The organism is Alistipes sp. CHKCI003, assembly GCF_900021155.1.
Taxonomy (GTDB): Bacteria; Bacteroidota; Bacteroidia; order Bacteroidales; family Rikenellaceae; genus Alistipes; species Alistipes excrementavium.
This window is the reverse complement of sequence record NZ_FCNT01000027.1, coordinates 57672-115342: the sequence shown is the minus strand read 5'-3', so window position 1 is coordinate 115342 and position 57671 is coordinate 57672. Positions and strand designations below refer to the sequence as shown.

General features: G+C 58.4%; 45 protein-coding genes and 1 tRNA gene (2 of these 46 cut by a window edge). 30 read left to right on the top strand and 16 right to left on the bottom strand.

Annotated features, from left to right (window positions below; all coding sequences use genetic code 11):
* Both BN3659_RS04500 and BN3659_RS04495 read right to left on the bottom strand, forming a co-directional pair.
* Positions 1-347: the beginning of a hybrid sensor histidine kinase/response regulator gene (locus BN3659_RS04500; protein ID WP_091534913.1), read on the bottom strand. The gene continues 2077 nt to the left of window position 1, outside the view; only the first 347 of its 2424 coding nucleotides appear in the window; it begins with the start codon at positions 345-347; its stop codon lies beyond the left edge, outside the window.
* A gap of 33 nt (positions 348-380) precedes the next feature.
* Entirely contained in the window at positions 381-2696 is a 2316-nt protein-coding gene (locus BN3659_RS04495) for a patatin-like phospholipase family protein (RefSeq protein WP_091534912.1), read from the bottom strand.
* 74 nt (positions 2697-2770) lie between these two features.
* Here BN3659_RS04495 and pheS point away from each other — a divergent pair, with 74 nt between their 5' ends.
* The 5 genes from pheS (at position 2771) to mnmG (ending at position 9852) form a co-directional block, all read left to right on the top strand.
* Positions 2771-3796 carry a phenylalanine--tRNA ligase subunit alpha gene (gene pheS / locus BN3659_RS04490; protein ID WP_091534910.1) on the top strand — a complete coding sequence of 342 codons (1026 nt, stop codon included), beginning with the start codon at positions 2771-2773 and terminating at the stop codon, positions 3794-3796.
* Between the two features lie 8 nt (positions 3797-3804).
* A complete protein-coding gene (locus tag BN3659_RS04485; protein WP_091534909.1) occupies positions 3805-5556 on the top strand; it encodes a tetratricopeptide repeat protein in 1752 nt (583 codons plus the stop codon).
* Positions 5553-6677 carry a murein hydrolase activator EnvC family protein gene (locus BN3659_RS04480; protein WP_253181058.1) on the top strand — a complete coding sequence of 375 codons (1125 nt, stop codon included), beginning with the start codon at positions 5553-5555 and terminating at the stop codon, positions 6675-6677. The genes BN3659_RS04485 and BN3659_RS04480 overlap by 4 nt, the downstream gene beginning before the upstream one ends.
* A gap of 369 nt (positions 6678-7046) precedes the next feature.
* Positions 7047-7481 carry an rRNA maturation RNase YbeY gene (ybeY, locus tag BN3659_RS04475; protein ID WP_091534905.1) on the top strand — a complete coding sequence of 145 codons (435 nt, stop codon included), beginning with the start codon at positions 7047-7049 and terminating at the stop codon, positions 7479-7481.
* A 46-nt stretch (positions 7482-7527) separates the two neighbouring features.
* Positions 7528-9852, top strand: a complete 2325-nt coding sequence (mnmG, locus tag BN3659_RS13445; protein ID WP_253181057.1) for a tRNA uridine-5-carboxymethylaminomethyl(34) synthesis enzyme MnmG — start codon at positions 7528-7530, stop codon at positions 9850-9852.
* Between the two features lie 221 nt (positions 9853-10073).
* On the opposite strand, the gene BN3659_RS04460 is transcribed toward mnmG, so the two are convergent.
* From BN3659_RS04460 to BN3659_RS04440, 5 genes are all read right to left on the bottom strand, one after another.
* Positions 10074-11087 (bottom strand): branched-chain amino acid aminotransferase, encoded by a 1014-nt coding sequence (locus BN3659_RS04460; RefSeq protein WP_091534903.1) that lies wholly within the window; start codon positions 11085-11087, stop codon positions 10074-10076.
* Positions 11088-11246: 159 nt separating this feature from the next.
* Complete coding sequence (metG, locus tag BN3659_RS04455; protein WP_091534902.1) at positions 11247-13289, bottom strand: methionine--tRNA ligase; 2043 nt, start codon at positions 13287-13289, stop codon at positions 11247-11249.
* A 399-nt stretch (positions 13290-13688) separates the two neighbouring features.
* Positions 13689-15842 carry a S46 family peptidase gene (locus BN3659_RS04450; RefSeq protein WP_091534900.1) on the bottom strand — a complete coding sequence of 718 codons (2154 nt, stop codon included), beginning with the start codon at positions 15840-15842 and terminating at the stop codon, positions 13689-13691.
* 31 nt (positions 15843-15873) lie between these two features.
* Positions 15874-16812 (bottom strand): quinolinate synthase NadA, encoded by a 939-nt coding sequence (nadA, locus tag BN3659_RS04445; RefSeq protein WP_091534898.1) that lies wholly within the window; start codon positions 16810-16812, stop codon positions 15874-15876.
* Positions 16813-17200: 388 nt separating this feature from the next.
* Positions 17201-18253 (bottom strand): Mrp/NBP35 family ATP-binding protein, encoded by a 1053-nt coding sequence (locus BN3659_RS04440; protein ID WP_091534896.1) that lies wholly within the window; start codon positions 18251-18253, stop codon positions 17201-17203.
* 174 nt (positions 18254-18427) lie between these two features.
* On the opposite strand from BN3659_RS04440, the gene sppA reads away from it, so the two are divergent.
* The 5 genes from sppA (at position 18428) to BN3659_RS04415 (ending at position 25489) form a co-directional block, all read left to right on the top strand.
* Positions 18428-20212 carry a signal peptide peptidase SppA gene (gene sppA, locus BN3659_RS04435; protein WP_091534894.1) on the top strand — a complete coding sequence of 595 codons (1785 nt, stop codon included), beginning with the start codon at positions 18428-18430 and terminating at the stop codon, positions 20210-20212.
* Positions 20213-20340: 128 nt separating this feature from the next.
* Entirely contained in the window at positions 20341-20793 is a 453-nt protein-coding gene (locus BN3659_RS04430) for a 6-pyruvoyl trahydropterin synthase family protein (RefSeq protein WP_171847702.1), read from the top strand.
* Positions 20794-20893: 100 nt separating this feature from the next.
* On the top strand, positions 20894-23773 hold the full coding sequence (gene polA / locus BN3659_RS04425; protein WP_091534891.1) for a DNA polymerase I: 2880 nt from the start codon (positions 20894-20896) through the stop codon (positions 23771-23773).
* Positions 23774-24202: 429 nt separating this feature from the next.
* Positions 24203-24844 (top strand): DUF4136 domain-containing protein, encoded by a 642-nt coding sequence (locus tag BN3659_RS04420; RefSeq protein WP_091534889.1) that lies wholly within the window; start codon positions 24203-24205, stop codon positions 24842-24844.
* Positions 24845-24865: 21 nt separating this feature from the next.
* Positions 24866-25489 (top strand): outer membrane beta-barrel protein, encoded by a 624-nt coding sequence (locus BN3659_RS04415; RefSeq protein ID WP_091534887.1) that lies wholly within the window; start codon positions 24866-24868, stop codon positions 25487-25489.
* Between the two features lie 484 nt (positions 25490-25973).
* Here BN3659_RS04415 and BN3659_RS04410 read toward each other — a convergent pair whose 3' ends face one another.
* Genes BN3659_RS04410 through BN3659_RS04395 form a run of 4 tightly spaced genes read right to left on the bottom strand, consistent with a single transcriptional unit; the run spans position 25974 to position 32314 of the window.
* Positions 25974-26564, bottom strand: a complete 591-nt coding sequence (locus BN3659_RS04410; RefSeq protein ID WP_091534886.1) for a TetR/AcrR family transcriptional regulator — start codon at positions 26562-26564, stop codon at positions 25974-25976.
* Positions 26548-27939 (bottom strand): efflux transporter outer membrane subunit, encoded by a 1392-nt coding sequence (locus tag BN3659_RS04405; protein WP_091534884.1) that lies wholly within the window; start codon positions 27937-27939, stop codon positions 26548-26550. Before BN3659_RS04405 ends, BN3659_RS04410 begins: the two co-directional genes overlap by 17 nt.
* A 1-nt stretch (position 27940) precedes the next feature.
* A complete protein-coding gene (locus BN3659_RS04400) occupies positions 27941-31138 on the bottom strand; it encodes an efflux RND transporter permease subunit (RefSeq protein ID WP_091534883.1) in 3198 nt (1065 codons plus the stop codon).
* 3 nt (positions 31139-31141) lie between these two features.
* Positions 31142-32314 carry an efflux RND transporter periplasmic adaptor subunit gene (locus tag BN3659_RS04395; RefSeq protein WP_410488790.1) on the bottom strand — a complete coding sequence of 391 codons (1173 nt, stop codon included), beginning with the start codon at positions 32312-32314 and terminating at the stop codon, positions 31142-31144.
* Positions 32315-32454: 140 nt separating this feature from the next.
* Here BN3659_RS04395 and BN3659_RS04390 point away from each other — a divergent pair, with 140 nt between their 5' ends.
* Positions 32455-33333: a helix-turn-helix domain-containing protein gene (locus BN3659_RS04390; RefSeq protein WP_091534881.1), complete on the top strand. Its 879-nt coding sequence runs from the start codon at positions 32455-32457 to the stop codon at positions 33331-33333.
* Positions 33334-33389: 56 nt separating this feature from the next.
* Here BN3659_RS04390 and BN3659_RS04385 read toward each other — a convergent pair whose 3' ends face one another.
* From BN3659_RS04385 to BN3659_RS04370, 4 genes are all read right to left on the bottom strand, one after another.
* Positions 33390-33749 (bottom strand): DUF488 domain-containing protein, encoded by a 360-nt coding sequence (locus tag BN3659_RS04385; protein ID WP_091534879.1) that lies wholly within the window; start codon positions 33747-33749, stop codon positions 33390-33392.
* 340 nt (positions 33750-34089) lie between these two features.
* Positions 34090-35307, bottom strand: a complete 1218-nt coding sequence (locus tag BN3659_RS04380) for a sodium ion-translocating decarboxylase subunit beta (RefSeq protein ID WP_091534877.1) — start codon at positions 35305-35307, stop codon at positions 34090-34092.
* Positions 35308-35323: 16 nt separating this feature from the next.
* Positions 35324-35674 carry a hypothetical protein gene (locus BN3659_RS13295; protein ID WP_191441988.1) on the bottom strand — a complete coding sequence of 117 codons (351 nt, stop codon included), beginning with the start codon at positions 35672-35674 and terminating at the stop codon, positions 35324-35326.
* 233 nt (positions 35675-35907) lie between these two features.
* Positions 35908-36294, bottom strand: coding sequence for a hypothetical protein (locus tag BN3659_RS04370; protein WP_091534876.1), 387 nt, complete (start codon positions 36292-36294; stop codon positions 35908-35910).
* 132 nt (positions 36295-36426) lie between these two features.
* Here BN3659_RS04370 and BN3659_RS04365 point away from each other — a divergent pair, with 132 nt between their 5' ends.
* From BN3659_RS04365 to BN3659_RS04295, 15 genes are all read left to right on the top strand, one after another.
* Positions 36427-36816, top strand: a complete 390-nt coding sequence (locus BN3659_RS04365) for a hypothetical protein (RefSeq protein WP_091534874.1) — start codon at positions 36427-36429, stop codon at positions 36814-36816.
* A gap of 115 nt (positions 36817-36931) precedes the next feature.
* Positions 36932-37576 carry a DedA family protein gene (locus BN3659_RS04360; protein ID WP_091534873.1) on the top strand — a complete coding sequence of 215 codons (645 nt, stop codon included), beginning with the start codon at positions 36932-36934 and terminating at the stop codon, positions 37574-37576.
* A 1195-nt stretch (positions 37577-38771) separates the two neighbouring features.
* Positions 38772-40088: a site-specific integrase gene (locus BN3659_RS04355; protein WP_091534871.1), complete on the top strand. Its 1317-nt coding sequence runs from the start codon at positions 38772-38774 to the stop codon at positions 40086-40088.
* Positions 40089-40143: 55 nt separating this feature from the next.
* Positions 40144-41985 (top strand): RNA-binding domain-containing protein, encoded by a 1842-nt coding sequence (locus BN3659_RS04350; RefSeq protein WP_091534931.1) that lies wholly within the window; start codon positions 40144-40146, stop codon positions 41983-41985.
* Positions 41986-41991: 6 nt separating this feature from the next.
* Complete coding sequence (locus BN3659_RS04345; RefSeq protein WP_091534869.1) at positions 41992-42396, top strand: helix-turn-helix transcriptional regulator; 405 nt, start codon at positions 41992-41994, stop codon at positions 42394-42396.
* 246 nt (positions 42397-42642) lie between these two features.
* Positions 42643-42933, top strand: a complete 291-nt coding sequence (locus tag BN3659_RS04340) for a helix-turn-helix domain-containing protein (RefSeq protein ID WP_010262055.1) — start codon at positions 42643-42645, stop codon at positions 42931-42933.
* A 2-nt stretch (positions 42934-42935) separates the two neighbouring features.
* Positions 42936-43820 carry a toprim domain-containing protein gene (locus BN3659_RS04335; RefSeq protein WP_171847701.1) on the top strand — a complete coding sequence of 295 codons (885 nt, stop codon included), beginning with the start codon at positions 42936-42938 and terminating at the stop codon, positions 43818-43820.
* 244 nt (positions 43821-44064) lie between these two features.
* Positions 44065-45486: a MobV family relaxase gene (mobV, locus tag BN3659_RS04330; RefSeq protein WP_091534867.1), complete on the top strand. Its 1422-nt coding sequence runs from the start codon at positions 44065-44067 to the stop codon at positions 45484-45486.
* A gap of 177 nt (positions 45487-45663) precedes the next feature.
* Positions 45664-46230: a restriction endonuclease subunit S gene (locus BN3659_RS04325; RefSeq protein WP_091534865.1), complete on the top strand. Its 567-nt coding sequence runs from the start codon at positions 45664-45666 to the stop codon at positions 46228-46230.
* Entirely contained in the window at positions 46220-47746 is a 1527-nt protein-coding gene (locus BN3659_RS04320) for a type I restriction-modification system subunit M (RefSeq protein ID WP_091534864.1), read from the top strand. Before BN3659_RS04325 ends, BN3659_RS04320 begins: the two co-directional genes overlap by 11 nt.
* An 11-nt stretch (positions 47747-47757) precedes the next feature.
* Complete coding sequence (gene dinD, locus BN3659_RS04315) at positions 47758-48618, top strand: DNA damage-inducible protein D (protein WP_091534862.1); 861 nt, start codon at positions 47758-47760, stop codon at positions 48616-48618.
* 6 nt (positions 48619-48624) lie between these two features.
* Positions 48625-49860, top strand: coding sequence for a restriction endonuclease subunit S (locus BN3659_RS04310; RefSeq protein WP_091534861.1), 1236 nt, complete (start codon positions 48625-48627; stop codon positions 49858-49860).
* 4 nt (positions 49861-49864) lie between these two features.
* On the top strand, positions 49865-50731 hold the full coding sequence (locus BN3659_RS04305; RefSeq protein ID WP_091534859.1) for an HAD family hydrolase: 867 nt from the start codon (positions 49865-49867) through the stop codon (positions 50729-50731).
* Positions 50732-50734: 3 nt separating this feature from the next.
* Positions 50735-53947, top strand: coding sequence for a type I restriction endonuclease subunit R (locus tag BN3659_RS04300; RefSeq protein WP_091534857.1), 3213 nt, complete (start codon positions 50735-50737; stop codon positions 53945-53947).
* Positions 53947-54642, top strand: coding sequence for a M48 family metallopeptidase (locus tag BN3659_RS04295; protein WP_091534854.1), 696 nt, complete (start codon positions 53947-53949; stop codon positions 54640-54642). Before BN3659_RS04300 ends, BN3659_RS04295 begins: the two co-directional genes overlap by 1 nt.
* Before the next feature lie 114 nt (positions 54643-54756).
* Here the strand turns inward: BN3659_RS04295 and BN3659_RS04290 are convergent.
* Positions 54757-54827: transfer RNA gene (locus BN3659_RS04290), tRNA-Cys, on the bottom strand.
* 172 nt (positions 54828-54999) lie between these two features.
* Here BN3659_RS04290 and dprA point away from each other — a divergent pair.
* The 4 genes in view from dprA to BN3659_RS04270 are tightly spaced (at most 41 nt apart) and all read left to right on the top strand, a layout consistent with a single transcriptional unit that may run on beyond the window.
* Positions 55000-56112: a DNA-processing protein DprA gene (gene dprA / locus BN3659_RS04285; protein WP_091534851.1), complete on the top strand. Its 1113-nt coding sequence runs from the start codon at positions 55000-55002 to the stop codon at positions 56110-56112.
* Between the two features lie 9 nt (positions 56113-56121).
* A complete protein-coding gene (locus BN3659_RS04280; protein WP_091534849.1) occupies positions 56122-56493 on the top strand; it encodes a hypothetical protein in 372 nt (123 codons plus the stop codon).
* A 10-nt stretch (positions 56494-56503) separates the two neighbouring features.
* Positions 56504-57286 (top strand): TatD family hydrolase, encoded by a 783-nt coding sequence (locus BN3659_RS04275; protein WP_091534846.1) that lies wholly within the window; start codon positions 56504-56506, stop codon positions 57284-57286.
* Between the two features lie 41 nt (positions 57287-57327).
* Positions 57328-57671: the 5' end (the start) of an asparaginase gene (locus tag BN3659_RS04270; protein ID WP_091534843.1), read on the top strand. 685 nt of this gene lie beyond the right edge of the window; only the first 344 of its 1029 coding nucleotides appear in the window; the start codon lies at positions 57328-57330; its stop codon lies beyond the right edge, outside the window.

Genomic DNA, 57671 nt, shown 5'->3' with positions numbered 1-57671 from the left:
CGGATCAGCAGCGAAATGCTGTCGAGACGCCGGGTCTGGAGGGTGTCGCGTTCGAGCCCGCGCAGCGAATCGAGATAGCCGAGCACCGTGCGCAGCTCACGCCGGTATCGCTCTTCGTAGGAGCGGTAACCGGCCGTCATCAGCAGTCCGTAGCCTTCGGCCTGATAGAGGTGGTAGAGGGTCTGCGCCGCCACGTCGCGTTTCGAACGCAGCGCGGCATAGCCGCCGTCGCTCTCCGACGGACGGACCGCGGACCGATAGACATAGACCACGCCCGCGAGGCACAGGAGCAGCAGCACGACGTACCCCGCGGCGATCTTCGTCTTGACGTATCTGGACTCTTTCATGATGCGAAGAATTCCGGTCCGGCAGCCGCACGGTCAATAGAAGGTTCCGCGGGGCGTGAAGATCGCATAGCCGAAGTTGAACATCAGGTACATGTTCTTCCAGTTGCGCAGGTCGTACTTGGTGAGCGAGAGGCTCACGGGGCCGATGGACGTATGGTAGACCAGCGACGCCTCGACGATGTAGTGCATGCGGTCGTCGTAGGCCCGGCCCTCGTTGTAGGCCAGCGGGCTGTAACTGCGCCTGTCGCGGTACATGGCGTAGAAACCCGTCCGGAAGAAGAAGTCGGGCAGCAGATCGAAGGTCGGCATCACGCCGCCGGCCACGAAACGCCGCGCATAGAAGTCGGGCATGTAGACCATCTTCGACTGCGGCACGGGTTCGTAGGCCGGCAGCGCCATGAGGGTCGAGACGTCCGTGGTGAAATCGGGCTGGTTGGTGTAGACCGCATCGACATCCAGTCCGAACGAGAACCAGCGGCAGCCGGGCACGTCGAAATACTTGTCCCACGTGAGGCGTCCGCCGACCCACTGGCGGGTGCGGATCGTCAGGAAATCGGTCCGGTCGAAAGGCTGGTATTTGTCGCGGCCCGCGACATAGATGCCCGAAAGCGTGAAGTGCGATCCCTTGCGGGGATAGAGAGGCTTGTCGAGCGTGTTGCGTTCCAGTTCGAGCTTGAGGGCGAAATAGGAGAAGCGCGTGTGGTCCGTATCGTCGGCGAAGAGGATGTCGGAGTCGTAGCGGTAGTTGATGTGCCCGCCGTTGGCCCGCAGCGACACGAGGCTGCGGCGCGTGAGGGGCAGCCCCGCGGCGATCGAACCGAAGATTTCGCTGCTTTTGACCTGCAGCGTGTTGTCCACTTCGGTTACACTGCCGAACGATCCGTGGCGCAGGTTCTTGACCGAAAAGTTGTAGGCATAGTCGAGGTAGAGGGGCTTGCCCATGTAGAAGTCGGCACGCCCGCCGAAGGCGCCCCACGTGTAGAGCGGTCCGAGGTAAAGGTCGGCACCGAACGTATGGGCCACCCGGCCGATGGTCTGGTAGCTGACCCCGATGTAAGCCTGATTGAATGCCGTGGAGGAGATGTTGCCGCCGATCATGACCTTGAAGTTGGGCTTCGTGCCGAGCCGTGCGGCGAACGAATAGCGCTCCCGCTCGGGACTGTACGCGGCCTTGGGGAACTCCATCGAGAAATCGCCGCCCGCGAGGATTCCGTAGAGGTTGTCCTTCAGTTCGCCGTATCCCATCTGGCGCTGGCGGCCCGGGGTCTTGCGGTCGAACTTGGCGAAGTCGCGGACGTATTCGAGCTGCATCCGCCGAAGCCCCGAGATTTCGTAGTCGTCGAAGATGAGCGGAGGACACTTGGCCCGGAACTCGGCCCTGCGCTGCGCATAATAGGCCGAGTCGCGGCGTTCGCCGACCGATGCCAGCAGGGCGGGCATCGCGGCCGTCGCGTCCTTGTAGCCCATGTCCATGATCGCCACGCCGTCGTCGAAATCGAGCATACCCGCCGGTACGGCACGGCGGATCATCAGGCTTCGGTCCTCGGGCAGCGAGTAGTCCGTGTCGTGCATGGCCAGCACGAACGCCTGATCCATCAGATTGTTGTTCTCGCTGGGCGCCGTATTGCCTTCGGTGCAGACCGACCCCACGATGAATCCGGGCCGGAAACTCTCGTCGAGCGGCCGCCACGGGAAGTTGTCGTAGATGCCGCCGTCGTAGAGGAGCATCGAGTCGATCTTCATCGGCTTGAACACCAGCGGAATCGACATCGACGAACGCACCGCCTCGCCCAGATCGCCGTCGCGCAGCACCACCCCTTCGCGGGCGTTCATGTCGCTCGCCACGCAGAGAAAGGGTACCATCAGATTGTCGAAATCGCCGCCCGCGGCGGCCGTGGCCGGAGCCAGCAGTTCGAGCAGCGCCATGTCCACGGGCGTGGATGAAATGAGGTTGGTCGGTATCCGGAACCGTTTGCCGGGTTCCGTATTGCGGAAGTCGAGACGCAGCCTGAAGAACGAGGGTACGTGCCCCACCTGCCGGTAATAGGGCATGTAGTTGGGATCGATGCGCCCCGAGACCCACTCCTTGACTACGCCCGAAGCGACGATCTCGCGCATCTCGGACGGAGAGTATCCCGCGGCGTAGAGCGCGGCGACGATCGACCCCATCGACGTACCGGCCACGTAGTCGATCGGGATGCCGTTCTCTTCGAGGGCTTCGAGCACACCGATGTGGTAGAGCCCCTTGGCTCCGCCGCCGCTCATCACGACACCCACCGACTGCGCATGCACGCCGCCGAGAGCCGGCACGCACGACAGCACGACAAAACAGAGGAGCCTGCGCAGCATATTCTTAGAATTTTTTATAACTTTGCATCTTAAAGCGCCCATAAAAGTAGGTAAAAAGCATAATAATCCCAAATATGACCAACAAAATCAACGATCTGCTCCGGCGTGTGGAGGCGTTCAAACCGCAGGCTGCGGCCGAATTGGAGGAGTTCCGCATCAAAATCCTCGGCAAAAAAGGCGAACTCACGGCCCTCATGGAGGAGTTCAAGACCGTGGCGCCCGAGCTCAAACGCGAACTCGGACAGCAGCTCAACAGGCTCAAGACCACGGCCACCGAACGCATCAACGCCCTGCGCGAAGAGCTGGGCAACGCCGCGGCGGACCGTGCCGCCCGCGTCGAGGACATGACCCGTCCGGGTTCGGCCGAGCCGCTCGGATCGCGCCATCCGATTTCGCTCGTGCGCCGCGAGATCGTCGAGGTTTTCGCCCGTCTGGGCTACACCGTGGCCGAAGGTCCCGAAATCGAGGACGACTGGCACGTCTTCTCGGCCCTCAACTTCCCGCCCGAACATCCGGCCCGCGACATGCAGGATACCTTCTTCATCGAGAAAGACCCCGACATCCTGCTGCGCACGCACACTTCGTCGATTCAGGTGCGGACCATGGAGCGGCAGAAGCCGCCCATCCGCGTGATCTGCCCGGGCCGCGTCTTCCGCAACGAGGCCATCTCCTCCCGCGCCCACTGCATCTTCCACCAGATCGAAGGGCTCTACATCGACGAAGGGGTCTCGTTCGCCGACCTCAAGCAGTCGCTCCTCTACTTCGCCAAGGAGGTCTTCGGCGGGCAGACCGCGATCCGCATGCGCCCCTCCTACTTCCCCTTCACCGAACCCTCGGCCGAGGTGGACGTGTCGTGCAACCTCTGCGGCGGCAAGGGCTGCAACGTCTGCAAGGGCACGGGCTGGCTCGAAATCATGGGTTGCGGCATGGTAGACCCCAATGTACTCACGGCCAACGGCATCGACCCGCAGAAATATTCGGGATTCGCCTTCGGCATGGGGATTGAACGCATCGCCATGCTGAAGTACGGGGTGAAGGACCTGCGTCTCTACTTCGAAAACGACGTCCGCTTCCTCCGCCAGTTCGATTCGGCTCTCTGATCCGCCCCATGAAACGTCCGGCCGCCATATCGTTCGCACTGCTCCTTTTCTGCACGGCCTTCGCCGGTGCGGCGGGGAGCGGCACGGCACGGCCGCAACGGTCCGATTCGATTCCCGACTCGCTGCGCAGCGTCTATCTCTACACCGAGGGGATCAAACGGCAGATGATCCGCCTCGATACGACCGGGGCCCGCACGCTCTTCGCGGAGGCCATCCGCCGCGATTCGTCCTATGCACCGGCCTACTACGAACTGGCCGGGTCGCTCACCGCAGGCGGCGAGCGGACGATCGGCGAAGTGATCCGCCTCGCGGGAGAGGCCGCGAAGCTCGACACGGCGAACAAATGGTACCGCCAGTTCTACGGGCAGGCCCTTCTGATCGGAAACCGCTACGACGAAGCGCTGGACGTCTACCGCAGCCTCACGCGCAGCGACGCGCAGAATCCCGAGAACTTCCGTCTGCTGGCCGCCCTCTATGCCGAGGCCGAACGCCCCTACGAAGCGATCGCGGTGCTCGACTCGGCGGAGCTCCGCTTCGGGCGCATCCCGATGCTGAGCGCCTCGAAACGCCGGTTGCTGATCGACACGCGGCAGTACGACCGCGCACTGGCCGAGGCGCAGGCGCTCGCCGAGGCGGCTCCCTACGAAGCCGAAAACCACGTGGCCCTCGGCGAACTCTACGCACTCATGCGGCGCGATTCGCTCGCAGCGAAGTCTTTCGCCGATGCGATCGAACTCGATCCCACGGACATCGCCGCGCTGGTCGCCGCGGGCGACTACTACAACCGCAAACAGAACTATCCCGCCTTCCTGTCGGTTACGCGACGCCTCTTCGACTCGGACGAGCTGACCGCCGGGAGCAAGATCGCCCAATTCGAAAGGCTCACGGCCGACCTGCGTTTCTACCGCGAATACTTCCTGCAAATCAACGAGCTGGCGGCACTTCTGGCACTGAAGTATCCCAACGACCCGAAGGTCGCGGACCTCTACGGCAAACACCTGATCGCCTCGGGGCAGCTGGACGAAGCGCTGGCGCTCTACAAGCTGCACACGGCCGACCGGCCGCCCGTGAAGGAGTACTTCACGATGGTGATCGACATCGAAAGCTACAAGCAGCGGCCCGACTCGGCCGAGCGGTACATCGCGCAGGCGCTCGGGCTCTTTCCGGACGATCCCGATTTCCGGATCGCCCGCGGGCACATCCACGTCTACGGAAAACGCTACAAGGAGGCCGTGAAGAGCTACCGCGAAGCGCTGCCCTACGTCCGAAGCGATTCGCTGCGCGGGCTGGTCTGGGGCTATATCGGCGACGTCCATCACGCGGCCGGCGAACACAGACGATGCTACACGGCCTACGATCGGGCGCTGCGCTATTATCCCGGAAATGCGTCGGTGCTCAACAACTACGCCTATTTCCTCGCCGAGGAGGGCAGCCGGCTGGAGCGGGCGCTCGACATGTCGGGCCGCGCCATCGCGCTCGACGAGAACAACCCGACCTATCTGGACACCTATGCGTGGGTGCTCTTCAAGCTGGGCCGCACGGCCGAAGCCAAACGGTCGATGCAGCTCGCCATCTCGCTCGACGGCGGCAAGAGCCCCGACCTGCAACTCCACTACGGCGACATCCTCGCAGCCTCGGGCGAACGCTTCATGGCCGAGGTCTACTGGCGCAAAGCGCTGGAGAACGGATACGAAGACCCCGAAGCCGTCGCACGCCGTTTCGAATGGCTCGAACAATCCGAAAAAACCTCCTCCCCATGAGACTCCGCACGCTGATCCTCCTTTTTGCCGGCCTCGCGGCTTTCGCGGCCGCAGGCGCACAGAACACTTCGCGGATCGAGGCCCAGAAAAAGGTCGTCGCCGACCTCGAAAAGCGCATCGCGGCCGAAGAGCGCGAAATCGCGCGGCTCAAGCAGGGCCGCACCCGGACCGAGGAGCGCGTGAAGCGGCTGGCCCGCCAGATTGACGCCCGCAACCAGCTGCTCGAAGCGCAGGAGGAGCAGGCCCTGCTGCTCGCCGCACAGCTTTCGAAGACCGGTTTCACGGCCGACAGCCTCTCCGCGGCGCTCGACCGCAACAAGGCGCTCTATGCCGCCATGGTACGCGAAGCCTACCGCAACTACAAACACGAAAACTACCTTACCTACCTCTTCTCCGCAGAGGATTTCGCCGACGTGGCCCGCAAGATCGCCAACCTCAGGGCCGTCGCCCGGATGCGCGCCGACAGGCTCCGCCAGATCGAAGAGCTCAAAGGCAGGGTAGCGGCCGAAAAAGAGCTGCTCGACCGACGCAAGACGGCGCTCGACTCCGTTACGCAGCAGCTCCGCACACAGCGCGCCAAGCTCGAACGCGACGCCCGCACGGCCCGCGCCGACGTGCGCCGGCTCTCGAAACAGGAACAGCAGCGCCTAAGGCAGAAGATGGCGCAGGAACAACGACTGGACGTGGCGATCGACGAACTGCGCAAACTCACCAAAGGCAACAAGGAGGGCGGCACGTTCTCGGCGAAGACGGCCGGCCTGCGTCTGCCCGTCGCCTCGGGCAAGGTCCGCCGCTACAAGGGCAACATGGCCGAGATCACCGGACCGCGCGGCGCCCGCGTCAGCTCGATCTACGAAGGCAAGGTGGTCGAGATCAAACGCAACCGCATCACCAACAAATACGACGTCTACGTCGCCCACGGCGAATACCTGACCTCCTACGCCAATCTGGGGTCTGTATGCGTCGAGAAGGGGGCGAAAGTGGCGCGGAACCAGCAGATCGGGACCATCGGTTCGTCGGTGAACATCGCCACGATGGAGACCGAATACAAGCTCGTCTTCGGCATCTACTCTCCGTCGCCCTCCGAAAAGATGCTCGCGGAGAAGTGCTTCCGCAAATAACGCGCGGACGGATCCGGATCACACCGAACGCAGTCCGAAGACCGCACGTGGGCGGGCAAAGACCCCGGAGAAAACCCGATCGGGATGCCTTTCCTCATCCCCCGGGATGGCGGGACGGCGAAGGGCCCGGGGATTCACGGTCCGGGCAGTCCCGAAAGGCCGCCGGACCCCGAGCGGAGGGAGAAGGGAAGCGTACAAAAGTCCGGAAACCCGTTTCGGCGGGCGGGCGTTTCATTCGTTCTCTTCCGCGGAAAAAGGGCGAAGGTTCCGGGAGGAGACCCCGGTCCCGGCAGTTCGGATGCCCGTCGCGCCCGATTCGCGGAATGGGGGGGGACGACCGGAAAAAACGAACGGCAAAAAAAGTTGCTTATGGCTGTAAAATACTATAACGACGGATGCAGCTACCGCCTGCCCGAGAAGCGGCGCACGGCGGCATGGCTTCGTGAAACCGCCGGCCGCGAGGGATACGTGCTGGGCGACGTGAACTACATCTTCTGCTCGGCGGAGAGGCTGCTGGAGATGAACCGGCAGTATCTCGGCCACGACTACTACACGGACGTCATCACGTTCGACTACAGCGACCGCCGCGGCACGCGGACCGTCGCGGGCGACATCTTCATCGACGTGGAGACCGTAGCGGACAACGCACGCATCTACGGGGCACCGCGTTTGCAGGAGATGCGCCGCGTGGTGGTGCACGGCCTGCTGCACCTTTGCGGCCAGAACGACAAGACGCCCCGCACCAATGCCCAGATGCACCGCAAGGAGGACCGCTACCTCGCACTGCTCGAGAAGGAATTTTAAGGCGTTTTCGTCGCTTTTCATCACACTTCGGAACAAAGACATTCGAATGGTACTCGAATACGATATAATCGTCATAGGAGGCGGCCATGCGGGCTGCGAAGCCGCGGTTGCGGCCGCACGCCTCGGATCGCGCACGCTGCTGCTCACGATGGACATGGAGAAATTCGCGTCGATGTCGTGCAATCCGGCTGTCGGAGGCGTAGCAAAAGGACAGATAGTCAGAGAGATAGATGCACTCGGCGGACAAATGGGACGCATCGCCGACCTCACGACCCTCCAATTCCGGATGCTCAACCGCTCGAAAGGCGCCGCCATGTGGAGCCCGCGGGCGCAATGCGACAAAACCCGTTTTTCGGAGGAGTGGCGCCGCACGCTCGAAAACACGCCGAATCTCTACATCTGGCAGGATTCGGCCGTGGAGCTGCTTTTCGACCGGCTCGCTCCTTGCGATGCGGCCGCTTTCGATCGGGTGGACAGCGGCACCGGATGCAGGATGCAGGAACCGCAAAAAGGGGATTCGGCGGAAAGTTCCGCACAAGGCCGGGTGCCGGAAGCAAGCTTGGACGAATGCGCCGATAAACGGCCGACAGGCAATACCGCCGAACGGTCCACGGAACGGCCGCCGAGCGGTCCCATGCAAGGACAGCAGCCGGAAAAGAGCTTAGACGGGCCCTGCCGGCCGCATTCAGCAAGCGACTTCATCGCCGAACAGCACCCAATCGCATCCGCAGACAATCGCACGAAGCAGGAGGATGATTCCGGCACGGATCCGACGCGGGCAGAAAAGGGAAGTAGCGATTGCACGAACAGCCCCGCAGACAGTGCGTCTGCGGAGGATCGTCCGGCCGCACGGTCGTCCGGCAACGCTGCGGCTTGCGAAGCCCCCCGATGCCGCATTCGGGGAGTACGGACCCGCATGGGCGTAGAGTTCTCCTGCAAAGCCGCGATCCTCACGAGCGGGACGTTTCTCGGCGGTCTGATGTATTGCGGCCGCTCTCAAGCCGAGGGAGGCAGGGCAGGGGATGCCGCCTCGCACGGCATCACGGAGTGTCTGCAAGCCGTCGGATTCGAGACCGGACGTATGAAGACCGGCACGCCGGCGCGTTTGGATGCCCGCACGATCGACTTCGAGATACTCGAACCCCAATACGGGGACGAAGTGCCGGCAAAATTTTCTTTTTCATCTGATACACAGCCTGTTAAACATCAACTTCCTTGTTTCGTCGTCTATACGACGCCCGAAATCCACGCCATTCTGAAAGAGGGATTCGCCGAATCGCCGCTCTTCAACGGCACCATTACGGGGATCGGTCCGCGCTACTGCCCGAGTATCGAAGACAAACTCCGTACCTTCGCGGGCAAAGAGCAGCACCAGCTCTTCCTCGAACCCGAAGGGCGCACGACCAACGAATACTACCTCAACGGTTTCTCCTCATCGCTGCCGTGGGAAGTGCAGTGGAAGGCGCTGCATAAAATTCGGGGTTTCGAGGATCTGCACATCTACCGTCCGGGTTACGCCATCGAATACGACTATTTTCCACCCACGCAACTGCATCATTCGCTCGAAACCAAACTTGTCCGGGGACTCTATTTCGCCGGACAAGTCAACGGCACGACCGGCTATGAAGAGGCCGCCGCACAGGGTCTCATGGCGGGCATCAACGCCCATCGGGCGCTGAAAGGCGAGGAAGCCGTCGTATTGCAGCGCGACGAAGCCTACATCGGCGTACTGATCGACGATCTCGTAACCAAAGGCGTGGACGAACCCTATCGCATGTTCACCTCGCGAGCCGAATACCGGATCTTATTGCGACAGGACAATGCCGATATACGTTTGACCCCGAAAGGTTATGAAATCGGACTGATTTCTCGAAAAAGATACCGGGAATTCGTCAAAAAAAATACGCTCGTAGAATCGCTTATTTCCTACGCACACAAACAGAGCGTCAAAGCAGACGAAATAAACGGCTATTTGAAATCGGTAGGAGAGGAGCCGATGACGCAGGGCAGAAAGCTCTATGACGTCGTATTGCGCAGCAAAGTAACCTTCTCAGCGCTCGCCGAAACATTGCCCGATCTGAAGCAGTTCATTGCCGAACATGAAATCGGACCGGAAGTGATCGAAGAGGCCGAAATTCAGATCAAATACAAAGGTTATATAGAACGAGAGAAATTCATAGCGGAAAAACTTCACCGATTGGAAAATATACGGATTCCTTCGGATTTCGATTTTCACCGTTTGCAAGCACTGACGATCGAAGCCCGCCAGAAACTCTCGCGCATTCGGCCGGCGACCATAGGACAGGCATCACGCATCCCGGGTGTCTCACCGGCCGACATCAACGTCCTGCTCGTAAAATTCGGCAGATAGCGATTGTTCCACGTGGAACAACGAGCCGTTCAGATCAATCTATTTTACACAGAAAAAAAATATCTTATTACTATAAATTACAAACACGCATACTCAACGAGACTTCGCCATACACACGCATTTTTTTTCGGAAAGATTTCGCAACTATGTTCCACGTGGAACAAAAGAGAAGCCCGCTTATGAAAGCGGGCTTCTCTTTTCATGCACTTTCCGAAGAGGAATTACATTACGATCGTACACCAATTATGCGTATCCTCGGCACGACCGTACTGAATATCTTGCAAACGGGTATAGAGTTCGAGGCTGACTTTGCCGACCTCCGAACCGTAAGTATAGGTCTCCTTCGTATCGACATCGTAGATTTTGTCGATCGGAGAGATCACCGCAGCCGTACCGCAGCCGCCGCACTCTTCGAACGTAGACAACTCCTCGACGGGAATGCGACGCTCCTCGACTTCGAGACCCATATCCTTGGCCAACTGACGAAGGCTCTTGTTGGTGATCGAAGGCAGCACCGACTGCGACTTCGGCGTGATGTACTTGCCGTCCTTGATGCCGAAGAAGTTGCAGGCGCCGCACTCCTCGATGTACTTATGCTCGGCCGCATCGAGATACATCACGCTCGAATAACCCATTTGATGCGCTTTTTCGCCCGACATGATGCTGGCCGCATAGTTGCCGCCGACTTTCACGTCGCCCGTACCGCGCGGTGCCGCACGGTCCTGTTCACGGTCGATGATGACCTCCATCGGTTTGATGCCGCCTTTGAAATAAGCGCCCACAGGCGAACAGTAAACGACCAACAACGCATCCTTCGCAGGTTTCACACCCAGACCGGCCGTCGTACCGAACATCACGGGTCGCAGATAGAGCGAGGCGCCCGTCCCGTAGGGAGGAATGAAACGCTCGTTGCGCTTCACTACCTCGATGCACGCATTGACAATCATCTCGATCGTCGGAACCGGCAGACACAGACGCTCGGCCGACGAACGCAGACGCTTCGCGTTCTCCTCGACACGGAACAGTCGCACCTTGCCGTCGACGCCGCGGAACGCCTTGAGACCCTCGAAGAGTTCGATGCCATAGTGCAGACACGAAGCCGACATGTGCATCTTGATGTACTCGTCGCTCGTGATCTGCATGTCGCTCCACTTGCCGTCGATGAATTCGTAGCGGACATTAAAATCGGTCTTCATATAATTGAAGCCTAAGGAAGTCCAATCCAAGTTTTCCATTTCGAATAAGTTTAAAAGTTGTTAGCAATTATAATCGGTTCGTTCATTTTCTTACCTTACCGGTCCGATTCCCCACGACGCCGACCGCTCCGAACCCGTACCGCGGCACGCTGCATCCGGCCCGCAGAATACGAACAGGCATCGTCCCATCGTGCGGAATCATCCCACGACGGCGCCGTTCATCGTCCGTTCGTCGGGTCCAAGCAGCCGCAGCTTGCCGCCGGCATCCTCGGCCATCAGGATCATGCCGTTCGAAAGGATTCCCTTCAGTTCGCGCGGCGCGAGATTTACCAATACGAGCACTTGCCGGCCCACCAATTCCTCCGGTGCGAAATGTTCGGCGATGCCCGACACGATTTCGCGGCGGTCTATTCCCGTATCGACGGTCAGCTTCAGCAGCTTTTTCGTCTTGGCGACCTTCTCGGCCGCAAGGATCGTCGAAACGCGAATATCCATCCGGCCGAATTCATCGAACGATACATTATCTTTCTGTTTTTCAACATTTTGCGTATTCTCTGCCGCTGCATTCGCCTCCTTCGCGGCCACCAGTTTGTCGAGCTGGCGCCGGATCGCCTCGTCCTCGATCTTCTCGAACAGCAGTTCGGGCTTCGCTATGCGGTGGCCCGCAGCGACCAGATCCGTGCTACCCAGCTGCTCCCAGCCGAGCTCCCCGACCGCGAGCATGTCGCGTATTTTCCGCGCCGTGAACGGCATGAACGGTTCGATGGCGATCGACGTATTGGCTGCGATCTGAAGTGCCGTATGGAGGATGGTACCGACCCGCTCGGGATCGGTCTTGACGAGTTTCCACGGTTCGGTATCGGCCAGATACTTATTGCCGATACGGGCCGCATTCATCGCATCCTTGAGCGCCTCGCGGAAGTGGTAGGTTTCGATGTTGTTTTCGAGCGATGCCTTGATGCCGCCCAACTCGGCCAGCGTCTCCCGGTCGTAGGCATCGAGCTCGCCGCAGGCGGGAACCACCCCGTCGTAATATTTCTGGGTGAGAACCAGCGCACGGTTGACGAAGTTGCCCAGCACGGCCACGAGCTCATTGTTGTTGCGGGCTTGGAAATCCTTCCATGTGAAGTCGTTGTCCTTGGTCTCGGGAGCGTTGGCGCAAAGCACGTAGCGCAGTACGTCCTCCTTGCCCGGGAACTCGTCGAGGTATTCGTGGAGCCACACGGCCCAGTTGCGCGACGTGGAGATCTTATCTCCTTCGAGATTGAGGAATTCGTTGGCCGGCACATTGTCGGGCAGAATATAACCGCCGTGCGCCGCGAGCATCGACGGAAAGACGATGCAGTGGAAGACGATGTTGTCCTTGCCGATGAAGTGCACCATCTTCGTATCCTCCGACTTCCAGTAGCGTTCCCAATCGGGCGTGAGCTCTTTCGTAGCCGAAATATAGCCGATCGGCGCGTCGAACCAGACATAGAGCACCTTGCCTTCGGCTCCTTCGACCGGCACGGGAATACCCCAGTCGAGGTCGCGGCTCACGGCACGGGGCTGCAATCCGCCGTCGAGCCAGCTCTTGCACTGGCCGTAGACATTCGATTTCCACTCCTTGTGTCCATCGAGAATCCACTCGCAAAGGAACCCCTCGTAACGGTCGAGCGGCAGATACCAATGTTTCGTTTCGCGTTTCACGGGCACGGAACCCGAAACGGCGCTGTGCGGCTCGATCAGTTCGTCGGGCGAGAGGGTCGAACCGCACATTTCGCACTGGTCGCCGTAGGCGCGGTCGTTGCCGCATTTGGGGCAGGTTCCCACGATGTAACGGTCGGCAAGGAAGGTCCCAGCCTCCTCGTCGTAATATTGCATCGACGTTTTTTCGATGAATTTGCCTTCGTCGTAGAGTTTGCGGAAGAATTCGGAAGCCGTTTCCGCATGAACCGCCGACGAAGTTCTCGAATAGATGTCGAACGAAATGCCCAGCCGTTCGAACGAATCCTTGATCAGTTCGTGGTAACGATCGACGACCTGCTGCGGCGAAACGCCCTCCTTACGGGCTTTGATGGTGATGGGCACGCCGTGTTCGTCGCTTCCGCAGACCCAGACGACGTCGCGCCCCCGCAGACGCAGATACCTCACATAGATGTCCGACGGCACGTACACGCCCGCCAGATGGCCGATATGCACCGGACCGTTGGCGTAGGGAAGGGCCGACGTAACCAGATAACGCTTGAACTCTTTTGTCATATTTTCAGTTGCGCGCTCTTACAGATTATAATTTCTGTCAAAATTAGTAATTTTTACGATAAACAAAAAGTAAAGGCGCATATTTCACAAAATATTTAGAAATTACGTTCCCCGATCCGTCATAAAACGCGGGCTCCTGTTTTCCGGGTCCGAACGTCATTATTCGCGGCCGGGCGATGCGCATATCGGCCGACCGGACGTTCAAATCCCGCCCCGACGACGGAAGCAAGCGGCCCCGAACGCATTGCCGGTCCGCGACGAACATGAACGTCCCCCCGCCCGATACGCCACCGATTCCGCGTTCGGGACGGCAAGACGCGGGACAGGCTTCCCCGTCAAGAAAAAGATCCGGAACCTCCTGCGAGGTCCCGGATCCCGTTCTTAGGCGAAGCGCCCCGATCAGGCCTTCGCAGTCTTGGGAGCCTCCTTCTGCACGATCTCCATCTCGTCGAGCAGCCAGCCTGCACCGGCGAACTTGTCGATGATGAAAAGCACATAGCGCACGTCGACCGAGATCGTCCGCTGCAATTCGGGTTCGAACGCCACGTCGCCCGACATGGCCTCCCAGTTGCCGTCGAAAGCCAGACCGATCAGCTCGCCGCGGCCGTTCATGATGGGCGAGCCGGAATTGCCGCCCGTGATGTCGCAGTTGGCGAGGAACGCCACGGGCATCTCGCCTTTGTCATTGGCATAGCGGCCGAAGTCGCCCGCCTTGTAAAGCTCCTTGAGTTTCGCGGGCACCACGAACTCGGCGTTGTCGGGGTTCTCCTTCTCTATCACGCCCTTCAGCGTAGTGTAGTAATCGTAGGTGATGCCGTCCGCCGGATCGTAGGGGAGCACCTGTCCGTAGGTAAGACGGATCGTGAAGTTGGCGTCCGAAGCCCATGCCTTCTCGGGCTGCATGCGCATCAGACCGGCGATGTAGAGGCGGTGTCCGCGATCGAACTTGCGGCGGGCCGCCTCGAAAGCCTCCTCGCCTTCGGTGAATTTCTCCCTGACCGACTTGAAGAGGACGACCGCCGGATCGTTTTCGACGGCCTCGGCCGAGTAGTCGTCCAGCAGCGCATAGAACTTCCCGGGATCGACGGCGGCCGAACGTGCGTAGAAATCGTCGACATAAGCGTCGATGTCGCCGCCGAACTCCTTGTCGATCACCTCTTCGTAGATCGAAGGCAGGTTCCGCATGTTTTCACGCGCGATACGGAGCATACGTTTGGCCACCTTGCGGTCCGTGGGCATGTTGTAGTCCTTATAGAAATTCACCATGCGCTCGCGCACGGCCGCACGCTGCTCGTCGGTCATCGAATCGTTCAAGCCGAAGACCATATAGGAGGCCGGCCCGAGAGCCTCGATCGCACTGAGGAATGCCTCGCTGATATACTGGCGCGTGGCGAGAATCGGCGTCTGTTCCCCGACCGCCTCCTCGATGAGCGGCAGCGCGTCGATAAAACCCTCCTCGGGCAGCGTGTTGGCCTCGGCCCACTTCTGGAATTCGGCCTCCTGCGCCTGTTTCTTGCCCTTCACGTCGAGTTTGCGGATGCCGCGCGACATGCCGATCGAATTCTTCCAGTAATTCGACGATCCGGCATATTTCGAAGCGTACTGGATGCGCACCTTGTCGCTGGCGGCCATGTCCTCCTTGAGGATCGCCTGACGCTCGCCGCGGATGAAGATGCGCTGGGGGTTCGTAACGTCGAGCATCTGGTCGATCTCGTACGAGGTCATGTAACGCTCGGTCGATCCGGGAAAGCCCATAATCATCGTGAAGTCGTTCTCCTCGTAGCCGTCGAGCGACACCTTGAGGTGTTTCACGGGTTTATAGGGCACGTTGTCGGGCGAATAGGCCGCCGGTTTGTTGTCCTTGCCGGCATAGATGCGGAAAATGGAGAAGTCGCCCGTGTGGCGCGGCCACATCCAGTTGTCGGTCTCGCCGCCGAACTTGCCGATCGACGAGGGGGGCGCACCGACCAGACGCACGTCCGTGAACTCCTCGATCACGAAGGCGAAGTACTGGTTCCCGCCGAAGAAGTCCTTGATCTGAATCTGCATGCCGGGGTGTTCGGCCGCCAGCTTGTCGGAGAGCGCCTTCGCGTTTTCGCCGATGATTTTCGCGCGCTCCTCCTCCGAAGCGATATCGGGGACATTGCCCAGCAGATCGGCCGTTACATCGGCGATTTGACGGATGAAACGCACCGTCAGCCCCGGAGCCGGCAGCTCCTCGGCGTTGGACATGGCCCAGAAACCGTCCCTGAGGTAGTCGTGATCCACCGACGAAAGTTCCTGAATCGAAGCGTAGCCGCAGTGGTGGTTGGTGAAAACGAGCCCTTCGGGCGACACGACCTCGCCCGTGCAGCCGTTGCCGAAGATGACGACGGCGTCCTTCAAAGCCGTCCGGTTGAGGCTGTAAATCTCCTCGGCCGAAAGCTTGCACCCCTTGGCCTTCATGTCCTTGATGTTCATTTTCTGCAAGTAGGGCAGCAGCCACATGCCCTCGTCGGCATAGGCCGTGAGCGACAACACGGCCGCCGCAGCGAATAAAAAGAGTTTTTTCATAAAATTTGGTTAAAGTGTTAGTGATTTCAGGTCATTTGATCCGGATCATGTTGAGGATCGAACGCTCCGCGAGTCGGCGCGTAGGTTCGTCGATCACTACTTCGGGCGCCATCTTTTCGAGACACTCCGCGATGTTGGCCAGCGTTACCATCTTCATGTATCTGCAATCGTTGCAACCGCATGTAGAGTCGGTCGGAGGCGCCGGGATGAAGCGTTTGCGCGGATAGCGGCGCTTCATCTCGGCCAGAATGCCCGGCTCCGTAACGACGATGAACTCGTCGGCCCCGGCCGATCCGCAATAGTCGAGAATGGCGGCCGTGGACCCCACGAAATCCGCCGCCGCGACTACCGGCGCCTTGCATTCGGGATGGGCGACGATCCGGGCTGCGGGATGCTCGCGCCTGAGCGCGAGGATCTTTTCGAGCGAGAATTCCTCGTGCACGTGGCATGCACCGTCCCAGAGCACCATGTTATCGCGGCCGGTGAGTTTCCGGATGTAAGCGCCCAGATTCCGGTCGGGAGCGAAGATGACGGGCTGCTCGCGGGGGATGGACTCCACGACCCGGAGCGCGTTCGACGAGGTGCAGCAGATGTCCGTGAGGGCCTTCACGCCCACCGTCGTATTGACGTAGGAGACCACCGTATGACCGGGATAGCGCGCCTTGAATGCGGCGAACTCCGCAGCCGGACACGACTCGGCGAGCGAGCACCCCGCCTCGGGGCAGGGGATCAGCACCCGCTTGTCCGGACAGAGCACCTTGGCGGTTTCGGCCATGAAATGCACGCCGGCGAAGAGGATCACGTCGGCATCGACCGTCTGCGCCTTCACGGAGAGCGCCAGCGAATCGCCGAGAAAGTCGGCCGCAGCCTGCACGTCGGGCGTAGTATAGTAGTGGGCCAGGATCACGGCGCGGCGTTCGCGTTTGAGTTCGGCGATGCGTCCGGCCAGATCGGTGGGGTTGTCAGCCATCTTTTTTATTTTTATCTTTTTAATAAATTTATATTATCGAATAATAATAAGAATAAACCCTGTCGATAATGTCGATAAGTCGGCGGAAAAGGAAGTTATCGACATTCGGTATTTTTTCTGTTTATTTTTTATCTTTTCAAGATTCTAAAAATCAATGGAGTAAAAAATGCATGAACGAATGTGAAAAACGGTTTTCCACATTTCGACTGCCTTCGGTTGTGAACATTCCGTGCCGGTTCCGGCCTTGTGGCGCGGACGGAAAAAAAGGAAAACTTTTTTTGGTTTTTCCGGAAAATCGTCCATACGGAAACCGACCGTTCGAATGCAAGGCTCCGGCCGGGAAAGTTATCACGAATTGTCGGGCGGTTATCATCGGGTTGTTCACAGGTTATTCCTCGGTTTTCGTCAGCTTATCGACAATTTTGCCGGCGATGTCGCGGTAGTGTTCTTCCACGCGCGGGTCGATCGCCGAGGCGGGCCGGCCGCCGTCGCTGCCCTCCATGATCGATTGTACGATCGGTATGTCGCCCAGAAAATCGACGCCGTGCGACTCGGCGAATTCCCGTGCGCCCCCCTTGCCGAAGAGGTAATAGCGGTTGTCGGGCAGTTCGGCGGGGGTGAACCACGCCATGTTCTCCACGATGCCCGCTACGGGTATGTTCACCTGCGGATTGCGGAACAGTTCCACGCCGCGCCGCACGTCGGCTACGGCTACCTGCTGGGGGGTGGAGACGATCACCGCCGTGTCGATCTTCAGTTCGTTTATTATAGATAGGTGTATGTCGCCCGTCCCGGGGGGAAGGTCCGCGAGCAGAAAGTCCAGCCTGCCCCAGCGGGTCTGGTGGATCAGCTGCTTGAGGGCATTGACGGCCATCGCTCCGCGCCACAACAGGGCGTCGTCGGGCTTGATGAAGAAGCCGATCGACATCAGGGAGATTCCCATCGATTCGGCGGGAACGATCTGGTCGATGCCCTCTTCGTGTACGGCCTCGGGCAGATAGTCCTCCACACCGAACATCTTGGGCTGCGAGGGGCCGTAGATGTCCGCGTCGAGGATGCCCGTGCGGTAGCCCATGTTGCGCAGGGCGACGGCCAGATTGGCCGTAACCGTCGATTTGCCCACTCCGCCTTTGCCCGAGGCGACGGCGATCACACGGCCGATTCCGCCCGTGGTGGTTTTGTTTGCGGGTTCCGCCCTGCGGGGCGCCCCTTCGCGGACGACGACCATAACCTGTGCTGCGGGGAAAGCCTCGGAGAGGAGCTCCTGCGCCTGATTTTTCAGTTTCGCGGCGAACGGATCGCGTGTCTTGGCGAAACGGAGCGTCAGGACGATCCGTTCGCTGTCCGCGCTTATGCTGTCGATCATGCCGCCCGACGCGAGATCCCGCCCCGTTTCGGGGTGGACGATGCCTGCGAGCAGCTCTCTGATTTTTTCTTCCATAGTGCGAAAAAAATTTCTTAGGACAAATATAACGCAATTTTCCGATTTATGCCATAAAAAGACGAAAATATTTATCGTTTAACGATAAATATTATTTGTTTTTCGAAAAAATACGTATATTTGCATCACGCGAGAGCGTAGAGACAAGCATTTTGACCGTTAAAAAACGAAACTATGAACTTTCTGAAAGTATTTCTTTCCTGCCTGCTCGCCGTGGTCGTGGGCAGTATCCTGACCTTCCTGTTCTGGCTCTTCCTGCTGCTGGGCGTCGCCGGCTCGATGGAGAAATCGGTCGTGTCCGTAAAGCCGCATTCGATTCTTAAGATCGACTTCGCGGACGTGATAACCGATTCGCCTTCGGCCGATCCGTTCGCCGGAGTGGACTTCGCGACGCTTCGGACGACGCGCCGTCTGCCGCTGTTGAAGGTGCTGCGGGCGCTCGAGGCGGCCAAGGCGGACGACCGCATCGAGGGCGTCTACCTGCGCATGAACGGCATGGGAGGCGTGGAGGGGACGGCGCTCGTCGAAGAGCTGCGCGCGGCGCTGCTCGACTTCAAGCGGAGCGGCAAATTCGTGGTTTCCTACAACGAGACCTATTCGCAGGGACAGTACTACCTCGCCACCGCCGCCGACAGCATCTTCATGCAGCCCGAAGGGGCGATGGACTGGCGGGGGCTTTCGATGAACGTGATGTTCTACAAGGGGCTCTTCGACAAGCTCGACCTCAAGGCCGAGGTCTTCCGTCCCACGGCCTGCAAATACAAGAGCGCCGTGGAGCCTTATATCATGACCGCGATGTCCGAAGCCAACCGGATGCAGATGCAGGCTTTGGCCGATTCGATGTGGGGGACGATCGTCGAGGCCGTGAGCGAGGCGCGCGGCATCGCACCCGAGACGCTCAACGAGCTGGCCGATAAACTGTCGGTAACGCTTCCGGAAGATGCCCTGCAATACGGATTCGTCGACGGCCTGATCTACGAGGATGCGATGGACGACGTGTTCCGCAATCTGGGGGTCGCCGGCGGCAGGAACGGCGGGTTTTCGTTCGTAACGCTCGGCGAGTATGCCTCGCAGGTGAGCGGGGACCTGAGAAATGTCTCCTCCTCGCAGATCGCCGTGGTCTATGCCGACGGAGCGATCGTAGACGGCGAGGGGGACTACGGCGACGTCTTCGGCAATACGCTCGCACGGCGGCTCGAAGAGCTGCGCACCGACGCCCGCGTGAAGGCCGTCGTACTCCGCGTGAACTCTCCGGGCGGCAGCGCCCTCGCGTCGGACGTCATCTGGCGCCAGATGGAGTTGCTGCGCGACACGAAGCCCGTGATCGTTTCGATGGGCTCCTATGCCGCCAGCGGCGGATACTACATCTCCTGTCCGGCCGACGCCATCGTCGCCGACCGGATGACCCTCACGGGGTCGATCGGTGTGTTCGGCATGTATCTCAATACGGTGGATGCGCTCAAGAACAAACTGGGCATCACCCTCGACGGGGTGAAGACCAACACCTCGGCCGACATGGGGATCACGGGCGCGCTGACTCCTGCCGAGCGGGCGTCGGTGATGCGCGGCGTGGACAAGGTCTATGCGACCTTCACGGAGCATGTGGCCGAAGGCCGCAACCTGCCGCTGGAGCGGGTGCTCGACATTGCGGGCGGACGTGTATGGACCGGGGCCGACGCGCTGGGCATCGGTCTGGTCGATGCCGCGGGCGGTCTTCGGGAGGCAATCGCCGTGGCGGCCGACAAGGCCGAGCTCAGGGACGGAAACTACCGCATAACGGAGGTGCTCGAAACGCCCGACAGCTTCATGGCGCTCCTGTCGTCGCTCTTTACCGAAGTGAAGGCCCGCGTGGAACTCTCGGAGCTGGGGGTGCTGATGAAGGAGTACCGCAAAGTGCAGGAGGCGGCCGGTCAGACGGGCATCGTGATGTACGAGCCGCGGACCTTCCTTGCGGAGTGAGGTCCGGAGCCGGCGGATTTTCCGACCGTCGTCCGTTGTTCGGACGGCGGTCTTTTTCGTCGGGCGGCGGAGCGGATAAATTCGCGTTTTTCCTTGCGGTTTGGCCGTTGTTGTGTATCTTTGCGGATATGGCAGTAATCAGATTGACCAAGGAATTTTCGTTCGAGGCGGCGCACGCCCTCGAAGGGTACGACGGGGCGTGCCGCGAGATACACGGCCACTCCTACCGATTGTTCGTAACGGTGAAAGGCATTCCGTCGGAGCGGACGGAGGATCCCAAATGCGGCATGGTGATGGATTTCGGCGTGCTCAAACGCATCGTGAACGAGGAGGTCGTCGCGCGGCTCGACCATGCGCTCGTGCTGCGGGCGACCGAAACGGCCGGCCCGCTGATCGAAGCGCTCGGCCGGCGTTTCGGCAACATCGTTACCACTTCCTACCAACCCACCTGCGAGAACTTGCTCGCCGACTTCGCGGCCCGCATCGCACCGCGCCTGCCGGAGGGAATTTCGCTCCATGCGCTCCGACTCTATGAAACGGCAACCTCCTATGCCGAATGGGCGGCGGAGGACAACCGATGATTCCGCTGCGGATTTGCGCGGGACGGGCATCGTCGCCCGGGCCGGCATGCGCCGCCGCATCCTGCGGTGCGGCCGAAGAGAACCATAAAATCATCCGATTATGAAAAAACTCTTTCTGGTCGATGCCTATGCATTGATATTCAAATACTACTACGCCTTCATGAGCCGGCCGATGCGCAACCGGGCCGGCATGAACACCTCGGTGGTCTTCGGTTTCACGAAGTTCCTGCGCGACATCCAGAAACGCGAGCGTCCCGATCTGCTGGGCGTGGCGTTCGACCCGAAGGGTGGTTCGTTCCGCCGCGCGATCTATCCCGAGTACAAGGCCAACCGCACGGAGACCCCGGAGGACATTCTGCTTTCGATCCCCTATGTCAAGCGGATTCTGGAGGCGATGTGCATTCCGATCCTCGAAGTCGAGAACTACGAAGCGGACGACGTGATCGGTACGCTCTCCAAACGGGGAGCCGAAGCCGGATACGACGTCTACATGGTAACGCCCGACAAGGACTACGGACAGCTCGTGGGCGACCGCTGCCGCATCTACAAACAGAAGGGCGACGGCGGCATCGAGATCGTGGACCGCGAGGCGATCCGCGAGAAGTACGGCATCGACGATCCCACGCTCGTGCGCGACATTCTGGCCTTGTGGGGCGATGCGTCGGACAACATTCCGGGGGTCCCGGGCATCGGCGAAAAAGGCGCCTGCAAACTGGTGCAGACATGGGGGCCCGTAGAGCGTATTCTGGAGAATGTGGACCGGATCGGCGGCAGACAGGCCGAGAAGATCGCCGCATGGGGCGACAAACTGCTGCTGGCCAAGAGGCTGACGACCATCTGTCTCGATGTGCCGATTCCGTTCCGCGAGGAGGACCTTACGGTGTGCGAGCCGCACATCGACGCTTTGCAGGCTCTGTTCGCCGAGCTGGATTTCAAGATGTTCGCTTCGGATCTGGCGAATCTGGCGCCTCCCGAACCGATCGCCGACGGACCCCGGCAGGCGGCGCAGACGCAGCTCGCCGAGGTGGCGCGCGCCAAGTCGGCCGCCGCGAAACGGGCCGCGCTGGCGGGGCAGGGCGATCTCTTCGCCGAGCCGGCCGAAACGTCCGAACCGGTGCGGGTTCCGGACGGGGTGCCTGCCTCCGAGTTGCAGGCCGAGGCCGAAACGGCTTTCGCCACGGCACAGACCACGCCGCACGACTACGTACTCGTCGAAACGGCCGAGCAGTTGAGGCATGCTGTGGAGCGGATCGGAACCTGCGCGGAGTTCTGCTTCGACACGGAGACCACGGGATTCGATCTCTTCAACGACCGCATCGTGGGGCTGTCGCTTGCGGTCGAACCCCACCATGCGTGGTACGTCCCCTTCACGGAGGAGAACAGTGCGGAGTATGCCGCGATCGTGAAGCCCCTGTTCGAGAATCCCGGGATCGCCAAGATCGGTCAGAACATGAAGTTCGACCTCGTGGTGCTCCGTCGCATCGGAATCGGGATCGCCGGCCCGAAATACGACACGATGATCCTGCACTACCTGCTCGATCCCGAAGGGCGGCACAACATGAATGCGCTGGCCATGAAATACCTCGACTACAAACCCATCGAGATCGAGTCGCTCATAGGCCGCGGTGCGAAGCAGCTGACGATGGATCTGGTGGCGCTCGACCGGGTGAAGGAGTATGCCGGCGAAGATGCCGACGTTACGCTCCGCCTCAAACGGGTGTTGTGGCCCGAGGTCGAGCGGATCGGGTTGCAGCACCTCTATTTCGAAATCGAGGAACCGCTCATCGAGGTGTTGGCCGACATCGAGACGGCCGGCGTGCGCATCGACTGCGGAGCGTTGGCCGAATACGCCGTCGAACTGAATGCCAAGATGGGAGAATTGGAGCGGGAGATCCGCGTGCTTGCGGACGAGCCGTCGCTCAACATCAACTCCGCGCGTCAGCTCGGCGAGGTGCTTTTCGCGAAGATGCGGATCGCCGAGAAACCCAAGATGACCCGGACCAAGCAGTTCGCGACCGACGAGGAGTATTTGCAGAGTTTTGCGCACAAACACCGGATCGTGGATCTGATTCTGGAGTACCGGGGCGTGAAAAAGCTCCTTTCGACCTATGTGGAGGCGTTGCCCCAGCTGGTGAACCGCACGACGGGCCGCATCCATACGTCGTTCAACCAAGCCGTTACCGCCACTGGCCGCCTCTCTTCGGCGAACCCCAACCTGCAAAATATCCCCGTGCGCGACGAACTTGGGCGCCGCATACGGCAGGCATTCATCCCCTCGGACGGCGACCACGTGCTGCTGTCGGCCGACTACTCGCAGGTCGAACTGCGGCTGATGGCCCATCTGTCGGGCGACGAGTCGCTCATCGCCGCCTTCGAACACGGCGAGGACATCCACGCCGCGACGGCCGCGCGCCTCTTCGGCAAAACGATCGCGGAGATTACGCCCGACGAACGGCGCAAGGCCAAGACGGCCAATTTCGGCATCATCTACGGCATTTCGGCTTTCGGTCTGAGCCAGCGGCTCGAAATTCCCCGCAAGGAGGCCAAGGAGATCATCGACGGCTATTTCGCCTCCTATCCCAAGGTGAAGGAGTACATGGACCGCGTGGTCGAACGGGCCAAGGAGGAGGGGTTCGTCTCGACGATTTTCGGCCGGCGCCGGTATTTGAACGACATCGACTCGCGCAATGCCGTGGCGCGCGGACTGGCCGAGCGCAATGCCGTGAACGCCCCCATACAGGGTTCGGCCGCCGACATCATGAAGATCGCCATGATCAACGTGAGCCGTGCGTTCCGGCGCGAAGGCATCCGTTCGAAGGTGATCCTGCAAGTACACGATGAACTGGTGGTGGACATGCTGCGCGACGAGCAGGAGCGGGTGGTGGAGATCGTGCGCGAGGCGATGGAAGCCGCTGCGTCGCTGCGCGTGAAACTCGTAACCGACTGCGGCGTGGGCCGGAACTGGCTGGAGGCGCATTAGGGACGGTTTGTCCTTAGACGGCGGCCTTTTCGGCGCAAGGGGGTGTCTGACCGATCTCAGACACCCTCTTTTCGTTCGTACTCCTGTCCGAGTGCAATTCCGAATATGCGATACCCGGACGGTTGGAAGAAGCTGTTGGACCTTCCCTTTTCCGAGGGGAGGGGATCGGGGGTGTGCCGAAAGCGATGCCGGGGTCGGCAACGGCTCGGTATCGCGTCGGTTGAAGTTCTGCTTCGCATCCGGGCGGTGCGGAGCGCTCTGCGGGCATTCGGCGGCGGAGCCTCCTTCGGTGCCGGGTGCCGGATCGGGAAACGGAGGCGCGGAAGCGGAGAATGCTCTGCAATTCCGGCTGCAACTAATTTCCGTCCGTCGAATAAGGAACGGAATTTGGAGGTAGGGGTTTTACTGCATTCTAAAAATAGTGAAACTATGACCGTGAAAAAAATCCATTGCCTGCTGATTGCGCTCTTGGGCGTCGCAATCGCTTCGTGCGAAAAGGAGCCGTCCACATCGGACCTGCACAGGGACTATCTGGTCTATACGGCCTGCGATCCCGAAACCGACTTCGCCGCATTCGACACCTATTATCTCCCCGACAGCATTCTGCTGATCGGCAGTTCGGACAAGACGGAGTACTGGAAGGACGAGAGCGCTCTGAAGATCATCCGGGCCGTCGCCGACAATCTCGATGCCCGCAACTTCACGCGCGTGGAGGACAAAGAGGCTGCCGATCTGGGCGTGCAGCTCAGCTACGTGAAGCGCGTAACCTATTTCGTGGGATACGACTACCCCTATTGGTGGTGGTACTATCCCTACTATTGGTCGCCGGGCTATTGGGGCGACTGGATCGGATGGCACTACCCTTTCCCCGTCTACTACGGCTACACGGCCGGTTCGCTGCTGACGGAGATTCTCGATCTCGAAGGCGATCGGCAGACCGGCAAGAAACTGCCGGTGCTCTGGGACAGTTTCATCGGCGGGCTGCTCTCGCCGTCGGAGACGCTGAATATGAACCGTACGATCGAAGGCGTGAATCAGGCGTTCGTCCAATCGCCCACTCTGACGAAATAACCGTAAATAATCCGTATGACTATGAAAACGACGAAATATCTGGCGGCGGTGCTGACCGTCGCGGCGCTCGCGGCCTTCCGGCCCGCCGAAGCGCAGATCATACCCGACACCTACATCAACGTCGACTGGCAGCTCAACGTGCCCGTGGGCAGCAGCTTCGCCGACAAGACCACCGGCTGGGGCATGAACTTCGAGGGAGGCTACTTCGTTACGCCTGAATTTTCGGTGGGTCCCTTCATCTCCTACCACACCAATTTCGAGAACATTCCGCGCCAGACGCTCCAGCTCAAACCCGGGACGGCGATGACCACGAATCAGAAACACTCGCTTTTCCAGTTGCCGTTCGGCGTAACGACCCGCTATACGTTTATGAAAGATAGGGTGTTCGAGCCTTATGTAGGCGTGAAACTGGGTGCCAACTATGCCGAGATGGCCTCCTACTATTCGATCTTCAAGCACTACGACGACACGTGGGGATTCTATGTGCAGCCCGAAATCGGCGTGAGCATCTTCCCGTGGACTTCGCAGCGTTACGGATTCCATGTGGCGCTCTACTACGGCTATTCGACCAACAGCGGCAGTCTGCTGGTCTATTCGATGGACAACATCAATTCGTTCGGTCTGCGCGTGGGCGTCTCCTTCTGACGGTTTGCCGTCCGATCCGACGAGAAGCGATCCGGCAAACCGTCGTTCGACTGTTTCACTCCGGCCGGGATGAGCTTCGACAGGTGCGGAACCCGATTTTCGAGGCTTGTCGGACCGCTTCGCGTCGCGGACTGAGGGCCGTACGGTAGACGTTCTGCGGTCGACGGATTCGACCGCAGAGGGCTTCGTACGCTGCGGGAATACGTGCTCCCTGACCGCGGATTGGCTCATGACCGACGTCGTGCCGGCCGGAAAGACGCAGGATGCATAGCCCGGATGCCGTAGCTCTCTGCATCCGGCCGGACCGATTGCTTCCGACCGTGCCTGCGGTGATCGCGGCGGACGGCCCGGCAAGACGCAGGACCGATGGAATGGACGGCATGGAGAGCGGAATGGGGCCGGCCCGGAATCCGAAGGATCGGTCTTATTGAAACGAACGGAGCGCACCTCGCAAGGTGCGCTCCGTTCGTTTTCATCAGGAGTCTCAGCCGTTCGTTTTCAGCCGTTCGAGCAATTCGGTTCCCGCCGGGGTCGAAATGCCGCGCAGGATCGTACAGCCGAAGTCGTACTGTTCGTTGCGCGGGATTCCGTTGAGGCGTGCCACGAAGAGCGACATCATCAGTCCGCGCGTAACGGCGGCCGTCTGCGTATCGGCGATGCAATCCCCTTCGGCGATGCAGTCGCACAGCAGATTGCAGAAGTTGGCCTTCCACGATTTCAGCCACGACACGAAAGCGGGATAGTTCTCCTCGGCGGCATGCAGCTCGCGCAGCAGACGGATTCCCGTTACGTTGAGCTGCCGCACGTACTCTCCGAGCAGCCAGACGAGTTTTTCGTAACTGCCGGCCGGCTGCGCGAGCCGTTCGGCGACCGACTCCTCCCACTGTCCGAAAAGCGCCGTGAGCGACTGGTCGATCAGCGACAGTTTGTCGGTGAAGAGCTCGTAAAGCGTGCGCTTGGAGATCGAGAGATGGCTGGCGAGTTCATTGATCCGCACGGCCCGAAGGCCGTCGCGGATCATGAGACGCTGCATGTCTTCGATAATCAGCCTTCGGGTATCAACGCTGTGTTTCATGGGGTGCGTCCTGCGTCGTTTCACGGCCTCCGCCGAGAGCTTGGTAGAGGTTCACGAAACCCTGAAGTTCGTCGAAGCGGTCGGTTACCTGCGTGAGGCGTGCCGAGAGCAATCCCTGCTGTGCCGTGAGCACTTCGAGGTAGGTCGAGGTGCCGTGTTTCATGAGCAGCTCCGTACTCTCGACGGCGCGTTCGAGCGAGGCGATCTGCTGTTCGCGGTACTCCTTCTTGTCGCGGGCGGTCTGGCACTGGTTCAGTGCGTCGTTGACCTCCTTGCCGGCATTGAGGAGCGTCTGCTCGTAGCTGAGCAGCGCCTCCTGCTGCTGCGCCTTGGCGATCTTCACCTGTGCCCGATAGGAGCCGGCGTTGAAGATGGGTTGCAGAAGCGACGCCGCGGCATTGAGCAGCAGCTTGCCCGGATTGACGACCAGCGAACCGGCGTTATTGGTCCACCCCACCGTACCGCTGAGCGTGAGGTTCGGGTAGAGCGCCGAACGGGCCGCAGCCGTCGCGTAGTAGGCCGACATGAGCGTCGACTCGGCCGAACGTACGTCGGGGCGGTTCGAGAGCATCTGCACGGGGACACCCACAGCGAGTTCTTCGGGGATCTGTTGTTCGGCGATCGTGCCGCGCTCGATGTTGCGCGCGGCGCTTCCCAGAAGTACGGAGAAGCCGTTCTCCGTCTCGCGGATCGACTGCCCGAGGTCCTTGAGCGAGTTGACCACCGAATAATAGGTCGCTTCGCTCTGGGATACGGCGGCCTGCGTGGTCATGCCGGCCTCCTTCATCGCGCGCATCGTCTCCACGCTCCGGCGCCAGTTCTCGGCCGTTTCGGCCGTGATGTCGTACTGCTCGTCGAGCATCAGCAGCGTGTAGTAGTAGTTGGCGATGCCGGCGATCAGCTGCGTCTGCACGGCCTGACGGTACTCTTCGCTCTGAGCGTAGAGAGCCTTCGCGCGCAGTTTGCTGTTGCGCAGACGACTGAAGATGTCGATCTCCCAGCTGGCCGTAACGGGTATGTTGTAGGTCCACGAAGCCTTCGAGTTGTCGAAGCTGCTCACGCCCCCTTGAGGAGCCAAGTTGAACGAGGGCAGGAACGACAGACGCGCCGACTTGAGGGTGGCCTCGGCCTCTTCGACGCGCAACTGCGCCGATTGCAGGTCGGTGTTGTTGGCCAGCCCCTCCTCGATGAGGGTCTGCAAACGGGGGTCGGTGAAGACCTCGCGCCAAGGCAGGTTGCCGAGCGTCGCGGTGTCCGTCGTTTCGATCCCCGGGCCGTAGAGACCCTCGGTCTGAACTTCGGGACGGCTGTAAGGTTTGTAGATGCCGCAGCTGCACATGAGCGCTGCAACGGACAGAATTATGATCTTTTTCATGTTACTTCTCTTTGGTTACGTCAGCATTGTCGATCTTGTCCGCCTCTTCGAGTTCGGCGCTGACCGCCCAATCGGGGGTCGTGAATTCCACCGGCCGGAACTTCTCCTGCAACGTCTGGAAGACGATGAAGAGCGTCGGAACGAGGAACAGCATCGCCAGTGTGCCGACGATCATACCGCCCACGACGCCCGAGCCGAGGGTCGAGTTGCCGTTGGCGCCTACGCCTGTCGAGAGCACCAGCGGGATCATACCGAACACGCACGTGAGCACGGTCATCAGAATCGGACGCAGACGGGCCTTGGCGGCCGAGACGGCGGCCTGCGTGAGACTCATGCCGGCACGGCGGCGGTCGGCGGCGTACTCGGTGATCAGGATGGCCGTTTTCGACAACAGACCGATCAGCATGATGATACCCGTCTGGAGGTAGATGTTGTTCTCGAATCCCATCATTCTGGCGAAGAGGAACGAACCCATTAGACCACACGGAACGGCCAGAATGACCGCGAACGGTACGAAGAAACTCTCGTACAGCGCGCAGAGGATCAGATAGATGAACAGCACGCAAATGCCGAAGATAATCAGCGTGTTGCTGCTCGTCTGGGCCTCCTCGCGCGTGATGCCGTCGAATTCGTAGCCGTAGCCGTGCGGAAGCACCTGCTCGGCCACTTCGCGGATCGCCCGGATGGCATCGCCCGACGAATAGCCGTCGGCCGGCGTACCGTTGATGGCGATCGAAGAGTACATGTTGAAGCGGTTCAGCACTTCGGATCCGTATACGCGCGTGAGGTTGACGAACTGGCTCAAGGGAGCCATCTTGCCGCTGTCCGTGCGGACGAAGACGTTGTTGAGCGACTCCGTGTCGAGACGATACTTCGGATCGGCTTGGAGCGTTACGTAGTACATCTTCGAGAAACGGTTGATGTTCGACACGTACTGTCCGCCGTAGTAGCCGGCCAGCGTCGAGAGGATCGTGCTCGGCGAGACGCCCGCACGCTTGGCTTTCGCGGCGTCGATGTCGACCATGTACTGCGGGAAGTTGATGTTGAAGGTCGAGTAGGCGCGTTCGATCTCCGGCCGCTGGTTCAGCGCTGCGATGTACTGGAGGTAGATGTTGTAGAAGTCGCTCAGTTCGCCGCCCGTCTTATCCTGCAGGTGCATGCTGAAACCGGTCGATGTACCGTAGCCCGAAATCATCGGGGGTGCGACGGCGAAGATCTGCGCATCCTTGATGTCGGCCGTGCGGGCGTAGACTTGACCGATCACGGCGTTCACGGCGTCCTGCTTGTCGGGGCGTTCCTTCCAGTCCTTGAGTTTGATGATGCACATACCGTAGGAGGAACCCTGACCGGCGATCATGCCGTAGCCGGCGACCTGCATGTAGTCGCGGATCTGCGGAATATCCTTGATGCGGTCCGAGAACTCCTCCATGACCACGTGCGTCTCTTGGAGCGATGTGCCCGGAGCCGTGGTTACGTTGACCATGATCGTACCCTGATCCTCGTCGGGCACCAGACCCGACTTGGTCGATTTCATCAGTACGACCAGCGCCGCGATGGCCAGACCCAGCGTGGCCCATGTGAGCCAGCGGTGTTTGATGAAGAGCAGTACGCCGTGCTTGTATTTGGCGACCATTGCCGAGAATGCCGTGTTGAAGGCTTTGCGGAAACGTGCCGCGAAGTTGTCGCGCATCTCGCCGTTCTCATCGAGATAGGGTTTCAGAATCAGGGCGCAGAGGGCCGGCGAAAGCGTGAGGGCGTTGATGGCCGAGATGCCTACGGCCACGGCCATCGTCAGACCGAACTGCGTGTAGAACACGCCCGAGGTGCCGCCCATCATCGAGACGGGGATGAACACGGCCATGAAGACCAGCGTCGAGGTGATGATGGCCGACGTGATGCCCGACATGGCGTCCACGGTAGCGTGGTAGGAGGATTTGTAGCCTACGTCGAAGCGTGCCTGCACCGCCTCGACGACGATGATGGCGTCGTCGACGATCGTACCGATCGCCAGCACCAGCGCGAAGAGCGTCAGCAGGTTGATCGAGAAGCCCGAGACGGAGAGGAACGCGAACGTACCGATCAGCGCTACGAGGATCGAAACGGTCGGAATGAGCGTCGAGCGTATATCCTGCAGGAAGACGTACACGACGAGCACCACGAGGAAGATCGCCTCGATGAGCGTCTTGATCACCTCGAAGATCGAGGCGTAGAGGAAGTCGTTCACGCTCTGCAGGTGGGCGATTTCGATGCCCTTGGGCAGGTCGGCCCGGATCTCTTCGAGCAGGGCGTCGATCTCGTTGACCACTTGCGTGGCGTTCGATCCGGCCGTCTGGAAGACCATGGTGCTGACGCCCGGATGTCCGTTGGTGTAGCCTTTGTAGGCGTAGGACTCGCTGCCGAGTTCGATGTCGGCGACATCCTTCAGATAGAGGATTTCACCGTCGGGCAGAGCCGAGATGACGATCTGTCCGAACTCCTCGGGGGTCATCAGACGGCCCTTGTATTTCATCGTGTACTGGAACGTGTTGTTCGAGTTCTCGCCCAGCGTACCCGTGGCCGATTCGATGTTCTGCTCGGCCAGCACGCCGGTAATGTCCGACGGGATGAGTTTGTACTGGGCCATCACGTCGGGCTTCAGCCAGACGCGCATCGAGTAGTCGGCACCCAGCGTGAAAGCCTCGCCGACGCCCTGAATACGCAGGATGCGCGGTTCGATGTTGATCTTGGTGTAGTTCGAGAGGAACGTCTCGTCGTAGGAGTCGTCGGGACTGTACAGCGAGAAGATCTTCACCATGGAGGTCTGACGCTTCATGGTCGTAACGCCGATCTGCGTTACGGCCGACGGCAGCTGACCGGTGGCGGTGGCTACTTTGTTCTGCACGTTCACGGCCGCCATGTCGGGATCGGTGCCCTGACGGAAATAGACCGTGATGCTGGCCGAACCTACGGCGGCGCTGGATGTGAGGTAGGTCATGTCCTCCACGCCGTTGATGGCCTCTTCGAGGGGGACGACGACCGATTTCTGGATGGTTTCGGCGCTGGCGCCCGGATAGCTGGCGTGCACCATGACCGTCGGAGGCGCGATGTCGGGATACTGCTCCACGGGCAGCGTGGCCAAGCCGATGATGCCGGCGATGACGATGACGATGGAGATGACCGACGCAAGGACGGGGCGTTCGATGAAATGTTTGAGTGTCATGTGCTATTCCTCCTTTTCGGTTTGGGTCGTGTCCGCAGCGGCGGCGGGCTGTGCGGGGGCGGGTTGTGCGCCCTTGATCTTCACGGGCGTGCCTTCGCGCATCAGACCGACGCCTTCGGCGAGGATCGTTTCGCCCGGGGTGAGACCCGAGGTTACTACGTATTCGCGGCCGTTCGAGGAGCTCAGCACGTCGATCATGGCCGATTTGGCGACACCGTCCACGATTTTATAAACGAAAACCTTGTCCTGCGTTTCGAACGTGGCCGACTGCGGGACGATGATCTGGTTTTTCAGTTCGCGCGGGATCAGCACGTTGCCCACGCCGCCGCTGTGAAGCAGCCGGTCGGAGTTGGGGAATACGGCGCGCAGCTGAACGCTGCCCGTCGAGGGGTCGATCACGCCGCTGATCGACTCGACGCGGCCGGGCTGGGAGTAGATCGTGCCGTCGTTGAGCCGGAGCTGCACGGCGGGCATGTTCTTCAGCGTGTTGTCGATCGAGCCGTATTCGCGCGTCAGGTTGAGGAGCTGGTTCTCCGTGAGCGAGAAGTAGACGTACATCTGCGAATTGTCCGATACGGTGGTGAGCGGCTGCGGGAGCGATGCGCTCACCAGTGCGCCCACGCGGTAGGGCAGCGTGCCGACCATGCCGTCCGACGGTGCCTTGACGACCGTATAGGAGAGGTTGTTCTGGGCGTTGACCAGTTGCGCCTCGGTCTGCGCGAGCTGCGCTTGGGCGCTCAGCAGGTTGTTGTGCGCCGTGGAGAGGTCGAACTCCGAGATGACGTCCTTGGCGAAAAGCTGTTTCTTGCTGTCGTAAGTGAGCTGAGCCGTCGCGACGGCGGCTTCGGCGGCTTTGACGTTGGCTTCGGCCGTGCGGAGCGCCGCTTTGTAGGGGACCTGATCGATGATGAAGAGCGTCTGTCCTTTGCGGACCGTTTCGCCCTCTTTGACGCGGAGTTCGGCGATGGTGCCCGAAACCTGCGGATAGATGTCGATGTCCTGACGACCGCGGATGGTCGCCGAATAGGTGTCTGTCAGCGTGTAATCACCCGTCGTGATTGTCAGACCGGCGTATTCGGCCTGACGCTGTCCTGTCGGCGCCTGCTTGCAGCCGACGAGCGCGACGCCGCAGAGCGCGAGCACTGCGGTGTACTTCCATTTGCTCATTTTCTTCATTTTCTTTTCCATTATCTGATACTAAAAAACTTTTCCGTGTGCAAAAGTATCCTGTTTTTCCCGAAATAACGATGGTTTTCCCGAAAAATATATGTACTTTTCGGAACTAAATAAGTCTTTTAGTGCAAATAATAGAAATAATGATAAAAAAAGGGAACAAAACCGACAGAACAATCACCGTAGGCAATCTCGTTTCGCTGCCCGAAGGCGAACAATTCGTCATCTGCGATCCCGGATGGGACGAGGCGCGGCTCAACCGTCCCGTGCGGGTCGCGTTCGGGATGATGCTCCTGTGCCGCGAAGGTCGGGCCCGGCTTTCGATCAACTTGCAGGAGTACTCGGTCGAACGCGGCACGCAGGTGTTGCTGATTCCCAACACGACGGTCATGCTTCTGGCCGTGTCGGACGATTTCGGCGCTTCGTGTTTCGCTTTTTCGAGCCAGATGTTCGACGAGGCGAGCTACCGTCTCGACCTTCCGTTTTTCCGGTTCATCGGCGACCACCCCGTTTCGCGACACACGGACGAAACGTTCGAACCGCTCGAATTGTGGTTCGAGATGATGCGCCATACCTATGAGGACCGGGAAAACATGTTCCGCAATACGATCGTCCGCAACCGATTGCAGAATATGTTCATGGAGTATTACGACAAGATTCAGCGCAAGAAGCTGCACGACATGGCCCGCATACCCGATCGCCAGACCGATCTGTGCCGGCGGTTCTTCAATCTCGTGGGCGAGAATTGCTGCGGCGAACACCGCGTGGAGTGGTATGCCGACCGTCTGTGCGTTACGACGCGCTACCTTTCGGCCATCACGCGCGAATCGGTGCACATGACCCCCAAAGAGGTGATCGACCGCATGCTGATGCTCGAAATACGCATCATGCTCGAAACCAGCGATAAAACGGTGCAGGAGATTGCCGATGCCACCGGGTTTCGCGATCAGGCCTATCTGAGCCGCTACTTCCGCCGGCAGACCGGCAGTTCGATCAGCCAATACCGTCGTGTGATGAAGTAACGGCCGGCTGGTTCGGGCCGATTCCGGAGTTGTGTCCCGTCCGGAGCGCTGCGGCGTCAGTCGGGAAGATGCGAGAGATAGTCCCGCAGGATCCGTGCGTGGTTGGCCGCTGCGTTCCGCGAAGTGTAGAGGAGCGTAAGGATTTTCTCGCCGCGCGTTTTTTCGGCGAACTCCTGCACGGCGGGCGAACGTTCGAGCTCTTCGATATACCGTTCGCGAAAAGCGTCCCAGCGTTTTTCGGGGGCGGCGTGGAACCATGCGCGGAGCGGAGCCGACGGAGCGAGTTCTTTGGCCCACAGATCGTAGTGCAGGCGCTCTTTGCTCATGCCCCGCGGCCAGAGCTTGTCGACGAGGACACGGTATCCGTCCGACGGCTCCGCGGGTTCGTAAACTCTCTTGATTCCGATCTTTTGCATGCTTCGCGTCCTGCAAAATACATGCCTTGATACGGCCGGTCCGCAAACCGCAGTCCGTTCGGTCCGCGGCCGCAGACCGGCCGTCGTTCGCAAATCCGAAACGGGATCGTCCGACAAGTCCGATTCTTACGAGTCATCCCCGCGGAAGCGATCGCTGCCGACGGCGTTTTTTATTTTTCGGACTTGTCGGACGATTCCGCTTGCAGCCGGCATCGTTTCCGCAGGATCCGTCGCACGCGGTCGATCGGCTCCGGCACAGGCCGGTTCCGTCGGTCGCCGAACCCGCGACCCGGTGAATGGAGCTGCCTCGGCACGGCGTCCGGCGATTTCGGCCGTTCGCTTACAACATCGGAATCACGGTTACGAAGATCGCGGCGATGATGGCCGACGTGATGACGCCCGTGATGTTGGCACCCAGCGCATCGGCCAGCACGAACGACGACGGATTGTCGTGCGAGACGATCTTCTGCGCCACTTTGGCCGTCGTCGGAACGCAGCTCACGGCCGCGATGCCGATGACGGGATTGAAATTGCCGCGCTTGATGAAATACATGGCATAGCCGCCCAGAATGCCGCCGATGCCCGAAATCAGCAGCGCGAGGATGCCCAGTACGAGCAGCTTGAGCACCGTGGGGTCGAGCAGCGTATGGGCATCGCAGAGAATCCCCAGCAGAATGCCCAGAAAGAACGTGGAGCCGTAGAGCATCGGTCCGCTGATGAAATCGTTCACGTGTTTGAGTCCCGACTCTTTGATGACGATGCCGATGAACAGCGAGAAGAAGAGCGGAGCGGCCACGGGGAAGAGCAGGCACAGGATGATGCACATCACCACGGCGAACGAAATCTTGGTTGCGGGGCTGTATTGCTTGGGCGCCTTTTTGGGCGGCGCCATCTTGATGGCGCGCAGGCGTTTGGGAACCATCGCACGCACCAGATAGGGATAACCGCCGTAGGTGAGGCCCAGATAGAGGTAGGCAACGACGGTGATCGGTACGAATATCTCCTTCGAGAGGTTGAGCGATGTGAAGAGCACCATCGGTCCGTCCGCTCCGCCCACCATGGCGATCGAAGCGCTGTCGCTGGGGCTCAGTCCCATGGCATAGGCGATCGGTACGACGGCGAAGGTTCCCAGCTCGGCGCAAAGCGCGAGGAACATGCTTTGCAGCGGTTTGGCCAGCAGGAAGTTGATATCGAGCATCGTGCCGATGCCCATGAAGATCAGGCAGGCGATCAGGCCGTTGCTGAAGGTGAAGGTGTAGACCGGTTGCAGGAAATCGATCTGCAGGATGTTCATCAGCGCATTGGTGTCCGTTACCATCGGATCGAGGAAGAGGTTGCCCGGCGTTCCGCCGGGGAAGATCAGTACGCCGGCATTCACGGCGGCCATGCCCAATCCCATCGGGATCATCACCAGCGGTTCGAGAATTCCCTTACGGCCCAGATAGACCAGCAGGATTCCGAGCAGAATCAGCCCGATGCGGGCGTACATGATCGCCGGATCGGATTGCAACAGGGTCGAAATGCCCTGAAATATGTTGTTCAAATCGAATTTTTCCATAATCGAAAAGTGTAATTCAACGGTTTTCGAGGTTGCGGACCGGAACCTCGGGATTTCCGAAATGATACTCCGTCAGGCCGTTCATGCCGTGAATCGCCTCATCTTCCGTGGCGGGATCCATCGGCATTCCGCACATCGGACGGCCGCTCCCCATGAAGGAACGCACGTAACGGTAGGAGTGCGAGACTTCCATGCGGTAGGCCCGCCCCCAGATCCGGCTCCGCCGGACCAGCGACGGCAGGTCTTCGCCGTTCAGGTAGGAGAAGAACAGCGTCATCAGTTTGAGTACGTAGGCGAACGCCGCTCCCACGACGAACGTGAAGCCCATCATCAGCAGCGTTTCTCGAATGATATATGTCAGTGTCATCTTGCGGATTTTTTCGAATGATTGTTATCCGACCGTTCGCCGCATCGCCGCGGCAGGTCTTCGTCCGGATTCGGGGACGGGCCATACAGCGCCCTTTGCGGGGTGGGCGGACAGTCGGGATCGCTCCGCACGAAAACCGGAACGGCTTGTGCGAAGACATCGGAAAGCCCGTACGGCGGTCCGGCGGCGCCGGAAAACCGTACGAGAAAAACGGATCGGGAAAATGAAGAGGGCTAAATCCGCAGAACGCCGAAACGGAGATAATCGAAGTCGTGGGACGCAGCGGCGCGCCGGCCGGCGAAAAGGCATTCGGTCGCGCCGCGGGCTCTGCGTTCCGGGTCCGCACGGAACGACGGAAGCCCGAAAGCCTCCGGCGCTTCGTCGCCGAGTCGCTGACGGATTTCGGGGCCTTTGCGCAGTGCGCGTGTCGTAGGTGCGGGGACGAACGTCCGGACTGTCTCCGTGGCCGTGTCGTCCGGGAATCCGGAGTTGTCGAAGCAATACTGCGAGATCGGATGCCGGGTATCCGCTGCCGCAGAAGTTGCACTGGAACCTTGCTTCTGCAACATCGCCGCACAGGCGGCCAGCACGATACAGAGTATGCGTAACGGCGTTCTCATCTTCGGGAATATTCGCAGCAAAATTAGGACAAATTCGAGAAAAGAACAAGTCCGCATGCGGATTTCGGCGGCCGTTCGGTTCGATTTTACCCGAATGGTTCTATCTTTGCGGAAGAATTGCGAACGGACCCGATGGGAAAACACCTGTTCCATACGTTGCTGGGAATTCTGCTGCTGGCGGGTGGAGCGGTCGTGTCCGGCGGTGAAGCCTCGTCGAGGGAGTATTCCGGTCCCACAGAGTTCCGCACTCCGGCTCGGGAGAACCCTCCGGCCTCGGCGCTCCGCGAAGCGTGCGACGCTCTGCGATACGGTCCGGCCGCGGCGGTCGAAGCGGTTTCGTTCCCGTCCCGGGTCCGCATCCTGAACGGATTCCGGAATCCGTCTCTTCCGGCTTTCCGGCCCCGTATCGCTCTGCGCAGCGCATCGCTCGGACAATGCCGCATTTCGTACGATGCTGAGGCGGCGCCTTTACCGAAACCTCTGCGATATTACGTCTACGCTCTGGAGCGTATTCGGATTTAGTCTGCGGGCCGTCCCTGCCGCTGGAAACCCATGCGGCATGCGGCGCCGCGTACTGCTGCGGTCGGCGGTCGGCCGGTCCGGCCCGTTTTATTCTTTCACGCAAACACCTCGAAACATGGATTTTTTATCGGATTTCATCCTTCATATCGACCAATACATGCTCCGTATCGTTCAGGAGTATGGCTTATGGACCTATGCGGTCCTTTTCGCAGTCGTTTTCTGCGAAACGGGTCTGGTCGTTACGCCGTTTCTGCCCGGAGACTCGCTGTTGTTCGTGGCAGGAGCCATCGCGGCACAGCCCGGAATGCCCATAGACGTGCATCTGCTCGTTGTCGTCCTCTTTGCCGCGGCCGTTGCAGGCGACTGTTGCAACTATTCGGTCGGTCGGTTTTTCGGTCGCAGACTTTTCGCCGACCCCAACTCCCGAATCTTCAAACGGAGCTATCTGGACAAGACGTGCGAATTTTATCGGAAATACGGCGGCAAAACCGTCGTCCTCGCCCGCTTCGTTCCCATCGTGCGCACGTTCGCTCCGTTTGTCGCCGGAATGGGCCGGATGCACTTTCCGCATTTTATGGCATTCAACCTGCTCGGCGGCGGCGCGTGGGTCGTCTTGTTCTGCTATGCCGGCTATCTTTTCGGAGATCTGCATTTCGTGCAGCGGAATCTCGAACTGTTGGTCGTAGCGATCGTCATCGTTTCCATGCTGCCGGCCATCGTAGAGGCGATCCGCAGTACGCGGAGGGTTCGCAGCGCATGACGGCTTTGTCCGTTTGACAGTTGTCCATCCGACCGGACCGGGTCCGCTTCGTTGCCATCTGTCTCTTTTTTTCGGTGTCGAAAAGGGTGCGAGCGGAGTCGAATGCCGCTGTTCGCGGCATGTGGGCTGCAACGGTTGCGTACGAAGCGAGCGCCTACTTCCAGAGAGTGCCGGCGATTTTATCCGTGTCCTTATCAGAAAAAATATTCATGAAAGAGGTGATGCGAAGGAGGACGGATCATGCCGGTGCGGCGTGTCGATCGAATCCCCGAGACAGGGAGGAGCGGGGGTTTTATGATGCGAAAAGTTGTCGGTATGTGAGCGGAAAACGTGCTACGAAATCCGATCGGATCGTACGTTTGTACGAAGTAATCGCAGGTTATCCCCTGCGTTGTCTGGCGACGGGCGCAAGCCCCCTTCCTCGGTAAGACGAGCGTCTTTGAGGCGATCGGCGCGGATTTGCTGTAAAAGTTTAATAGATATATGAAGCGAAGAAAAAATGCCTAATTTGTTTGTGGAACGGTTCGATGCGTTGAAACATGCTTCTTGCTGCCATCCGTCGGTTCCGGTTGGAGCCGCTATCGTTTCGAGCGATCACGGAGAATAAAGTTTTTTCCGAAAACCAGTAGCGATTCGGTTGAACCGTAGCGGCGTCGGGCTGCGAAATTTTCGATTATGATTCGCTCCGTCTCTTCTGCGATGAGTATGCGGGTGTCGTCGGATCGTTGTCGGGTGGGGATGCCGCCCACGATGACCAAACAGATTGCTTGTCTGACGATCGTGGCAGACCGACGGATTGTTCGGCAAGGATGATCCGCTTACGTTGGGGGAAGGCTCCGCCGGTAGTGTAGGTTCGTCTTGCTCACCGTTGCGGATCGTAAAGGATGGAAATTGTTTGCTGCCCCGAATTGCATATATCGATCGACGTCGTAGTTGACTGTATTGTTTTACGAAGATCGAAAAAATAGAAAACAGCGCCGTATTTGTATACGACGCTGCTTCTGCGAGGTCTGAAGCGGACGCCATAAATTTGAATCGAATTTTACCGATTTTAATTTTATTTTATCTATATATCAACATATTACAGATATTTTTCATCAACTGCGAGGTCTGGAAGTTTTCGAAAATTCGGCCGATGTATGACAAATGTATGACAAAAATGATTACATTTGCAGCAGATAAAACCTACTGACCTATGGCATCCTTCTGCTATCGCATCCGCTCAACCCAGAAAAACAAACTGGTCAAAATCCAAGTTCTCTTCACGGTTGGCCGCGGCAACCAGTTCTACGTCGACAGCCAATATATGGTGTTGACGGACGCCTGGGACAACAAGCGGCAGACGGTCAAAAGCCGCTTCACCTTTACCGATGATTTCACCGAGCAGCAGGGGCGCGAGCTAACCAAGAACCTCTCCGAACTGCGCAGCCACATCCTCGGAGAGATTGCCAAGGATCCCGAGCACGCAATGACGAAGACGCGGCTGGAGAAGATCATCTACAGCTTCCACCACCCGCGCAGCCTCACCACCGGCCGTCGCGTCCGCACCCGCGAATCGCTCGGCGACTACATAGCCCGCTTCACGCGCGAAATGGAGGAGGGCACCCGGCTGAACATCCACAAACTCCGATACGGCCCCTCGACCATCAAGAACTACAAGGGATTCGTCGTGCAGTTCGACGAGTACTGCAAGGCCAAACGCAAGCAGTTCGACTTTACCGACATCGACCTGAAGTTCTACGATGACTTCGTCGCCTGGTTCACCGCCAAGAACTACTCCGTCAATACGATCGGCCGCCACGTCAAGGAGCTGAAGATCATCATGCGCGCGGCCCGCGAGGAGGGCCTGCACGACAACGGGGCGATCGAGAGCCGCAAGTTCCGCGTGCTGACGGCCGACGTGGAGAACATCTACCTGACGGAGTCGGAGATCCGGGCCATCGCCGCGCTCGACCTCTCGAAAAATCGGCACAAGGATGTTGCCCGCGACATCTTTCTGGTGGGGTGCTACACGGCACAGCGCTTCAGCGACTACTCGACCATCAACGAAGGCAACATCCGCACACTGGAGAACGGACAGCAGGTCATCGACCTCAAGCAGCAGAAGACCGGCAACCACGTCGTCATTCCGGTCCGCCCCGAGCTGCAGGCCATCCTGGAGAAGTACGACAACCGGCTGCCGAGAACCTACGAGCAGAAGGTGAACTACCTCATCAAGGAGATTGCGCGCGAGGCAGGCATCACGGAGAAAGTCGAGGTCTCCTACATCGAGAATGGCGAAAAGAAGAGCCGGCTGGTCGAGAAGTGCGACCTGGTGAAGACCCACACGGCACGGCGCAGCGGCGCGACGAACATGTATCTGGCGGGAATCCCGACCATCGCCATCATGAAGGTTACGGGCCACAAGACCGAACGGGAGTTTATGAAGTACATCAAGATCACCGAGGAGCAGACCGCCCTGGAGCTGATGAGCCACCCCTATTTTTCGGGGGCAAGCAACACAACACGATAATCTGAAAGAGTGTTGTCCGGGAATTTTTTTAACTTTGTTCAAACAGACTGATGCAATGAAAGACGATACGCAGGAATTAACGCTGTTCGACAACTACGATTTTATAGAAAAAATCGAATCTCTGATGGCCGACTGTGAATCGGCCGAGGTGGAGTTCAAATCCGCCAGGGGAGGGTTTCCGGGCAGCTTGTGGGAGACCTACTCCGCTTTCGCCAATACGCAAGGTGGAGTCATCGTATTGGGCGTCAAGGAGAAGGACGGGAAATTCACACTTGACGGCATCACACTGGAGCAGGCGCGCAAATACAAAAAGGAGTTTTGGGACAACGTAAACAACAAGGCTCATTGCAGCGCAAACGTCCTGCAGGAGAAAGACGTGCAGGATGGCGAATACAACGGGAGCTATGTCCTGGTATTCAATGTGCCACGAGCTCCCCGCAACAAGATTCCCGTATATCTGCATAACAACCCCGAGAATACATTCAAGCGGAATTACGAAGGAGACTATCGGTGCGATGCAAGCGAAATACAACGCATGTTCGCCGACGCCGATATCACGGAACATCCCCGTGATTACAAAATTCTGCCCGAATTTACCATCGAGCAGGATATTGACAAGGCAACTCTTGAGCAATACCGCCGGCTGGTCGCAACCAAAAGCCCCGATCATCCGTGGCTGCTGCTGGACGACAAACATTTTCTGATGAAATTGAAAGGTTATCGGATCGATCGGCGAGAGAAGATCGAGGGACTGACACTTGCCGGTCTGCTGATGTTCGGAAAAACAGACAGCATCACCGACGCCTACGGATGTCCGCAATACTTTCCCGATTACCGCGAATATTTCAGTTCCAATCCCGACGACCGCTGGACAGACCGCATCTACCCGGACGGCACCTGGGAGGCGAATCTGTTCCAGTTCTACTACCGGGTCTATCCCAAGCTGGCCGCATCCCTGCCCAAGCCTTTCGCCCTGAAGGACGGCATCAGAGAGGACGAAACGCCGACACATACGGCTCTACGCGAAGCATTTATCAATGCACTGGTCCATTGCGACTATTCGGTCGACTCGAACATTACGATCGAACTACACAAGGATTGTTACATATTCTCCAATCCAGGTTCCCTGCTACTCTCCATTGCCCAATATTATCAGGGAGGCAACAGCGTATGCCGCAACAAGGCCCTGCAAACGATGTTCATGCTGATCGGCTCAGCGGAAAAGGCCGGAAGCGGTGCCGACAAGATCATGCAAGGTTGGAAAAAGGCAAATTACCGCAATCCGCGAATCGAGGAGATCACTCACCCCGACAAAGTCGTATTGACATTACCTCTTGTCAGTTTGTTGTCCGATGAGGTCATCTCCTATCTGAAATCCCTGTTCGGTGAGGATATAACGTCCATAGAACACAACAAGTTGATGACCCTGGCGACCTGTTGCAGCGAGGGCGAGATCACCAACTACCGAATGCAATTGGTATTGGACAAGCACAGTGCCGATATCACAAAGTTGCTCAAAGAGTTATGCAACGACCGATACCTTATTCCCGAGGGAATCGGCCGCGGCACGCACTACAGAATCAACAAAAAATTCCGAGAGGGGGGACTTCCCGGGAATGTTGCTAGTAATGTTGCTAGTAATGTTGCTAGTAATGTTGCTAGCTCTCCAGACAAGGAAAGGCGCAGAAGATTATCATCCAGCGAATTACACACAGCCATCCTGCACGCATGTGTTGATTTTGAATCGCTGGAAACCATAGCTTACAAAGTAGGGAAGAGTCTACGATACCTGAAAAACAGAGCCATACCCATCATGGTTGCCGAAGGGTTGTTGGAACGTGAATATCCCAATATGCCGAAACATCCCCATCAGCGATACCGTGCAAAAAAGAGATAGCCAGCCGTGCCGCGCCGTCGAAAAATAACAATCCAAGCCTCCGAGCTGGAGTGCTTCGAGACGCTCGTTCGGGAGCTGCACCAGAGGCCGGAGTTTGCCGGATTCGATCCGTCGAGCCTGCACGTCTGGGCTTACGAACGGTATGAGCCGAAGCTGAAGGATGCCGACGCGATTCTCCGCCGCTTCGACTACTGGCTGGGCGTGCACAAGGGCGAACAGTATCTAATGGCAAACGGCAGCCGGCTCTTCAACAAAAAGGAGCTAGCCGAGGCGCTGGGCGTCGCACGTCCGACGCTCGACCGGTGGATTACGAACGGATGGCTGGAGCCGTGCCGCATTCAGATCTCGGCTGGCGGTGACACCCTCTTTGCGGCCAACGCCGTTCGGGAGGTATTGGAACGGTTCCGATAGACTCAAAATCACATCTACTACAACGAGGACGGCACCCGCCGCCCTCGTTTTTTCGCCCTGAAAGAATCCGATTACACGGCAGTGCCAACCGAAGCAAACGAATGCCAAAGTCCGGAAACGGGCGGAAGTGTGTCTTCAGTGTGGCACCGGTTGGCATCGGTTGGCGCTGATTTGTAACGCCATTCGCCGTTTTCGGGAGGGGTTCGGAAAGCCTTTCTTTGCGTCATCAACCAAATTCGAATCGTTATGACCAAGGAAATCTTTCTGAGCGGCATGACCGCCGACCAGCTCTCGGAGATGATTCGCGAATCGCTGCGCGACGAATTGCGGCAACTCCATCCCGAACCCTCCGCCGAGACACCGAACTATCTGACCCGCCGCGAGACAGCCCGCCGCCTGCGCATCTCGCTCGTAACGCTCAACGACTGGGTGAACCGCGGGCGGATCCGCGCCCATAAAATCGGCGGGCGCGTCCTCTTCCGCGACAGCGATGTCGAGGCGGCACTGCACCGGATTGTCCCCATCAAAAGCCGATAGCCATGAAGACGACAACAGATTGCATCGGCATCCGGGAGTATCTCCTCCGCCGGGGACTGCAACCCCACCGCGAAACCGCCACCCACGGCATGTTCCTCTCGCCGCTGCGCAAGGAGCGCACCCCCAGCTTCAGCGTCCGCTACGACAAGGGGCTCTGGTACGACTTCGGGCTGGGTGAAGGAGGCACGCTCCTCCAGTTGGTCATGCGCCTCGAAGGGTGCGGCATGGCAGAAGCCATTCAACACTTGCGCAAAGGATCCGTAGACGAAGTCCCCTTCCAACCCCTCCCGACCGCCTTGACACGCGAAGACTCCCCGCTGCGGATTCTCGGCGTCGGGGAGATTCGCCACCCGGCGCTGATCGGTTATCTGCGCGAGCGCGGCATCGACCTCGCCGTGGCCGGAGCGCTGTGCCGCGAGGTTCACTACGCCGTCGGCGAGCGGCGCTTCTTCGCCATCGGCTTCCGCAACGACGCCGGAGGATGGGAGCTGCGCAGCCCGCAGTTCAAGGGAAGCAGCGCCCCGAAAACCATCACGACCTTCGACCGGCACGGCGACACGGCGCTGCTCTTCGAGGGATTCTTCGACCTGCTCTCTCACCTGACACTGCAACACGAGCCGGAGCCGGCCGTCGATACCGCCGTGCTCAACTCCGTGGTGAACCTACCCCGTGCCCTTCCGTTTCTCGCACGCCACGCGACGATCCACACCTTCCTCGACAACGACGAAGCGGGGTACCTCACCCTCGAACGACTGCGCAGCGCCCTGCCCGGTGCGACCGTCATCGACCGTGCGGAGAGCTACCGTGCCCACAAGGATCTGAACGAATCGCTGCGACCCGCCGCGAAGATTTCCCGCACGCCGCGTCGTCGCGCCCGCAAGTTGTAACGTCGCCCGGAATGACGCCGGAACCGTCGCCCACCCATCGGCCGCTTCGCGACCGCGGCTTTTTCCCCGAGGAAAAAGCCATAGCCTATTAGGGCTTTTTCCGACGCATCGGCCCGCCGACGCTGAAAAAGCCCCAATAGGCCAAAGGGTCAAGCCCCTCTGGACACCCCCTGTCGTGCTGCGCACGCCGACCGCCAAGGCGGTCCCTTCTTCTACCACACAACCTCCGATAAACGACCGTACCATGGGATATGCCGTCCTGCATCTTGACAAAGCCCCGGGCAACGAGGCGGCCATGACCGCCCACATCGCCCGCACGAAGATACCCACCAACGCCTCACCCGAACGCACCTGCCTCAACGAGGAACTCGTCGAGTTTCCCGAGGAGGTGGCCGACCGCACGGAGGCGATCAACTACCGCCTCGAACACGCCGGCCTCACGCGCAAGATCGGGACGAACCAGGTACGCGTGATCCGCGTCATGCTGACCGGTTCGCACGACACGATGAAGCGCATCGAGGAGGAGGGGCGGCTTCCGGAGTGGTGTGCCGACAACCTCGCCTGGCTGCGCGAGACCTTCGGGGCGGAGAATGTCGTCTCGGCCGTCGTGCACCGCGACGAATCGACCCCGCATATCCACGCCGCCGTGGTGCCCATCGTCACGGGCGAGCGCCGCAAGGCCCGCACCGCCGCATCCGAAACACCCGGCAAGCGGCACTACCGTCCGAAATCCGCCGCACGGCCCCGTCTCTGCGCCGACGACGTCATGTCGCGCATCCGCCTCAAGCAGTATCAGGACACCTATGCCGCGGCGATGTCCAAATACGGACTGGAGCGTGGCATCGACGGATCGGAGGCGCGTCACATCACCACGCAGGAGTTCTATCGCCAAGCCATTGCCCAGCAGCAGGATCTGCAGGAGAACATCGACGCGCTGCTCCGTCTCGAAGAGCAGAAGCGGAAGGCCGTCGAGCAGCTCAAACAACAGGAGCGGCAAGTGCGCACCGAGTATGAACAGACCGCCACGCTCCAGGCGCAGAAGAGCGCCGAACTGAACCGCACCGAGGCCGAGTTGAAGAGCGTGAAGGGCGAACTGAAAGGTGTCCGGTTGAAAAACGCCGCGGCGGAGGTTGGGTCGAATATCGTCGAGGGAATCGGGGCGATGATCGGCACATCCCGCGTCAAGCGGCAGCAGCAGATCGACCGCCTCAACGCGGAGAACGCCTCCCTACACGAGCAGATCGGAACACTGAACCGCACCAACCGCGAGGAGAAGGCCCGACATGAGCAGGCCGAACAGCAGTTGCAGGCGAAACTCGACCGCATCGAACATTGGCTGCCCGACACACAGACGCTCATCAGCTGGGGCGAATACTGCCGCGACATGGGCCTCTTGGAGTCGGGCGCCCGCGAGATCATCGCCATGAAGCCCCTCTACGTCTCGGGCGAACTCCGCGCACCGGAGTATTCGCGCCGCTTCGACGTCTCAAATACCGAAATCCGCCTGCAACGCGACCCAAACGGCCCCGGAGGCTTCCAGCTGCTCATCGACCGCCAACCCGCACACGCCTGGTTCCGCCAACGGTATGTGGAGCTCATGACCCGCCTGGGCTACCCCGTCCGCCCCGAACGCCCCGTCATCCGACGACATACCATCGAGCGGTAAAGCCCGCCCCGAAAGACAAAGAGAATATCCGGTCGAACAGCCGGATATTTTTCTTCACTTTGTGAAGAAACTTGCTTAATCGAAATATTTGTAGAGTTTGTATTGCGATTTTTTCGAAAATAATTTGTTTTTCTCGGGCAAAGCGCATACTTTTGTAATAAACCTACAAAGAAAAAAATGGTGAAACTGAAAGATGTTGCCACTATTCAGACGGGAGTTTACCTGAAAAGCACTCCTTTGCCCGACACCTGCTACCTTCAGGTGAACGATTTCGACGAGGAGGGGTACATCCGTCCGACCGTCCGACCGACAACCACCGTCAGTTCCAAGGCTGCCCGCCACTTGCTGACAGAAAGCGACCTACTGCTCGCCGCCAAGGGTGGCAAGAATTTCTGCGCCATCGCCCCGACGCAACTCGGGCCGTGCGTGGCCTCACCCTCGTTTCTGATTATCCGAATCGACAACCCGACCCGCATCCTGCCCGAATACCTCTGCGGATTCCTCAACCTGCCATCCACCCGGCAGCTGCTGACGGCGCAGGCCCAAGGGTCGGCCATCGCCTCGCTCAGCAAAGCTGACCTCGAGGAGTTCGATGTTCCGCTCCCTCCGCTGGAGCGCCAGCGGGTCTGCATCGCCCTCACCCGCCTGCATCGCCGCGAACAGGCCCTCTACAAGGCCATCGCGGAGCGCCGCCGGCAAATAACCGATTGTAAATTGACAAAAATATATAAAGATGAACGGTAAAGTTACACAGGAAGAGATTAACAAAGTCGTATGGCAAGCCTGCGACACCTTCCGGGGCGTGATTGACCCCAGTCAATACAAGGACTACATCCTCACGATGCTGTTCCTGAAGTACGTCAGCGATGTCAGCAAGGCGAAATACAAGGAGTACCTCCAGCGCTACGACGGCGATACGGAGCGTGCACAGCGGGCCATGCGCCGCGAACGGTTCCAGGTTCCCGAGAAGAGTTCGTTCGACTACCTTTTCGAGCACCGCAACGAACCCAATATCGGCGAGCTCATTGATGTTGGCCTGGCGGACCTTGAATACGAAAACCGCGAAAAGCTGAGCAGCGAGGACGGCAGCGGCATCTTCCGCAACATCAGCTTCAACAGCAGCAACCTCGGCGAAACGAAGGAGCGCAACGCCCGACTGAAGCAGTTGCTTATCGACTTTTCGGACGATCGGCTGCAATTCGACGAGTCACACCTCGAGAACAACGACGTCATCGGCGACGCCTATATGTTCCTCATCGAGAAGTTCGCCAGCGACGCCGGGAAGAAGGCTGGAGAATTTTTTACACCGAAGGAGGTTTCGACCCTGCTGGCTCGTCTGACCAAGAGCGCCCCCGGCTCGCGCATCTGCGACCCGACGTGCGGCTCGGGTTCCCTGCTCATCAAGGCGGGCCGCGAGGTAGGCTCCGACAACTTCTCGCTCTACGGCCAGGAGCTCAACGGCAGCACCTGGGCGCTGGCCATGATGAACATGCTGCTCCACGGTTTCGACAGCGCCACCATCCGCTGGGGCGACACGCTGCGCAACCCGAAGCTCAAGGAGGGCGACGCGCTGATGAAGTTCGACACCGTCGTGGCCAATCCGCCCTTCTCGCTCGAAAAGTGGGGCGCCGACGAGGCGGCCGACGACCCCTACAACCGCTTCTGGCGCGGCATTCCGCCCAAGGGCAAGGGCGACTGGGCCTTCATCTGCCACATGCTCGAGGTGGCCAACGAACACGGCAAGGTGGGCGTTGTCGTTCCTCACGGCGTGCTGTTCCGCGGCGCCAGCGAGGGGAAAATCCGCCAGCAGACCGTCGAGGAGAACCTCGTCGAGGCCATCATCGGACTCCCGGCCAACCTCTTCTACGGAACGGGCATCCCGGCCGCCATCGCCATCTTCAACAAGGCCAAGACGACGACCGACGTGCTCTTTATCGACGCCAGCCGCGAATTTGAGAACGGCAAGAACCAGAACCGGCTGCGCGACGAGGATATCGACCACATCGTCACGACCTACCGCCGCTTTGCGCAGGGGGAACTAAAGCCGGGCATCGTCGAGGAGCGCTACGCCTATGTGGCCTGGCGCGAGGAGCTTGCCGACAACGACTACAACCTCAACATCCCGCGCTATGTGGACACCTTCGAGGAGGAGCCCGAAATCGACATTGCGGCCGTGCAACAGGAGATTGATGCCCTGGAAAAGGAGCTTTCCGAGGTGCATATCCGGATGGATGGTTATCTGAAGGAGTTGGGATATTAAAAGACAAAAATATGAGAACACGACTTACAAAAAAGGCTATTACAACCTTTGAAAGCATAAAAAGAGTTGACGACAACGGAATTGAATACTGGTCGTCGAGAGATTTATGGAAAGTTCTCGGATACACAGAATACCGCCATTTTCTACCGGTAATTGAGAAAGCGAAAATAGCTTGTCAAAACAGCAGCCAACCTATTTCAGACCATTTCGAGGATATCCTCGAAATGGTCGTCATCGGCTCCGGCGCAGAACGGCCCCTTGATTCAATCAAACTGTCCCGTTATGCGTGCTACCTTACCGTACAAAATGCGGATCCGAATAAAACCATTGTTGCTCAAGCACAAACATATTTCGCCACTCAAACGCGCATAGCCGAAATACAGCAAATGGATGCATATAATCGTCTTTCTTCTGAAGATGAAAAACGATTATTTCTGCGCAATGAATTAGCCAAACACAATTCTCAATTGGCCGATGCGGCTAAAGGAGCAGGGGTTATCGAGCCTCGCGATTATGCCATTTTCCAAAATCACGGTTACATGGGCCTATATGGCGGACTTGGAGCCAAAGAGATCCATGAACGTAAGAACTTAAAGAAAAGCCAAAAGATTTTGGACCATATGGGAAGTACAGAACTGGCAGCCAACCTCTTCCGCGCGACACAAACCGAAGAGAAGTTGCGTCGTGATCACATCGTCGGCAAAACCAAAGCCAACCGAACGCACTACGAAGTAGGAGCCAAAGTCCGGCAAACGATTAAAGAACTTGGAGGCACTATGCCGGAAAATCTGCCAGTCGTTGAAAGCATCAAAACGATAGAGACGAAAAAGAAGAAACAAATGCTTCGCAACCCAACAGAAGAGGAGAAATAGTATATTATGGGAAATAACATACCACAAGGCTATAAGGCGACGGCGCTGGGGATTATTCCGCAGGAGTGGGAGGTTATGCGGTTAGGCGACATTGTATCAATAACCAGCGGCGAAAGCCCGTCCCTATACCACCTCAAGGCAGAGGGGAAATATCCATATGTCAAGGTCGAAGACCTGAACAACTGCGAGAAATACCAAGAATCCAGCAGAGAATATTCCGACGACAATAATACAACCATTAAAGCCGGGAGCATCATTTTCCCTAAAAGAGGAGCCTCAATTCTAAATAATAAAGTTCGCATAGCCGCCAAAGACATTCAAATGGACAGCAATATGATGGCTATTACACCCCATACGACCATCGTAGACACAGAGTTCCTGTATATCCGGATTTTACATGAACGATTATATCGAATCGCTGACACCTCATCCATTCCTCAAATAAACAATAAACATATCATTCCCTATAAGATAGCCGTTCCGCCGCTGGCGGAGCAGCGGAAGATTGCGGAGGTGTTGGGCGTGTGGGATGAGGCGATTGAAAAGCAGGCGCGGCTGATTGAAAAACTCGCCCTGCGCAAACGCGCCTTGATGCAGCGACTCCTCTCCGCAAAACTCCGTCTCCCCGGTTTCTCCGAACCCTGGCAAAAAGTAAAATTGGGAGAGATCTGCGAAAGAGTTACACGAAAGAACATTGAAGACAATCAGAATGTAATGACAATATCTGCTCAATGCGGTTTCGTCGCTCAAACAGATTTCTTCAATAAAAGCGTGGCAAGTGAGACCTTAGAAAGTTATTATTTGGTCTTCAAAGATGAATTCTGCTATAATAAAAGCTACTCCAACGGATATCCAATGGGAGCAATCAAAAGATTGTCCGAGGCCGACAAAGCAGTTGTAACATCTTTGTACATATGCTTTAACGTAAAACCAGAAACAAATACCAACATAGATTATCTCTCCTACTATTTTGATAATGGAGGATTAAATCGTGGTTTAACAAAAATAGCAAACGAAGGAGGTCGAGCCCACGGACTGCTAAACGTAACTCCCAAAGATTTTTTTGGTCTTTCTTTCGAAATACCATCTTTAAAAGAGCAAACCGCCATTGCGGAGGTGTTGATCGCGGCCGACCGCGAGATTGAGCTGGCCAAAGAGAAACTCGAACGCCTCCGCCGTCAGAAACGTGGCCTGATGCAACAACTCCTCTCCGGGAAAAAACGTGTAAAAATTAATATCTAAGAATATGGCAAAACGTAAAAAACCAACAGTCGCACTTATTTATGATTTTGATGGGACTTTATCTCCTGCCAATATGCAAGAATATGATTTTCTTAAAGCTATCGGCATCAAAAATAAAGCCCAATTTTGGCGTCAAAACAATGAACTTATAGAAAAACACGAAGCCAGTAATATTTTATGTTATATGAAATTAATGCTAGATAAGGCTCGTGCTGCAGGAGTTAGTGTTCAACGTCAAAAATTCGTTGATTTTGGGAAAAGTATTGAACTATACGAGGGAGTAGAAGAATGGTTTGATTTAATCAACCAATTAGGGCAAGAGGAAGGTGTTATAATCCAACATTATATTAATTCATCCGGATTAAAAGAAATGATAGAAGGGACTAAAATAGGGAATAAGTTTCAAGAAATATATGCTTGTACATTTATGTATGAAGATGGAGTTGCTGTTTGGCCTGCAGTAGCTGTAGATTTCACTACAAAAACCCAATTTCTATTTATGATAAATAAAGGGGTTACTAAAATAAGTGAAAATGCAAAAATAAATGAATATAAAGCAGAAGAAGATAGACCTATCCCTTTTAAACATATGATATATTTTGGTGATGGTGAAACCGATATACCTTGTATGAAGCTAATAAAACAACAAGGAGGAAACTCTATCGCTGTTTACAAACCTCGTAATAAAAAGAAAAAAGCATGTGCAGAAAAACTTGTATTAGATGATAGAGTGAATTTTGCATGTGCCGCAAACTACGTCAAAGATGGCGAAATCTACAATATTGTAAAAGCAATTATCAAACAGATTAAATCAAATTTTAACTTTAACGAATTGCAAAAACAAAATGTCAAACGATTTGGAGTAGAATAAGATATGTCCATCTCTTTCAAAGAAGACCATATCAGCCAAATTCCCGCGTTGCTGATGCTCGAAAAGCTCGGGTACACATACCTCACACCCGATGAGGCGCTGGCCCTGCGCGGCGGGAATCTCGCCAACGTGCTGCTCGAACCCGTGCTGCGCAAACAGCTCGCCGCCATCAACGTCGTGCAGGTCAGCTCGGTGCGCACTACCGTATTCTCCGAGCAGAACATCACCGCCGGAATCGACGCCCTGCGCAACATCCCGATGGACGAGGGGTTCATGGAGGCTTCGCAGACGGTCTACGACCTGCTCACCTCGGGCAAAACCCTCGAACAGATTGTCGACGGCGACCGCAAGAGCTTCGTGATGCAGTACATCGACTGGAAGAATCCGCGCAACAACGTCTTCCACGTCACCGAGGAGTTTGCCGTCAGCCGCACGGGGATGACCGAGACCTACCGGCCCGACATCGTCCTCTTCGTGAACGGCATTCCGCTCTGCGTCATCGAGTGCAAGCGTCCCGACGTAAAGGACTCCATCGAGCAGGCCATTTCGCAGCACCTCCGCAACCAGAAGGCCGACGGCATCCGTTCGCTGTACCTCTACTCGACGCTGCTGCTGGCCATCAACCGCCAGGAGGGCAGTTACGCCACGACGGCCACGCCCGAGAAGTTCTGGGCGCGGTGGCGCGAGCAGTTCGCCGACCGCGAGGAGGAGGCCCGTTACCGGCAGGAGCGGGAGCGAGTGGTCAACGAGCCGCTGCTGGACGACAAGCTCTTCGGGGAGCGGTTCGGCTATGTGCGCCGCAACTTTGAGGAGCTCTACAAACAGCCGGTCACCCCGTCGGTGCAGGACGAATACCTCTACAACCTCTGCCGCCCCGAGCGGCTGTTGCAGCTGATGTACGGCTTCACGCTCTACGACGACGGCATCAAGAAGGTGGCGCGTTACCAGCAGTATTTTGCCGTGCGGCAGACGATGCAACGCATCCGCCACATCGAGGGCGGGCGGCGGCGCGGCGGCGTCATCTGGCACACGCAGGGGAGCGGCAAGTCGCTGACGATGGTGATGCTGGCGCAGGCCATCATCCTCGACAAGGAGATTCGCAATCCGAAAATCATCCTCGTAACCGACCGCACGGACCTCGACCGGCAGATTACGGGGACGTTCCGCAAGTGCCAGATTCGCGTCGAGAACGCCACGACGGGAAGCAAGCTCGTCGAACTGCTCAACAGCAAGAGCGATGCCGTCATCACGACGATTATCAACAAGTTCGAGACGGCCGTGCGCGGCATCCGCACCCCGTTGACCGACCCCAACATCTTCGTGCTGATCGACGAGGGGCACCGCAGCCAGTACGGCGAAATGGGCATCAAGATGGAGAAGACGCTTCCGAACGCCTGCTTCATCGCCATGACCGGCACGCCGCTGATGAAGAAGGAGAAGAACACGGCCCGGAAGTTCGGCGGCATCATCCAGCCGGTCTACACGGTGGATCAGGCCGTGGCGGACAAGGCCGTCGTACCGCTGTTGTATGAGGGTCGCATGGTGCCGCAAGTGGTACACGAGGAGACGATCGACCGCTATTTCGACAAGATCTGCGGATGGATGAGCGACGCCCAGCGGGCCGACATGAAGAAGAAGTTCAGCCATGCGGACCAGCTCAACCAGACGCAGCAGCGCATCTACGCCATTGCGTGGGACATTTCGCAACATTTCCGGGAGAACTGGCAGGGGTCGAAGTTCAAGGGCCAACTGGTGGCTCCGCGCAAGCGCATCGCGATTCTCTACAAGCAGTATCTCGACGAAATCGGCATCGTCTCGTCGGAGGTACTCATCACCTCGCCCGACACCCGGGAAGGGGAAGACGAGGCATTCGGCGAGACCTCGAACGTAGAGGTGGCCTTCTGGAAACGCATGATGGACGTGCACGGCACGGCCAAGAAGTATGAGGCGAACATCATCAACCGCTTCAAGAACAGCGATAAGCCGGAGATTGTCATTGTGGTGGACAAACTCCTGACGGGATTTGACGAACCCCGCAACACGGTGCTCTATCTCGACCGAAAGCTGAAGGACCACACGCTGCTGCAGGCCATTGCCCGCGTCAACCGCGTCTGCGAAGACAAGGAGTTCGGGTATATCATCGACTATTACGGCGTATTGGGGTCGCTTAATTCGGCGCTGGAGCTCTACACCGATTTCGACAAGGAGGATCTGGAGGGAACCTATACGGACATTTCGGAGGAGGTGGCCAAGCTGCCCCAGAAGCATGCCGAGTTGTGGGACCTCTTCAAGGAGGTACGCAACACGACCGACTTCGAGGCCTTCGGCAATGTCCTGCGCGAAGAGGACCAGCGCTCGCTCTTCTACGAAAAGCTGCGGGCCTTTGCCCGGACGCTGAAGGTGGCGCTTTCGTCCATCGTATTCCATCAAAATACGCCTCAAGAAGAGGTCGAACGGTACAAGCACGATCTGGCCTTCTTCATGAAGCTCCGGAATGCCGTGCAGGAGCGTTACTCCGACATGGTGGACTACAAGCAATACGAAGGGCAGATTCAGAAGCTAATCGACACACATATCGAGAGCGGCGAGGTGCAGGTCATCACCGACCTGGTGAACATCTTCGACAAGGAGCGGTTTGCCGAAGAGGTGGAGAAGATCTCCGGGAAAGCAGCCAAGGCGGACACAATTGCCTCGCGAACGGCCAAGTACATCACCGAGAACATGGATACCGACCCGGCCTTCTACAAGAAGTTCTCGCAGATGCTCAAGGAGACCATCTCCCAGTACGAACAGGGGCGAATCGACGAGGCAGAGTATCTGACCCAGGCTACGGACCTGATGAACAAGGTGCTGAATCATACCGACAGCGAGATTCCCGACGTGCTGAAGGACAACAATGCCGCGCGGGCCTACTTCGGATTAAGTCTGGAGGTCTACAAAGCGGTCATAAGGCCCGAACAGGGGCTCGACCTGACGCAAATCGCACTCGACACGGCCAACCGGATCGACGCCATCATTCGTCAGCACATCTTCGAGAAGGGGACGCTCATTGTCGACTGGCCGCTCAAGGACCGGCTGGTCGGCATGATGAAGCTCGACATCGAGGACTATCTGATTGACGAGGTCAAACGAAAGTATGACCTGTCGATGACCTTCGACGACATGGATGCCATCATCGACCGGGCGGTCGACGTGGCTCAAAAATGGTTCCGGTGATGCAGCAGATATTCGTCTACGGAAAAGAGACGATTCCCTACAGCGTGCTCTTTTCCGCCCGCCGGACACTCGGAATCAAGGTATATCCATCCGGCGAGGTCGTTCTGCTGGCTCCGGAAGGGACGCCGGAAGAGGTTATCGAGCAGAAACTCCACAAACGGGCGCCGTGGATTCTTCGGCAGCAGGCCTATTTCAAGGATTTCGGGATTCGGAGTCCGGAAAAACGGTATGTCAGCGGAGAGTCGCACTACTATCTGGGAAAGCAGTTCCTGCTCCGGGTCTCGGAAGGCAAAACCAACAGCGTCCGCTACAAGGGTCGCTGCTTTGAAGTGATATGCACCTCTCCGGACAAGGCCCGGGAGTTGATGAAATCCTGGTACCGCGAACACGCAAAACTCAAGTTTGCCGAGTATGCGGAGCCTATTATTTCCCGATTTGCACGGTACGGGGTTGCTCCGACTTCACTCTATGTTCAGGAGATGGAAAACCGTTGGGGCAGTTGCACCCCCAAGGGGAAAATCATTCTGAATACGGAACTCATCAAGGCGCCGCGCCCCTGCATTGAGTATGTTATTACACATGAGATGTGTCATCTGCTGCATCCCGACCATACAGCAGCCTTCTTTTCCCTGCTCGAAACCGAGATGCCCGACTGGCGGCGTTGGAAAGACAAGTTGGAGCGATTCATGGTGTAGGTGCAAACAACTTCAAAAGCATCATCCGCCCGCCTCGTATGACAAATGTATGACAAATGTATGACAAAACAAAATGAAAACCGCGTTGTAGACATCTACAACGCGGTTTCTGTGAGGTCTGAAGCGGATTCGAACCGCTGTACAAGGTTTTGCAGACCTTTGCCTAGCCACTCGGCCATCAGACCCGATATCGTTTCTCCCCGCCCCCCACCGATCCGCATAACTTTTCGAACGGCGATCGGAGCGTCGGGCGTGCAAATATACGAACATTTCCAAAATTTGCAAAACTTCTGCGCGACTTTGCGTTATTTCCCAAAAATATTTACCTTTACACTATTGTAATACGCTTTTCGGGTCATGACCATCGAGGATATCGCCCTTACGATGACTCCGGGGATCGGAGTAAAAGGAGTCGTGCATCTGCTGGAGTGCTTCGGCGATGCCCGGCAAGTTTTCGCCGCTTCGGAAGAGCTGCTGACCGATCGGGCGGAACTCAGACCCGATCTCGCGCGCCGCATCGCCCGCCGGTCGGCCATGCCGGCCGCGGAGCGGGAGTGGAACTATTGCCGCAAGCATGGCCTCACGGCCGTGGCTTCGACCGATCCGGAGTATCCTCCGCTGTTGCGCGAAATACCCGATTATCCCCATGTACTCTATGTCCGAGGCGATGTCGCGGCGCTTTCGATGCGCTGCGTTTCGATCGTCGGGACGCGGGAAGCGACCCCGTACGGACAGCGGATGTGCGGCGAACTGGTCCGCGGCCTTGCGGAGCGGGTGCCCGGGGTCTGCATCGTGAGCGGTCTGGCGTTCGGCATCGACGTGGCGGCCCACCGCGCGGCTTTGGCAGCCGGGGCGAAGACCGTGGCGGTCGTGGCGAACGCGCTGCCGGATGTAACGCCTGCGCAGCACGAACCCGTCGCCCGCGATATTGTGGCGGCCGGCGGTGCGATCGTTTCGGAACTGCATGCGCAGGTGAAGCAGAAGGGGACGTTTTATCTGGCCCGCAACCGGATCATCGCAGCGCTGAGCGCAGGGACGGTCGTCGTCGAGTCGCCGTGCGCCGGAGGCTCGCTCATGACGGCCCACTGCGCCGACGGGTACGACCGTTCGGTGATGGCCGTCCCGGGACGGGCCGTCGATGCGGCGTCGAAGGGGCCGAATCTGTTGATCCGGAATAAAAAAGCGCAGTTGGTGCTGTCGGCCGAAGACATCGTCTCGGAGTTGATGTGGGATCTCGGACCCGCCGGAGCGGGGCCCCGATCGACGGGACAGTCTCCCTGCCTGACGGCGGATGAGGCCGGTCTGCTGGCCTGCTTCAGGAGTTCGGACCCCGTCTCGACGGAGGAGCTGGGGGCCTTGTGCGGTCTCGGCACATGCGAAATGTCGGTGCTGCTGTTGGGTCTGGAGATGGCCGGCGCCGTTCGCCAGCTGCCCGGGAACCGATATATAAGACTGATGGATAACCTTTAATATATAATAATGACGGAAGAGACGATCCGAACGGGGAAGAAAGAAGCGTCGGTGTACGATGAATTGTTGGAGCGGATGCCCGAGATGGAGGCGTGGCATGGAATAAGGCTCGATCGCCTTTCCGCGATCTATGATCGTGAAGAGAGGGAGGTGAGGATTTATTGCGAAGTCCATCCTGCATCGGGGAATAAACTGAAGCACGATGTCGATCTGATCATGGTGATGTACGATAAAAACGACCGGATCGTGGATCGGAGTCATACTTACTTGACGAAGGAGAAGTTTTTCGGTTTCGCGGTGGAAGAGCTGAGCTTTTACAATTTGAGCCCCCGAAAACTGAAGAATATCGGGCGGATCAGGGTTTATCCTGCGGCATGGTAAACGTAAGACGATGATCGACACGCACGCCCATATTTATACCGAAGAATTCGATGCCGACCGCGACGAGGTCGTCCGGCGCGCCCGCGAGGCGGGCATCGACCGCCTGCTGCTCCCGGCCATCGATTCGGAGAGCCACGAACGGCTTTTCGAGACCTGCCGGACCTACTCGGATTGCTGCACGCCGATGATGGGGCTGCATCCGACTTCGGTGAATGACAACCCCCGTTGGCGCGAGGAGCTCCGTGCGGTGGAGCGCTTCCTCGTCTCGCCGCCCGCGGGATTGCGGTTCTGCGCAGTCGGCGAGATCGGGCTCGATTTCTACTGGAGCGCCGATTTCAGGGCGGAGCAGACCGAGGCGTTCAGGCGTCAGATCGAGCTGGCTCTGGAGTGCGGTCTGCCCGTGGCGGTGCATACGCGGTCGGCGTGGCCGGAAACCGCGGCACTCGTACGGGAGTATGCCGGACGCGGGCTTCGGGGTGTTTTCCACGCCTTTTCGGATACGCTGGAGACCTATCGGACGCTGCGCGAGTGCGGCGACTTCGTCTTCGGCATCGGAGGCGTCGTAACTTTCCGGAAGAGTGCGCTGGCCGAAGTCGTGCGCGGGATGGAGCTGTGCGACATGGTGCTCGAAACCGACTGCCCCTATCTGACGCCCGTTCCGTACAGGGGCCGGCGCAACGAACCTGCGTACGTGCGGTTCGTATGCGAAAAGGTCGCCGAGCTGAAGGGGCTTTCGCCGGAGCGGGTGGCGGCCGAGACCGCGGAAAATGCACGCCGCCTGTTCGGAGTGTGATACAAAGCGCTTGAACCTACTAAAATCATAACCGACTTGATATGAAATCTTCCATTCTGATTATTTATACCGGCGGAACGATCGGCATGAAGACCGATCCGGAAACGGGGGCGCTGGTACCTTTCGATTTCAGCGGCATTTACGATGAATTTCCGTCGCTCAAACGGCTGAACGTCGACATCGACGTGCTGACGATGAACCCCGTGATCGATTCGTCGAACGTCTCGCCGCAGAACTGGATCGAACTGGCCGGCATCATCCGCGACAACTATCCGCGTTACGACGGATTCGTGGTCCTGCACGGGACGGATACCATGTCCTATACCGCTTCGGCGCTGAGCTTCATGCTCGAAAACCTCTCGAAACCGGTGGTTTTCACCGGAAG

Excerpts from the sequence above, each read along its gene's own strand:
- BN3659_RS04495 (WP_091534912.1), bottom strand. The coding sequence starts at position 2,696 with ATGCTGCGCAGGCTCCTCTGTTTTGTCGTGCTGTCGTGCGTGCCGGCT.
- pheS (WP_091534910.1), top strand. The coding sequence starts at position 2,771 with ATGACCAACAAAATCAACGATCTGCTCCGGCGTGTGGAGGCGTTCAAA.
- BN3659_RS04485 (WP_091534909.1), top strand. The coding sequence starts at position 3,805 with ATGAAACGTCCGGCCGCCATATCGTTCGCACTGCTCCTTTTCTGCACG.
- BN3659_RS04480 (WP_253181058.1), top strand. The coding sequence starts at position 5,553 with ATGAGACTCCGCACGCTGATCCTCCTTTTTGCCGGCCTCGCGGCTTTC.
- ybeY (WP_091534905.1), top strand. The coding sequence starts at position 7,047 with ATGGCTGTAAAATACTATAACGACGGATGCAGCTACCGCCTGCCCGAG.
- mnmG (WP_253181057.1), top strand. The coding sequence starts at position 7,528 with ATGGTACTCGAATACGATATAATCGTCATAGGAGGCGGCCATGCGGGC.
- BN3659_RS04460 (WP_091534903.1), bottom strand. The coding sequence starts at position 11,087 with ATGGAAAACTTGGATTGGACTTCCTTAGGCTTCAATTATATGAAGACC.
- metG (WP_091534902.1), bottom strand. The coding sequence starts at position 13,289 with ATGACAAAAGAGTTCAAGCGTTATCTGGTTACGTCGGCCCTTCCCTAC.
- BN3659_RS04450 (WP_091534900.1), bottom strand. The coding sequence starts at position 15,842 with ATGAAAAAACTCTTTTTATTCGCTGCGGCGGCCGTGTTGTCGCTCACG.
- nadA (WP_091534898.1), bottom strand. The coding sequence starts at position 16,812 with ATGGCTGACAACCCCACCGATCTGGCCGGACGCATCGCCGAACTCAAA.
- BN3659_RS04440 (WP_091534896.1), bottom strand. The coding sequence starts at position 18,253 with ATGGAAGAAAAAATCAGAGAGCTGCTCGCAGGCATCGTCCACCCCGAA.
- sppA (WP_091534894.1), top strand. The coding sequence starts at position 18,428 with ATGAACTTTCTGAAAGTATTTCTTTCCTGCCTGCTCGCCGTGGTCGTG.
- BN3659_RS04430 (WP_171847702.1), top strand. The coding sequence starts at position 20,341 with ATGGCAGTAATCAGATTGACCAAGGAATTTTCGTTCGAGGCGGCGCAC.
- polA (WP_091534891.1), top strand. The coding sequence starts at position 20,894 with ATGAAAAAACTCTTTCTGGTCGATGCCTATGCATTGATATTCAAATAC.
- BN3659_RS04420 (WP_091534889.1), top strand. The coding sequence starts at position 24,203 with ATGACCGTGAAAAAAATCCATTGCCTGCTGATTGCGCTCTTGGGCGTC.
- BN3659_RS04415 (WP_091534887.1), top strand. The coding sequence starts at position 24,866 with ATGAAAACGACGAAATATCTGGCGGCGGTGCTGACCGTCGCGGCGCTC.
- BN3659_RS04410 (WP_091534886.1), bottom strand. The coding sequence starts at position 26,564 with ATGAAACACAGCGTTGATACCCGAAGGCTGATTATCGAAGACATGCAG.
- BN3659_RS04405 (WP_091534884.1), bottom strand. The coding sequence starts at position 27,939 with ATGAAAAAGATCATAATTCTGTCCGTTGCAGCGCTCATGTGCAGCTGC.
- BN3659_RS04400 (WP_091534883.1), bottom strand. The coding sequence starts at position 31,138 with ATGACACTCAAACATTTCATCGAACGCCCCGTCCTTGCGTCGGTCATC.
- BN3659_RS04395 (WP_410488790.1), bottom strand. The coding sequence starts at position 32,314 with ATGAAGAAAATGAGCAAATGGAAGTACACCGCAGTGCTCGCGCTCTGC.
- BN3659_RS04390 (WP_091534881.1), top strand. The coding sequence starts at position 32,455 with ATGATAAAAAAAGGGAACAAAACCGACAGAACAATCACCGTAGGCAAT.
- BN3659_RS04385 (WP_091534879.1), bottom strand. The coding sequence starts at position 33,749 with ATGCAAAAGATCGGAATCAAGAGAGTTTACGAACCCGCGGAGCCGTCG.
- BN3659_RS04380 (WP_091534877.1), bottom strand. The coding sequence starts at position 35,307 with ATGGAAAAATTCGATTTGAACAACATATTTCAGGGCATTTCGACCCTG.
- BN3659_RS13295 (WP_191441988.1), bottom strand. The coding sequence starts at position 35,674 with ATGACACTGACATATATCATTCGAGAAACGCTGCTGATGATGGGCTTC.
- BN3659_RS04370 (WP_091534876.1), bottom strand. The coding sequence starts at position 36,294 with ATGAGAACGCCGTTACGCATACTCTGTATCGTGCTGGCCGCCTGTGCG.
- BN3659_RS04365 (WP_091534874.1), top strand. The coding sequence starts at position 36,427 with ATGGGAAAACACCTGTTCCATACGTTGCTGGGAATTCTGCTGCTGGCG.
- BN3659_RS04360 (WP_091534873.1), top strand. The coding sequence starts at position 36,932 with ATGGATTTTTTATCGGATTTCATCCTTCATATCGACCAATACATGCTC.
- BN3659_RS04355 (WP_091534871.1), top strand. The coding sequence starts at position 38,772 with ATGGCATCCTTCTGCTATCGCATCCGCTCAACCCAGAAAAACAAACTG.
- BN3659_RS04350 (WP_091534931.1), top strand. The coding sequence starts at position 40,144 with ATGAAAGACGATACGCAGGAATTAACGCTGTTCGACAACTACGATTTT.
- BN3659_RS04340 (WP_010262055.1), top strand. The coding sequence starts at position 42,643 with ATGACCAAGGAAATCTTTCTGAGCGGCATGACCGCCGACCAGCTCTCG.
- BN3659_RS04335 (WP_171847701.1), top strand. The coding sequence starts at position 42,936 with ATGAAGACGACAACAGATTGCATCGGCATCCGGGAGTATCTCCTCCGC.
- mobV (WP_091534867.1), top strand. The coding sequence starts at position 44,065 with ATGGGATATGCCGTCCTGCATCTTGACAAAGCCCCGGGCAACGAGGCG.
- BN3659_RS04325 (WP_091534865.1), top strand. The coding sequence starts at position 45,664 with ATGGTGAAACTGAAAGATGTTGCCACTATTCAGACGGGAGTTTACCTG.
- BN3659_RS04320 (WP_091534864.1), top strand. The coding sequence starts at position 46,220 with ATGAACGGTAAAGTTACACAGGAAGAGATTAACAAAGTCGTATGGCAA.
- dinD (WP_091534862.1), top strand. The coding sequence starts at position 47,758 with ATGAGAACACGACTTACAAAAAAGGCTATTACAACCTTTGAAAGCATA.
- BN3659_RS04310 (WP_091534861.1), top strand. The coding sequence starts at position 48,625 with ATGGGAAATAACATACCACAAGGCTATAAGGCGACGGCGCTGGGGATT.
- BN3659_RS04305 (WP_091534859.1), top strand. The coding sequence starts at position 49,865 with ATGGCAAAACGTAAAAAACCAACAGTCGCACTTATTTATGATTTTGAT.
- BN3659_RS04300 (WP_091534857.1), top strand. The coding sequence starts at position 50,735 with ATGTCCATCTCTTTCAAAGAAGACCATATCAGCCAAATTCCCGCGTTG.
- BN3659_RS04295 (WP_091534854.1), top strand. The coding sequence starts at position 53,947 with ATGCAGCAGATATTCGTCTACGGAAAAGAGACGATTCCCTACAGCGTG.
- dprA (WP_091534851.1), top strand. The coding sequence starts at position 55,000 with ATGACCATCGAGGATATCGCCCTTACGATGACTCCGGGGATCGGAGTA.
- BN3659_RS04280 (WP_091534849.1), top strand. The coding sequence starts at position 56,122 with ATGACGGAAGAGACGATCCGAACGGGGAAGAAAGAAGCGTCGGTGTAC.
- BN3659_RS04275 (WP_091534846.1), top strand. The coding sequence starts at position 56,504 with ATGATCGACACGCACGCCCATATTTATACCGAAGAATTCGATGCCGAC.